At 72.3% G+C, this 56069-nt stretch carries 56 protein-coding genes (2 of these 56 running past the window's edge); 27 read left to right on the top strand and 29 right to left on the bottom strand.

Features of this window, described 5'->3' with window-relative positions:
• From LWP59_RS22565 to LWP59_RS22575, 3 genes are all read right to left on the bottom strand, one after another.
• Positions 1–150, bottom strand: the start of a protein-coding gene (locus LWP59_RS22565) for a fasciclin domain-containing protein (RefSeq protein WP_144642642.1). It extends 522 nt beyond the left edge of the window; the window shows 150 of its 672 coding nt (coding positions 1–150); the start codon lies at positions 148–150; its stop codon lies off the left edge, out of view.
• Between the two features lie 69 nt (positions 151–219).
• On the bottom strand, positions 220–1761 hold the full coding sequence (locus LWP59_RS22570; RefSeq protein WP_186383411.1) for a molybdopterin-dependent oxidoreductase: 1542 nt from the start codon (positions 1759–1761) through the stop codon (positions 220–222).
• Between the two features lie 81 nt (positions 1762–1842).
• The gene (locus LWP59_RS22575) at positions 1843–3801 is read right to left on the bottom strand and encodes an MFS transporter (protein WP_229857204.1); all 1959 of its coding nucleotides are present in this window, start codon (positions 3799–3801) and stop codon (positions 1843–1845) included.
• Positions 3802–3858: 57 nt separating this feature from the next.
• Between LWP59_RS22575 and LWP59_RS22580 the strand changes: the two genes are divergently transcribed.
• The 5 genes from LWP59_RS22580 to LWP59_RS22600 all read left to right on the top strand — a co-directional run bounded on the left by LWP59_RS22580 (position 3859) and on the right by LWP59_RS22600 (position 8269).
• Complete coding sequence (locus LWP59_RS22580) at positions 3859–4371, top strand: MarR family winged helix-turn-helix transcriptional regulator (RefSeq protein ID WP_144642643.1); 513 nt, start codon at positions 3859–3861, stop codon at positions 4369–4371.
• A 21-nt stretch (positions 4372–4392) separates the two neighbouring features.
• On the top strand, positions 4393–4695 hold the full coding sequence (locus LWP59_RS22585) for a hypothetical protein (RefSeq protein WP_229857202.1): 303 nt from the start codon (positions 4393–4395) through the stop codon (positions 4693–4695).
• Positions 4696–4983: 288 nt separating this feature from the next.
• Positions 4984–5577, top strand: a complete 594-nt coding sequence (gene idi / locus LWP59_RS22590; protein WP_144642644.1) for an isopentenyl-diphosphate Delta-isomerase — start codon at positions 4984–4986, stop codon at positions 5575–5577.
• A gap of 185 nt (positions 5578–5762) precedes the next feature.
• Positions 5763–6878 (top strand): tryptophan dimethylallyltransferase family protein, encoded by a 1116-nt coding sequence (locus tag LWP59_RS22595; RefSeq protein WP_325062725.1) that lies wholly within the window; start codon positions 5763–5765, stop codon positions 6876–6878.
• Between the two features lie 17 nt (positions 6879–6895).
• On the top strand, positions 6896–8269 hold the full coding sequence (locus LWP59_RS22600) for a tryptophanase (protein WP_144642673.1): 1374 nt from the start codon (positions 6896–6898) through the stop codon (positions 8267–8269).
• A gap of 43 nt (positions 8270–8312) precedes the next feature.
• Here LWP59_RS22600 and LWP59_RS22605 read toward each other — a convergent pair whose 3' ends face one another.
• The 5 genes from LWP59_RS22605 to LWP59_RS22625 all read right to left on the bottom strand — a co-directional run bounded on the left by LWP59_RS22605 (position 8313) and on the right by LWP59_RS22625 (position 13370).
• Positions 8313–8930, bottom strand: coding sequence for a GTP-binding protein (locus tag LWP59_RS22605; RefSeq protein WP_144642646.1), 618 nt, complete (start codon positions 8928–8930; stop codon positions 8313–8315).
• On the bottom strand, positions 8911–9273 hold the full coding sequence (locus LWP59_RS22610; RefSeq protein ID WP_144642647.1) for a DUF742 domain-containing protein: 363 nt from the start codon (positions 9271–9273) through the stop codon (positions 8911–8913). Before LWP59_RS22610 ends, LWP59_RS22605 begins: the two co-directional genes overlap by 20 nt.
• A complete protein-coding gene (locus tag LWP59_RS22615; RefSeq protein WP_144642648.1) occupies positions 9273–9698 on the bottom strand; it encodes a roadblock/LC7 domain-containing protein in 426 nt (141 codons plus the stop codon). Before LWP59_RS22615 ends, LWP59_RS22610 begins: the two co-directional genes overlap by 1 nt.
• A 25-nt stretch (positions 9699–9723) precedes the next feature.
• Positions 9724–12105 (bottom strand): sensor histidine kinase, encoded by a 2382-nt coding sequence (locus LWP59_RS22620; RefSeq protein WP_267903805.1) that lies wholly within the window; start codon positions 12103–12105, stop codon positions 9724–9726.
• Positions 12106–12890: 785 nt separating this feature from the next.
• Positions 12891–13370 (bottom strand): TetR/AcrR family transcriptional regulator, encoded by a 480-nt coding sequence (locus LWP59_RS22625; protein ID WP_144642649.1) that lies wholly within the window; start codon positions 13368–13370, stop codon positions 12891–12893.
• On the opposite strand from LWP59_RS22625, the gene LWP59_RS22630 reads away from it, so the two are divergent.
• Together LWP59_RS22630 and LWP59_RS22635 are read left to right on the top strand one after the other, a co-directional pair.
• Positions 13369–13848: an aldo/keto reductase gene (locus LWP59_RS22630; protein ID WP_144642650.1), complete on the top strand. Its 480-nt coding sequence runs from the start codon at positions 13369–13371 to the stop codon at positions 13846–13848. The two genes, LWP59_RS22625 and LWP59_RS22630, sit on opposite strands and share 2 nt — an antisense overlap.
• Positions 13849–13951: 103 nt before the next feature.
• A complete protein-coding gene (locus tag LWP59_RS22635; RefSeq protein WP_144642651.1) occupies positions 13952–15109 on the top strand; it encodes a cysteine desulfurase family protein in 1158 nt (385 codons plus the stop codon).
• Here the strand turns inward: LWP59_RS22635 and LWP59_RS22640 are convergent.
• The 4 genes from LWP59_RS22640 to LWP59_RS22655 all read right to left on the bottom strand — a co-directional run bounded on the left by LWP59_RS22640 (position 15096) and on the right by LWP59_RS22655 (position 19410).
• Positions 15096–15635: a DinB family protein gene (locus LWP59_RS22640; RefSeq protein ID WP_144642652.1), complete on the bottom strand. Its 540-nt coding sequence runs from the start codon at positions 15633–15635 to the stop codon at positions 15096–15098. The two genes, LWP59_RS22635 and LWP59_RS22640, sit on opposite strands and share 14 nt — an antisense overlap.
• A gap of 40 nt (positions 15636–15675) precedes the next feature.
• Positions 15676–17274, bottom strand: coding sequence for an ABC transporter substrate-binding protein (locus tag LWP59_RS22645; protein ID WP_144642653.1), 1599 nt, complete (start codon positions 17272–17274; stop codon positions 15676–15678).
• A 235-nt stretch (positions 17275–17509) separates the two neighbouring features.
• Positions 17510–18178: a response regulator gene (locus tag LWP59_RS22650; RefSeq protein ID WP_144642654.1), complete on the bottom strand. Its 669-nt coding sequence runs from the start codon at positions 18176–18178 to the stop codon at positions 17510–17512.
• Between the two features lie 5 nt (positions 18179–18183).
• Positions 18184–19410: a GAF domain-containing sensor histidine kinase gene (locus tag LWP59_RS22655; protein ID WP_229857199.1), complete on the bottom strand. Its 1227-nt coding sequence runs from the start codon at positions 19408–19410 to the stop codon at positions 18184–18186.
• A gap of 371 nt (positions 19411–19781) precedes the next feature.
• Here LWP59_RS22655 and LWP59_RS22660 point away from each other — a divergent pair, with 371 nt between their 5' ends.
• Both LWP59_RS22660 and LWP59_RS22665 read left to right on the top strand, forming a co-directional pair.
• Positions 19782–20678, top strand: coding sequence for an amidohydrolase family protein (locus LWP59_RS22660; protein WP_186383414.1), 897 nt, complete (start codon positions 19782–19784; stop codon positions 20676–20678).
• A gap of 145 nt (positions 20679–20823) precedes the next feature.
• Positions 20824–21402, top strand: coding sequence for a muconolactone Delta-isomerase (locus LWP59_RS22665; RefSeq protein ID WP_229857197.1), 579 nt, complete (start codon positions 20824–20826; stop codon positions 21400–21402).
• 201 nt (positions 21403–21603) lie between these two features.
• Here LWP59_RS22665 and LWP59_RS22670 read toward each other — a convergent pair whose 3' ends face one another.
• Positions 21604–23004 carry a 3-oxoacid CoA-transferase gene (locus LWP59_RS22670; protein WP_144642655.1) on the bottom strand — a complete coding sequence of 467 codons (1401 nt, stop codon included), beginning with the start codon at positions 23002–23004 and terminating at the stop codon, positions 21604–21606.
• A 214-nt stretch (positions 23005–23218) separates the two neighbouring features.
• On the opposite strand from LWP59_RS22670, the gene LWP59_RS22675 reads away from it, so the two are divergent.
• The 4 genes from LWP59_RS22675 to LWP59_RS22690 are packed head-to-tail and all read left to right on the top strand — an operon-like array spanning position 23219 to position 26314.
• On the top strand, positions 23219–23728 hold the full coding sequence (locus tag LWP59_RS22675) for an SDR family NAD(P)-dependent oxidoreductase (protein WP_144642656.1): 510 nt from the start codon (positions 23219–23221) through the stop codon (positions 23726–23728).
• Between the two features lie 3 nt (positions 23729–23731).
• Positions 23732–24187: a Rieske (2Fe-2S) protein gene (locus tag LWP59_RS22680; RefSeq protein WP_144642657.1), complete on the top strand. Its 456-nt coding sequence runs from the start codon at positions 23732–23734 to the stop codon at positions 24185–24187.
• Positions 24188–24191: 4 nt separating this feature from the next.
• On the top strand, positions 24192–25265 hold the full coding sequence (locus LWP59_RS22685) for an amidohydrolase family protein (protein WP_144642658.1): 1074 nt from the start codon (positions 24192–24194) through the stop codon (positions 25263–25265).
• The gene (locus tag LWP59_RS22690; RefSeq protein ID WP_144642659.1) at positions 25262–26314 is read left to right on the top strand and encodes an amidohydrolase family protein; all 1053 of its coding nucleotides are present in this window, start codon (positions 25262–25264) and stop codon (positions 26312–26314) included. Before LWP59_RS22685 ends, LWP59_RS22690 begins: the two co-directional genes overlap by 4 nt.
• 39 nt (positions 26315–26353) lie before the next feature.
• Here LWP59_RS22690 and LWP59_RS22695 read toward each other — a convergent pair whose 3' ends face one another.
• From LWP59_RS22695 to LWP59_RS22725, 7 genes are all read right to left on the bottom strand, one after another.
• Complete coding sequence (locus tag LWP59_RS22695) at positions 26354–27967, bottom strand: AMP-binding protein (protein WP_144642660.1); 1614 nt, start codon at positions 27965–27967, stop codon at positions 26354–26356.
• A gap of 1 nt (position 27968) precedes the next feature.
• Positions 27969–28676 (bottom strand): alpha/beta fold hydrolase, encoded by a 708-nt coding sequence (locus LWP59_RS22700; protein ID WP_144642661.1) that lies wholly within the window; start codon positions 28674–28676, stop codon positions 27969–27971.
• Positions 28673–29521 carry a class III extradiol dioxygenase subunit beta gene (locus LWP59_RS22705; RefSeq protein WP_144642662.1) on the bottom strand — a complete coding sequence of 283 codons (849 nt, stop codon included), beginning with the start codon at positions 29519–29521 and terminating at the stop codon, positions 28673–28675. The genes LWP59_RS22700 and LWP59_RS22705 overlap by 4 nt, the downstream gene beginning before the upstream one ends.
• The gene (locus LWP59_RS22710) at positions 29514–29858 is read right to left on the bottom strand and encodes a protocatechuate 3,4-dioxygenase (RefSeq protein WP_144642663.1); all 345 of its coding nucleotides are present in this window, start codon (positions 29856–29858) and stop codon (positions 29514–29516) included. The genes LWP59_RS22705 and LWP59_RS22710 overlap by 8 nt, the downstream gene beginning before the upstream one ends.
• A gap of 207 nt (positions 29859–30065) precedes the next feature.
• Positions 30066–30926, bottom strand: a complete 861-nt coding sequence (gene purU / locus LWP59_RS22715; RefSeq protein ID WP_144642664.1) for a formyltetrahydrofolate deformylase — start codon at positions 30924–30926, stop codon at positions 30066–30068.
• Positions 30923–31801 (bottom strand): methylenetetrahydrofolate reductase, encoded by an 879-nt coding sequence (locus LWP59_RS22720; protein ID WP_144642665.1) that lies wholly within the window; start codon positions 31799–31801, stop codon positions 30923–30925. The genes purU and LWP59_RS22720 overlap by 4 nt, the downstream gene beginning before the upstream one ends.
• Before the next feature lie 34 nt (positions 31802–31835).
• Positions 31836–33191, bottom strand: coding sequence for an aminomethyltransferase family protein (locus tag LWP59_RS22725; protein ID WP_144642666.1), 1356 nt, complete (start codon positions 33189–33191; stop codon positions 31836–31838).
• Between the two features lie 250 nt (positions 33192–33441).
• Here LWP59_RS22725 and ligM point away from each other — a divergent pair, with 250 nt between their 5' ends.
• The 4 genes from ligM (at position 33442) to LWP59_RS22745 (ending at position 38013) form a co-directional block, all read left to right on the top strand.
• A complete protein-coding gene (ligM, locus tag LWP59_RS22730) occupies positions 33442–34845 on the top strand; it encodes a vanillate/3-O-methylgallate O-demethylase (protein ID WP_144642667.1) in 1404 nt (467 codons plus the stop codon).
• Positions 34846–34937: 92 nt separating this feature from the next.
• Positions 34938–35993, top strand: a complete 1056-nt coding sequence (locus LWP59_RS22735) for a LacI family DNA-binding transcriptional regulator (protein ID WP_144642668.1) — start codon at positions 34938–34940, stop codon at positions 35991–35993.
• A 98-nt stretch (positions 35994–36091) separates the two neighbouring features.
• Positions 36092–37504 (top strand): hypothetical protein, encoded by a 1413-nt coding sequence (locus LWP59_RS22740; protein ID WP_191334769.1) that lies wholly within the window; start codon positions 36092–36094, stop codon positions 37502–37504.
• Positions 37471–38013 (top strand): hypothetical protein, encoded by a 543-nt coding sequence (locus tag LWP59_RS22745; protein ID WP_144641100.1) that lies wholly within the window; start codon positions 37471–37473, stop codon positions 38011–38013. The genes LWP59_RS22740 and LWP59_RS22745 overlap by 34 nt, the downstream gene beginning before the upstream one ends.
• A 45-nt stretch (positions 38014–38058) precedes the next feature.
• Here LWP59_RS22745 and LWP59_RS40410 read toward each other — a convergent pair whose 3' ends face one another.
• The 3 genes from LWP59_RS40410 to LWP59_RS22755 form a co-directional block, all read right to left on the bottom strand.
• Positions 38059–38193 carry a hypothetical protein gene (locus LWP59_RS40410; RefSeq protein ID WP_267903784.1) on the bottom strand — a complete coding sequence of 45 codons (135 nt, stop codon included), beginning with the start codon at positions 38191–38193 and terminating at the stop codon, positions 38059–38061.
• Positions 38194–38261: 68 nt separating this feature from the next.
• Complete coding sequence (locus LWP59_RS22750; RefSeq protein WP_186383331.1) at positions 38262–38846, bottom strand: CGNR zinc finger domain-containing protein; 585 nt, start codon at positions 38844–38846, stop codon at positions 38262–38264.
• A gap of 14 nt (positions 38847–38860) precedes the next feature.
• Positions 38861–39028, bottom strand: a complete 168-nt coding sequence (locus LWP59_RS22755; RefSeq protein WP_186383332.1) for a hypothetical protein — start codon at positions 39026–39028, stop codon at positions 38861–38863.
• Positions 39029–39210: 182 nt separating this feature from the next.
• On the opposite strand from LWP59_RS22755, the gene LWP59_RS22760 reads away from it, so the two are divergent.
• The 4 genes from LWP59_RS22760 (at position 39211) to LWP59_RS22775 (ending at position 46943) form a co-directional block, all read left to right on the top strand.
• Positions 39211–42351, top strand: coding sequence for a discoidin domain-containing protein (locus tag LWP59_RS22760; RefSeq protein ID WP_144641106.1), 3141 nt, complete (start codon positions 39211–39213; stop codon positions 42349–42351).
• Positions 42352–42441: 90 nt separating this feature from the next.
• A complete protein-coding gene (locus tag LWP59_RS22765; RefSeq protein WP_229857196.1) occupies positions 42442–44652 on the top strand; it encodes a hypothetical protein in 2211 nt (736 codons plus the stop codon).
• The gene (locus LWP59_RS22770; RefSeq protein WP_229857195.1) at positions 44582–45976 is read left to right on the top strand and encodes a hypothetical protein; all 1395 of its coding nucleotides are present in this window, start codon (positions 44582–44584) and stop codon (positions 45974–45976) included. The genes LWP59_RS22765 and LWP59_RS22770 overlap by 71 nt, the downstream gene beginning before the upstream one ends.
• Before the next feature lie 79 nt (positions 45977–46055).
• Complete coding sequence (locus LWP59_RS22775) at positions 46056–46943, top strand: MurR/RpiR family transcriptional regulator (protein WP_229857194.1); 888 nt, start codon at positions 46056–46058, stop codon at positions 46941–46943.
• A gap of 24 nt (positions 46944–46967) precedes the next feature.
• On the opposite strand, the gene LWP59_RS22780 is transcribed toward LWP59_RS22775, so the two are convergent.
• Positions 46968–47918, bottom strand: coding sequence for a threonine ammonia-lyase (locus LWP59_RS22780; RefSeq protein WP_144641113.1), 951 nt, complete (start codon positions 47916–47918; stop codon positions 46968–46970).
• A 25-nt stretch (positions 47919–47943) separates the two neighbouring features.
• Complete coding sequence (locus LWP59_RS22785) at positions 47944–48174, bottom strand: hypothetical protein (RefSeq protein WP_222425595.1); 231 nt, start codon at positions 48172–48174, stop codon at positions 47944–47946.
• Here LWP59_RS22785 and LWP59_RS22790 point away from each other — a divergent pair.
• Positions 48157–48834, top strand: a complete 678-nt coding sequence (locus LWP59_RS22790) for a GntR family transcriptional regulator (protein ID WP_222425596.1) — start codon at positions 48157–48159, stop codon at positions 48832–48834. The genes LWP59_RS22785 and LWP59_RS22790 overlap by 18 nt on opposite strands.
• A 1-nt stretch (position 48835) precedes the next feature.
• Here the strand turns inward: LWP59_RS22790 and LWP59_RS22795 are convergent, their stop codons facing one another.
• Together LWP59_RS22795 and LWP59_RS22800 are read right to left on the bottom strand one after the other, a co-directional pair.
• Positions 48836–49780, bottom strand: coding sequence for a MurR/RpiR family transcriptional regulator (locus LWP59_RS22795; RefSeq protein ID WP_144641119.1), 945 nt, complete (start codon positions 49778–49780; stop codon positions 48836–48838).
• Positions 49781–49839: 59 nt separating this feature from the next.
• Positions 49840–50064 carry a hypothetical protein gene (locus LWP59_RS22800; protein ID WP_144641121.1) on the bottom strand — a complete coding sequence of 75 codons (225 nt, stop codon included), beginning with the start codon at positions 50062–50064 and terminating at the stop codon, positions 49840–49842.
• Between LWP59_RS22800 and LWP59_RS22805 the strand changes: the two genes are divergently transcribed.
• Positions 50042–50380 carry a hypothetical protein gene (locus LWP59_RS22805; protein ID WP_144641124.1) on the top strand — a complete coding sequence of 113 codons (339 nt, stop codon included), beginning with the start codon at positions 50042–50044 and terminating at the stop codon, positions 50378–50380. The two genes, LWP59_RS22800 and LWP59_RS22805, sit on opposite strands and share 23 nt — an antisense overlap.
• A 268-nt stretch (positions 50381–50648) precedes the next feature.
• Here LWP59_RS22805 and LWP59_RS22810 read toward each other — a convergent pair whose 3' ends face one another.
• Positions 50649–51251 (bottom strand): TetR/AcrR family transcriptional regulator, encoded by a 603-nt coding sequence (locus tag LWP59_RS22810; RefSeq protein WP_144641127.1) that lies wholly within the window; start codon positions 51249–51251, stop codon positions 50649–50651.
• Positions 51252–51347: 96 nt separating this feature from the next.
• Between LWP59_RS22810 and LWP59_RS22815 the strand changes: the two genes are divergently transcribed.
• From LWP59_RS22815 to LWP59_RS22830, 4 genes are read left to right on the top strand one after another with little or no spacing between them, the layout of a single operon-like run.
• Entirely contained in the window at positions 51348–52856 is a 1509-nt protein-coding gene (locus LWP59_RS22815) for an MFS transporter (RefSeq protein WP_144641130.1), read from the top strand.
• A gap of 54 nt (positions 52857–52910) precedes the next feature.
• Positions 52911–54038, top strand: coding sequence for a hypothetical protein (locus LWP59_RS22820; RefSeq protein ID WP_144641133.1), 1128 nt, complete (start codon positions 52911–52913; stop codon positions 54036–54038).
• Complete coding sequence (locus LWP59_RS22825) at positions 54035–54943, top strand: ABC transporter ATP-binding protein (RefSeq protein WP_144641136.1); 909 nt, start codon at positions 54035–54037, stop codon at positions 54941–54943. Before LWP59_RS22820 ends, LWP59_RS22825 begins: the two co-directional genes overlap by 4 nt.
• Positions 54943–55776, top strand: a complete 834-nt coding sequence (locus tag LWP59_RS22830; RefSeq protein ID WP_144641139.1) for an ABC transporter permease — start codon at positions 54943–54945, stop codon at positions 55774–55776. Before LWP59_RS22825 ends, LWP59_RS22830 begins: the two co-directional genes overlap by 1 nt.
• Here the strand turns inward: LWP59_RS22830 and LWP59_RS22835 are convergent.
• Positions 55766–56069 carry the 3' end of a lipase family alpha/beta hydrolase gene (locus LWP59_RS22835; RefSeq protein ID WP_229857193.1) on the bottom strand. It continues 509 nt past the right edge of the window, so 304 of the gene's 813 nt are visible here — the last part of the coding sequence; its start codon lies off the right edge, out of view — the gene reads right to left on this strand; it ends in the stop codon at positions 55766–55768. The genes LWP59_RS22830 and LWP59_RS22835 overlap by 11 nt on opposite strands.

Raw genomic sequence — 56069 nt, forward strand, 5'->3', positions numbered from 1 at the left:
CGAGGCAGGCGCGGGCATTGAGCTCGGCGGCATCTGCGCGCTGCTGCTGCCTCCGCTCGAGGCGCTGTCACTGCTACCGCCACCACACGCGGCCAGCGACAGGGCGGCCACGGCGGCGAACCCGGCACCGGCGATCCGAACAGTCTTCACGAAAACCACTCCATTCCAGATTTTCCTGCTGTCATCGGGTATTCGGTGCCGACCGCGCGGCGGATTGGCTCATTTCGCGGTGAATGTGACGGTGGGCCGGCCGGTCGCGCCGTCGGGCACCGTCCCGGCCCGGTCCCCGGTCTGCGTGTAGCCGCTGTTGTCCGTGGCACGACACGAGATCTGGTGCGTTCCGGCCGGTACCCCCACCTCGGCCCACCACATCCGCCAGGTGTCGTCGTTGACCTTTGTGGACAACGTCGTCGGTTGCCACGGGCCGTTGTCCACGCGCACCTCGACCTTGGCGATCCCGGTGTGCTGCGCCCAGGCGATCCCCGCGACGCGCACCGTGCCGGCGGTGACCGTGGCGAACCCCTTGGGCGTGTCGATACGCGACTCGGTCTTGATCGGCGCCTGTTCGCCCCAGCCGCGCTTGAGCCAGTACGCCTGCCGCGCACGCCACGTCGTCACCTCCAGGTCGGTGACCCACTTCGTCGCCGACACGTAGCCGTAGAGGCCGGGAACGACCAGGCGGGCGGGAAAACCGTGCTCCACGGGCAGCGGCTCGCCGTTCATGCCGAGCGCGAGCATCGCGCCCCGGGCAGGATCGAGCGCGGTGGCCACGGGGGTGCCGGAGGTCCAACCGTCCACACTGGTCGAGAACAGCTGTTCGGCGCCGGGGCGGACACCGGCCTCCCGCAACAGCTCGGCCAGGTCCACGCCGACGAAGTTCGCCGTGGAGACGTAGGGCCCACCGACCTCATTGGACACACACGTCATCGTGATCGTGCGCTCGACGAGCGGCCGGTTCCGGATTTCCTCGTAGCCGTACCGTTTCTCCCGGTCCACCATGCCGTGCAGGCGCAGGCTCCAGTCCTCGGCGCGCACCTGCGGCACGCTCAAGGCCGTGTCCACCCGGTAGAACTCCGGGTTCGGGGTGAGGAAAGGCGGCGTGCCGAGCTTCGCGAAGTCGGCGTCCGCCGGGATCGCGGGCGCTGTCCGCGCGGGCACGAGACGCCCGACCGCACGCCGCGACGCCGCAGCGTCCCTCGTCGAGCCGAGCAGCTGCCCGCCCGCTCCCGCGATCGCCGACCCCGCCAGCACGCCGATCCCGGTGAGCAGGAACGCGCGCCGCGAGGCGACCGGCGCCCTGCCCCGGCGTGCCGCGCGGTGCAGCAGCCGGAAGACGGCGACCCCGGCGAGGAGACTGACCAGCGGTGCCAGCAGCGCCACCGCCCCGAGGTCCGGCCGCTGGTACACCGCGACCAGCCCGACGAGCCCGAACACCGCGATCACGACCGTGCCGGGCCACGGCGAGCGCCGCGACGCGACCCCGGCCAGCGCGGCGAGCACGACCAGCGCCACCGCCATCCCGGACAGCAGCACCAGCTTGTCGTGCGTGCCGAACGTGCGGACCGCGAAGTCCTTGAGCGACACCGGCGTCAGGTCGATCGCCCCGTTGCCGACGGCCAGGTACGGCGAGGCGTTGACGCTGATGAACCCCGCCACCAGATGGCCCGCGGCCAGTGCGGCGAGCAATGCCAGCACACCGCACGCGGCCGAAGCGAGCACGCCGAGCCGGGCCGGGGAAGGTGCTGGGGAAGTCGTCGTCATACCGGGTGTTCGGAGCCCGCGCCGCCCGGTATTGGTCCCGTTCCCGTTCGATCGGCGGGCGTGCCGGGGAACCGGCGGCCGCTACGGCCGCGCGCGGGCGGTGTGGCCGCGTTCCGGCTGGGCAGCCGGCAGAACCAGCAGCGGGTCGTGCCGGGTGCGCCGGCCCTCGACGCGGACCGGGCTCGCCGTGGGCGCGTATCCGGTCGTGACCACGGTGTACTCGCCGGGACGCAGGCCGTCGATGCGGTAGTGGCCGCGCTCGTCGGTGACCGCCACCTGCGCCACCTCACCGCCCGCGTCCAGCAGCGCGACGCTGGCCCGGGCGACCGGGCCGCCCGCGGCCTCCACGACCCCGGACAGCCGGGCGACCCGCGGGAACGCGAAGTCCGCCGTCACCGCCGCGTCGCCCACCCGCAGCTCCCGCGCCAGGGTGTCCTGGCCGCGCGCGGCCGCGAGCAGCAGGTACGGGCCCGGCTCCGCGGGCAGCTCGAACCGCCCGTCCGCGTCCGTGGTGACCCGCTGCGCCCGGTTCGTCCGCAGCGAGGTCAGCGTCAAGGTCGCGGGCGCGCCGGTCACCGTGCCCCGGACCACTGGGGCGGCCGGGGCGGCCGGGGCCTTGCGACGGCGGCGCCGCGCCGAGAGTGCGATGTCGCCGACGCCGACGACCAGCGCGAGCGTCACGAGGGCGACCGAGCCGATCAGCCCGTGCGCGGCGGAGGAGTGGTAGTCGCCGTGGGACCGGGCCAGCTGCGCGAAGAACAGCGAGCCGCCCAGTGCGGTGCCGATCGCGGCGCCGACCCGCTGCGCGGTCTGCAGCACCCCGGCCGCGGTACCCCCCTCCGCGGGCGGCACCTCCTCCAGCGACAGCGTCTGGTTGGGCGCGATCACCAGCCCGCTGCCGAACCCCGCCACGAACAGCGGGCCGCCGAGCACCAGCGCCGCGTTCGCGCCGGTGTACTCCCCCACCAGCCAGGCCGTCACCCCGAGGCCGACGACGACCAGCAGGATGCCCAGCACCACCATCGGCCTGCCGAAACGGTGCACGATCCGGCCGCCGATGGCCGGGGAGATCGCCGAGCCGATCGCGAACGCCAGCGTCGCCGCGCCTGCCTCCAGCGGCGAATAGCCCAGCCCCTGCTGGAAGAACAACGTCGTGACCAGGAAGATCCCGGTGAACCCGGCGAAGTACACCAGCCCGAGCAGCGCGCCCATGGCGTAGCTGCGCACGGTCAGCAGCCGCAGGTTGACCAGGGGGTGGCGGGCCCGGCGCTCCCACAGCACGAACACCACGAGCAGCACCGCGCCGACCCCCATCAGCCACCACCGCGGTGCCGAGGTCGCCTCCTCGGCTTCGACGAGCGGCAGCATCACCGAGACGACGGCGAGGCCGAGCAGCAGCGTGCCGAGCAGGTCCGGGGCGCGCCGCGGCCCGGTGCGGGTGTCGCGCGGCAGCAGCCGGGCGCCGAAGACGATGGCGAGCAGGCCGATCGGGAGGTTGACGTAGAAGACGTAACGCCAGCCCTCGTCGATGCCCAGTCCCTGGATGAGCAGGCCACCCAGCACCGGGCCGACCGCGGTGGAGAGCCCCACGGTGGCGCCGAACAGGCCGAAGGCGCGACCGCGTTCCCGGCCCGAGAACAGCTGCTGGATCATGCCGATGACCTGCGGGTTGAGCAGGCCGCCCGCGATGCCCTGGCACAGCCGCGCGACCACGAGCCAGGTCGCGTTCTGCGCCGCCCCGCACAGCGCGCTCGTCGCGACGAACAGCAGCAGGCCCAGCAGGAACATCTTCCGGCGCCCGTAGTCGTCGCCGAGGCGCCCGGCCGGGACCAGCGCGAGCCCGAAGGTCAGCGCGTAGCCGGAGACCACCCACGACACGTCCGCCGGGGTGGCGCCGATGCCGTGCTCCATCGACGGCAGCGCCACGTTGACGATGCTCACGTCGAGCAGCGTCATGAAGCCCGCCACGAGGCAGATCCACAACGCGCGCCAGCGGCGCGGGTCCGCTTCTCCCGCGGCGTTTCCGGTTGAGTTCACCACGTCATCCACAGTAGATTCGAGACCAGTAAGAAAACGACTGGTGTAAGGATACCTGCGATGGCGGGTCCCGAACGGCGCGACCGGGTCGACGTGCTGATGGAACAGATCACCACGCGCACCGAGGACGAGTTCACGGCCAAGTCCCTGAGCTTCCGGCTGCGCCGGGTGGCGCACCGCCTGGAGACCGAGCTGCGCCGCGAGCTGTCGGCGTTCGGGATCGAGCTGTGGGAGCTCGAGCTGCTCGGCGCGCTCAAGCGGGCCGGCCCGCCCTACCGGCTCTCGGCCGGGGCCCTGCTCGACACGATGCGGGTGACCTCGGGCGGGGTCACCAAGCGTGTCGCCGGGCTCGAGCGCAAGGGCTGGGTGCGCCGCGACGTCGACCCGCGGGACCGCAGGCAGATCCTGGTGAGCCTGACCGAGACCGGCCTGCGGCGGGCGCGCGAGGTCTTCGACACCAAGACCGACACCGAGACGAAGCTTCTCTCGGGGCTGGCGCCGGCCGCGCAGCGCCGCCTGAACGAGGACCTGCGCCGGCTGCTCGTCCACTTCGAAGGCGGCGCGGACGACTGAGCGAGCGGCAGGGCCGGCGCCGTGGCGGTGAGCGGTGACCTCGGGGTGCGGCTGAAGTTCGCGCTCGCGGTGGTGCTGCCCGCCCTCTTCCTCGCACTGCCCGCCGTCACCGGCGCCGGGCCCGCCGAGCTGGCGACCGCGCCGGCCGCACTCGCCACGGCCGGGATCTGCGTCCGGCTCGAGGCCGCCGCCGCACCGGCCCACGTGCACGCGGTCCGCCTGCGCGAGCGCGCCGAACTCGTCGACTGCGTCCGGTTCCGCGACCAGGGCGCCCCGGGCCGCGCCCGGCCACGAGCTCCGTCCACGGGCGGCCTGGCCGCCTGACCTCTCCGTTCGAGCACGGCAGCCGCTCCCGCCTGCCCGATCCCTGCTCGATCCCACGGAGTCAGCCGGCAGCCCGATCGCGGTGGGCCTGCCGCTGATGCTGCTGGCCGGGCTCGCGACCTTCCGCTGCTGGTGTACTACCTGGTCGGCAACGTCTGGACGCTCGCCCAGCAGCACCTGCTCACCGGTTGGGTGGACCGCGAGCCGGATCACCGCCCGGCGGCGCCCGGCACGGCATAGGATGACTGACCGGGTCGGGTAGCGACGGTGGGAAGTGGACGGAGTCGGATGGAACAGGTCGTCCTGCTGACGGAGTCGGGTGAGGCGAAAGGCGTGCTGGACAAGGCCGAGGTCCATCACACGCGGACCCCGTTGCACCTGGCCTTCTCCTGCTACCTGTTCGGCGCGGACGGCAGACTGCTGCTGACCACCCGGGCGCGGACGAAGAAGACGTTTCCCGGCCTGCTCACCAACAGCTGCTGCGGGCATCCGGCTCCCGGCGAGGACATGGTGTCGGGCGTGGGGCGCCGGATCCGCCAGGAGCTGGGGGTGGACGTGTCCGACGTCACGCTCGTGCTGCCGCGCTTCCGCTACCGCGCGGTGATGCCCGGCGGTCTCGTGGAGAACGAGATGTGCCCGGTGTTCCGCGCCCGCACCAGCGCCGAGCCGGTGCCGGATCCGTCCGAAGTGGACAGTTACGAGTGGGTGGACTGGCCCGGGTTCGCCGACGACGTGCGCACCGGCCGCCGCGCCGTCTCGCCATGGTGCGCCGAGCAGGTCGCGCAGCTGGTCGCGCTCGGGCCCGACCCGCTGCGCTGGGCCGCGGCAGACGAGCAGCTGCTGCCCCCGGCGGCACGGAACGGCGGACTTCCCAAGGGGTAAGGAAATGCGAGTGCGGCCCCCGGGCGTCTCACAGCGTCACCGCACACTCCTGGTGATCACTCTCTCAGCGTAATGCCGTTTGTCCGATCTTGGGTTACGTTGATTGATGGTTTGCCAACGACTTCCCAGAGGGCAACCGTTTCCGCCTTCGTTCGAGTGCCGGAGCCAGTGTGAACGCCGCCGATGTGACGTTGTTCGACCATGCCCGAAAACAGTTGCGGAGCCTCTGTGACGTGGCCGGATTCGAAGCCACCGACCAGAATCCGGTGTTACTGCTCGAGGATCTCCTCGGTCCAGCCGGGCGCTTGCCGCTGCGCGAGCGGCCGCGGTACCCCTCCGATGTGGCCGACGACGGCACGCCCGTGGAGTTCTCCGTCGCCTTCGACGACGACGGCGCCCTCGCGGTGCGCCTGCTCGGCGAGGCAGGCGGGGAAAACCCTGGGCACAGCCCCGATATCGCCGCTGGAAAGCGCTTTCTGCAAGCGGCGGGCAAGCGCTTCCGGTTTCCCGTCGAGCGGTTCGCCGCGGTGGCCGACCTGTTCCTGCCCGAACAGCCGCGGGGAAGGTTCGCGGTCTGGTTCTCCGTCATCCTGCGCCCACGCGAACGGCCACGGCTCAAGGCGTACTTCAACCCCGGGGTACAGGGGAGACACCGCGCGCCCGCGCTCGTCGCCGAGGGCCTGCGCCGCCTGGGCCTGGGCGACGCGTACGAGATCGCGCGCAGGCACGCGCTGACCCGCGGCCCGCGGGACCAGTTGTCGTTCTTCGCCGTCGACCTCGACGACAGCCCGCTCTCCCGGGTGAAGCTGTACATCTCCCACGAGAACGCGGGGCCGGCCGACGCCGAGCGCGCCGCCGCGGCGGTGGAGGGCGCCGATCCCTTGCGGATACGCGAGTTCTGCGAGGTGGTGGGCGGTGGCACGACCCGGTTCACCGGGCGGCCACTGGTGTCGAGCTACTCGTTCGTCGAGGCCGAACCGGCGGGGCCGGGCACCTACAGCCTGTACCTGCCGGTGCGCGACTACGTGCCCGACGACGAGGTGGCTCGCGAGCGGGTCGCGACTTTCCTTGCCGCGCACGGGATCGGCCCCGACCGGCTGGACGGTGCGCTCGCCGCGGTGGCGAGACGGCCGCTGCGCGCCGGGGTCGGCCTGCTGGCGCACGTGTCCCTGCGGCTGGGCCCGTTCGGCGCCGGTACCACGGTCTACCTGTCCTCGGAAGCCTACGGTGTGTGCCCGCCGCGCGAGCGGGCCGATACGGTCCTCGGCACCGGTGCCGTCGACTCGGCGATGACCCCGTGAGCACGAAAGAGGGCAGCATGAAATCCTTTCCGCCGTACCGGATCCAGGTCGTCAAGGAGATCCCGGTCACGACCCGCGCCGAGCGCGAGGAAGCGCTTTCGGCCGCTGCCTACAACATGTTCGACGTGCCGGCAGGCAAGGTCACGATCGACCTGCTGACCGACTCGGGCACCGGCGCAGTGTCGGCGGCGCAGGAGGCCGCCGCGGCGGGCGCCGACCGCTCCTACGCCGGATCCGACTCCTACTACCGGTTCCGGGCCGCGCTCGACGAGCTGACGGCCTATCCGCACATCTTCCCGGTGCACCAGGGCCGGGCGGCGGAACGCGTGCTGTTCTCCTCGGCGCTGGAACCGGGCCGGATCTCGCTGTCCAACACGCACTTCGACACCACCCGCGCCAACGTGGAGCTGCTCGGCTGCGAAGCGAGGGACCTGCCGTGCGCCGAGGCCCGTGACCTCGACAGCCAGGAGCCGTTCAAGGGGAACATCCACCTCGGCGAGCTGGAGCGCACGCTCAGCGGGCCGGACGGCCCGCGGGTGGGCCAGGTCCTCGTCACGATCACCAACAACGGCGGCGGCGGGCAGCCGGTGTCGATGGCCAACCTGCACGCCGTTCGCGAGCTGTGCCACCGCTTTCGCGTGCCGTTCTTCCTCGACGCAGCCCGGTTCGCCGAGAACGCGTGGCTGGTCACCCAACGCGAGCCCGGGTACCGCCACCAGAGCCCGCGAGAGGTCGCGCAGCAGGCCTTCGCCCTCGCGGACGGCTGCGTGGCGAGCCTGAAGAAGGACGCCATCTCCCCGATGGGCGCGTTCATCGGCCTGCGCGACCCGGAGCTGGCGAAACGGTGCGAGGTCAACCTGATCGCCACCGAGGGCTTCCGCACCTACGGCGGGCTCGCGAGCCACGACCTCGAACGCGTCGCCCAGGGGCTGCGGGAGGTGCTCGAACCGGACTACCTGCGCTCGCGTGCGGCGGAGACCGCGCACCTGGCGCGGCTGGTCAACGAGGCCGGCGTCGACATCGTGCAGCCGGCCGGGATCCACGCGCTCTACCTCAACGCGGGACGGCTCCTGCCGCACATCCCGCCGCGCGGGTTCCCCGGGCACGCGCTGGCCTGCCAGCTCTACCTAGCGGGCGGGATCCGGTGCGTGGAGCTGGGTTCGCTCTACCTCGGCACGTTCGACGCCGAGCACAACCTGGTCGAGCCGGCGCCGTTCGAGCTGGTCCGGGTCGCGATCCCGCGCCGCACCTACACCCAGGCGCACCTGGAGTACGTGGCCGACGTCCTCGCCGGGATCGCGAAGAACCCCGAGACGGTGCCGGCGTACCGGGTCGTCGACGCGCCGCCGTTGCTGCGGCACTTCAACCTGAAGATGGCGCAGGTCCGCTGAATGCGCCCGCCACCCCGGCCCGCGGGGTGGCGGCCCACCCGCGTCAGCCGCCCGCGCCGACCAGCTGTGCGGGCTCGGGCGGCAGCTTGTCCATCGCGTACCGGACGAGCCGGATCAGCGCGAGCTTGCTCGACTCGCGCTGGCGCGCGTCGAAGAACATCACCGGCACCCCCGGCGCGAGCGCGAGCGCGCGGCGGATCTCCGGCTCCTCGTAGTCGTCCGCGCCGTCGAAGCGGTTGACCGCGACGATGAACGGGATCTTGCGCCGCTCGAAGAAGTCGATCGCCGCGAAGCTGCTGTTGAGCCGCCGGGTGTCGACGAGCACGACGGTGCCGATCGCGCCGCGCGCCAGCTCGTCCCACATGAACCAGAACCGGTCCTGGCCCGGGGTGCCGAACAGGTACAGCACGGTGTGCGGCGAGATGGTGATGCGCCCGAAGTCCAGCGCGACGGTGGTGGTGGTCTTGCGCTCGACCCCGGTCAGGTCGTCGATCCCGTCGCTCGCCTGCGTCATCACCTCCTCGGTGGACAGTGGCACGATCTCGCTCACCGAGGCGACCATCGTGGTCTTCCCCGCGCCGAACCCGCCGGCGACGACGATCTTGACGGGGGTCGGGATCACGGCACCCGACGTGCGGCCGCTAGAGCTGGTTGAGTCCATGGAGCACCGCCTGAAGTAGTTGACGATCGGGCGCCTTCGTCGGCTGCGACGGCGACCGGACGATGACGTCCCCGCGCTCGACGAGGTCGGTGCACAGCACCCGCACCACCGCGAGGGGCACCTTGACGTACGCGGCGATCTCGGCCACCGACAGCGGCCGCTGGCACAGCTCGAGGATCGCCAGGTGTTCGGGGGCGAGCCCGACCGGGTCCTGGGTGTCGCGGATGGCCATCACCTGGGTGGCCACGTCCATCGCGGCGTCGGTCGGGATGCGGCCGCGGGTGATCGCGTACGGCCGGACGAGCGGTCCTGCCGCCTCGTCGTACCACTCCTCCTCGGCCATCACCTGCGCTCCGGTCCGGACCTCACGGTCTCGCGGGGGGCCGAGGTCATGTAGTCGCCGACCCGCTTGACGAGCCGGTTCATCTCGTACGCGATCATCTCGACGTCGACGCTGCCCTCGGCGAGGATCGCCAGGCAGGTGCCCTGCCCGGCCGCGGAGACGAACAGGTACCCCTCGGCCATCTCGATGAGGGTCTGCAGCACGGGGCCGCGGGAGAAGTGCCTGCTGGCGCCCTTCGCGAGGCTCTGCAGGCTCGACGCGATCGCCGACAGCTGGTCCGAGTCGTCCTTGGACAGTGTGCCGGACTTGCCCATCAGCAACCCGTCCGCGCTCAGCACGACGGCGTGCTGGGCCCCGACGACGCGGTCCACCATGTCGTCGAGCAGCCAGTTCAGGTCGATCTTGGCGCCTTCGTTCTCGTTCATCGCTGAGATCCGACTTCCCTCTCACTCAGTGGTTGCCAGGACGCTGGTCCGGCCCGTCCGCGTCCCGTCCCCGGCGGGTGCCGCGGTGGAACGCCGAGATCGTGCCGAGGGTCCGGGGGGCGAGCTCCTGGTAGTCGGTCGCCTCCCATTCCGGGTCGTCGCGAAGCTGGGCGACGAGGTTCTGCTGCGGCTCGCGCTGCGGCAGCGGCGCCCGTTCCTTCCGCTCCGCGGGCTCCGGGCGGGCCTCGGGCTCCTGCGGCAGCACGGTGCGTGCACGGATCGGCTCTTCGCGCTGCGGCGGTTCGGGCTCGGGCACGACGGGCGCGGGACGCCGCGGCTCCGGCGAGGGCGGCTCCCGCCGTTCCCGCACGGGCGCGGGGTTCCGCGGCTCGGCCTGCTCGTCGAGGGCGGCGAGCTGGGCCGCACCGCGGAACTCGGAGTCGGCGCTGTCGGCCACCTCGTCTCCCGTCGCCAGCAGTTCCGTCGGAATCAGCACGGTAGCGCGGGTACCGCCGTAGCGGGACGTGTCGAACATGACCTTGATATTGAGCCGGGAAGCCAGTCGCGCCACCACGAACAGGCCCAGGCTCGCGTCCGCCTTGAGCGCCATCGCGTCGAACTCGGGCGGCTCGGACATCATCCGGTTCGCCCACTCGCGGACCTCGTCCTTCATGCCCAGCCCCTGGTCGGCCACGTCGACGACGACGCCGCGCGCGACCCGGGTGCTGGTCATGTGCACCTGCGACCCCGGCGGGGAGAACGTGGTCGCGTTGTCGACCAGCTCCGCGACGAGGTGGATCGCGTCGGCGACGGCGGAGCCGATGATCGCGACCTGCGGCACCGTCTCGACCTCTACGCGGGCGAAGTGCTCGGTCTCCGAGACCGCCGCGCGCAGCACGTCCATCAGCCACACCGGCTTGCGCCAGCGCCTGCCCGGCTGCTTGCCGCCGAGGATGATCAGGTTCTCCGTCGTGCGGCGGGCGCGGGTGGCGAGGTGGTCGAGCTGGAACAGTCCCTTGAGCTGGCCGGCGTTCTCCTCCTGGCTCTCCATCCGGTCGAGGATCTGCAGCTGCCGGTGCACCAGGCCCTGGTTGCGGTGCGCGATGCCGAGGAACACGTTGTTCACGCCGCTGCGGGCCTTCGCCTCGCTCGCCGCGGCCGAGACCGCCGTCAGCTGCGCCATGTTGAACGCCTCGGCCACCTGCCCGATCTCGTCCCGGCCGTGGTCGAGCCGCGGCAGCTCGGCGTTGACGTCCACCGACTCGCCGACCTTGAGCCGCCCGACGATGCTCGGCAGCCGCGTCTGGGCCAGTTCGAGCGAGTCGTCCCGCAGCCGTTCCAGCCGGGTGACCAGGGTGCGGTCGACCAGTGTCCGCGACACCCGCACGGCGACGTAGATCGACGCGACCGCGGCCAGCAGCGCGGCCACACTGCCGAGGATCGCGTTGCGCAGGTTGGCGTTGCCGTCGGCGAGAGCCTGGGTGGAGACCCGGTCGGCCTGGTCGATGGTCAGCCCGACCAGGCCGGTGGAGACCTGCCCGGACAGGTCGCGCCAGTCGCTCTCGCGCACCGGCAGGCCGCCGGCGTTCTGCCGGAAGGCGCCGGGGCCGTGGGTGATGATCGCGTCCTCGTCCTGCGCGAGGCGGGTCCAGACGTCGCTCGCGACGAGCTGCTGGTAGCGGGTGGCGACCTCGGGCTCCATGAACGGGGCGAGCTTCGCCAGCGCCGTGCGGTAGGACCCGACGAGCTGCGCGAACTGCAGGTGGTCGGCGGGGGTGAGCACGCCGGTCGCGAAGGCGCTGGAGACCAGCGAGGCCGCGCGCGACATCTGGTCCGAGGCGCGGAAGATCTCGGTCGCGCCGATCGCGCCCTGGGTCGCGGTCACGTCCGGCACCATCCGGGCCTGGGCGTCGAACAGCTCGGCCGAGGTGTCGATGAGGTGGTTGTAGAAGTCGTTGACCTGCGGCTTGGTCGCCGAGCGCAGGTCGATCTGCGCCCGGATGACCTGCAGCTGGTCCAGGCTGGACTCGAGGTTGCGCATCCGCTGGGCGATCTCGTCGGGCACCATCCCGAGCACCGAGTCCATCGCCGAGCGCAGGCTCGTGAGGTTCCGGTCGATCGCCTGCTGCTGGTTCTGCAGCTCGGGCAGGCCGACCGAGGAGCCCTCGAGGTAGACCAGGCTCAGCTGCCGTTCCTGTTGCAGGGCACCGAGTGCGGTGACGGCCGGGATCGACACGTCCTGCACGCTCGAGGCCACGGTGCGGACGTAGATGCCGTCCACGACGAAGTACGCGGAGACCGCGATCCACATCACCAGCAGTGCGATACTGGGAATGAGGACGGTTCCCGTCAGCCGCTTTCGGATCGACTTGTGGCGCTCGTCACCTGACTGCTGTTTGTTCTTCACGACGCTCCACGAGAGACTGGAACCGCTTCCGGCGAACCCACTACGGGGCTGTAGTGAATCACCCTTGTCAAGCTCTTTGTCGACAAGGAAAAAAGTGACTCGAACGATTCCGGCACCGGCCGTGCGGCAGACATCCGCCGTTCCCCGTTCCGGGACGGCACACCGTTTCGCGCCAAGGGTCACCGACCGTTCGACTGTCATCCTGTCAGCGATGATCATTGCGCACCGTGAGCACCCGACCGCTCGCGGCCCCCCTTTTCGCGCTGCGCCGACACTCCACAGTGTTCTGACCTCAGCGAACACGCCACTGGGTAACCGCCGGTCCCGCGATGTGGGCGGTCGGCGGGACGGCCGCCGGCGGGACGGGCAGCGAAACGGTTACCGGGAATTTTCCGGAAAGCGCTTTCGCGGTGATTTACCCGCTCCCCGCGCCGTCCCCCTCGGTGCGTTTCCCCAGCTGGATGAAACCGATTCAGATTCGGTTGGCGTGCGGTTTCAGAAAGCGCTTTCAACCGCGGCCCGTCCGCGGCATGCCCGAGGTGGGCGACACCGCCGGGCCAGGGTGTCAGCTCCTTCACGCCGGGCCGCCGGGTCAGGGCGTCAGCGCGGTGAGGAGCTCCCGGGTACTGCGCTCCAGCTCCTTCAGACCGGGCCCGGGTCAGGCGTCAGCGCCGCCAGGAACTCCCCCGGTGCCGCGCTCCAGCTCCTTCAATCGCGGCCCGCCCGCGGCATCCCCGAGGTGGGCGACACCGCCGGGCCAGGGCCTCAGCTCCTTCAGCCCCCGGTCAGGGCGTCAGCGCCGCCAGGAACTCCCGGGTACTGCGCTCCAGCTCCTTGAGACCGGGCCGCCGGGCCGCACCCGCACCCGCCACCGAGTCGAACAGGATGCCGTCGCACCAGGCGATGAGCATCCGGGCGTGCCGGGGCGGGTCGGCCGACCCGGCGTCCGCGAGCAGGGCCGCGCACGTCTCGCGGAAGCGCAGGCCCGAGCGGTCGTAGATCTCCCGCAGCTCGGGGCGGCGGGTCGCCTCGAGCGCGAACTCGTAGCGCGCGATGAGCTGGGAGCGACCCTTCGTCATCGTCGTGTGCAGGAACCGGGCCAGGTAGCCGGCGAGCCGGCCGCTCTCCCCCGGCGGCGCGGCCTCGGGGTCGTCCAGCTCCGCGATCCGCGCGATCGCCAGCTCCAGCAGGGCCGAGCGGGTGCGCGCGTAGTACGACGTCGAGCCGGGCTGCAGGGCCGCGGCCCGGTCCACGGCGCAGTGCATGTACTCGATCTTCACCCGCAAGCCGGAGGCGGCGGTGTTCCCGGCCGTGCGGCGCCACGGCCTCGGTGCGCTGACGTTCGGCCCGCTCAACGGCGGGTGGCTGTCCGGGCGGGCGGACCCGCACACCGCGCACCGGGCGACGCGGCGCCCGGCCGCCTACGACTCCTCGACGCCCACCGGCCAGGCGAAGGCGAGCGCGGCGGGCAAGCTCGCCGCGCTCGCGGGGGAAGCGGGCATGACGCTGCCGCAGCTCGCGACGGCGTTCGTGCTGGCGCACCCCGCCGTGACCGCCGTGCTGATCGGCCCGCGCACCCAGGACCAGCTCGACGGGCTGCTGGCCGGCGCGGGCACCAGGCTGCCGGACGACCTGCTCGACCGGATCGACGAGATCGTCCCGCCCGGCACGGACCTGGACCCCGCGGACAACTACGCGGCCACCCCGCCGTCGATCGAGCACGCCCGGCTCCGGCGCCGCTGAAACCGCCCGAGCGGGCCGGGTGTGTTGCCGGGCGTCCGGGATGGTCGTACGGTCGGTTTCCCGGAGACCGGAGTGCCTCTGCCCGAGTAGTGAGGAGCTGCCCGTGACCGTCCCGAGTGGACTGGCCGGGGGTCCGGTCTACCTGGACCACAACGCGACCACCCCCGTCGACCCCCGCGTCGCCGAAGCCGCCCTGCCCTACCTCGCCACCCACTTCGGCAACCCCTCCAGCGGGCACGCCTACGGCCACGCCGCCAGTGCCGCCGTCGTGGCCGCGCGGGCGCAGGTGGCCGCGTTCCTCGGCTGCGCGGCGGAGGAGATCGTGTTCACCGGCGGCGGTTCCGACGCCGACACCCTCGCCGTCCGCGGCGCCGCGCTCGCGCACCCCGGCGACCACGTCATCACCCAGGTCACCGAGCACCCGGCCGTCCTCGCGGTGTGCGAGAGCCTCGAACGGCTGCACGGCTTCCGGGTCACCCGGCTGCCGGTCGACGAGACCGGCCTCGTGCGCCCGGCGGACCTGCGGGCCGCGCTGACCCCCGGCACGGTGCTGGTGTCGGTCATGCACGCCAACAACGAGACCGGCACGATCCAGCCGGTCCGCGAGCTCGCGGCGATCGCGCACGAGGCCGGCGCGCTGTTCCACACCGACGCCGCGCAGACCGCCGGGAAGATCCCGGTCTCCGTGCGGGACCTCGGTGTCGACCTGCTGTCGATCACCGGCCACAAGTTCTACGCACCGAAGGGTGTCGGCGCGCTGTACCTCCGCGCCGGGCTCGGCCTCGAACCGTCGACGTACGGCGGCGGGCAGGAACGCGGCCTGCGCGCGGGGACCGAGAACGTCGCGCTCATCGCGGCGCTCGGGCGGGCCGCCGAGCTCTGCGACGTCAGCGCGGCCGAGCGCACCCGGCTCCAGGTGCTGCGCGAGCTGCTGCACAGCACCCTGCGGCAGCGGCTGCCCGGCCGGGTCCGGCTCAACGGGCATCCCGGGCTGCGGCTGCCCAACACGCTCAACGTCAGCGTCGAGGGCGTGCCGGCGGCCGAGTTGCTGGCCGCCGTGCCGGAGGTGGCCACGTCCACCGGCTCGGCCTGTCACGAGGGCGACGTGCGGCCCTCGCCGGTGCTCACCGCGATGGGGCTGCCGGCTTCGCGGGCCACGTCGGCGCTGCGCCTGACGCTCGGGCGCTGGACCGGCGAGGACGACGTCCTGCGCGCCGCGCACCAGCTCGCCGACGCGGTGCCGGTGCCTACTCCCCGGTGAGCCCATCCACCGCCTCGCGGATGAGGTCGGCGTGACCGTTGTGCCGCGCGTACTCCTCGATCAGGTGGCACAGCATCCAGCGCAGGCTGGGCGCCCTGCCGTCGGCCCAGGTGCGCCGGGCGAGCCTGCCGGGCCCGCCGTCGGCCAGCGCGTCGGCGACCTGTGCCCGCGAGCGCGCCACGGTGTCGCGCCAGAGCACGCGCAGCTGCTCCGGGGTGTCCCCGGCAGCCGAGTGCCACTCCCAGTCCGGGTCGGCGTCCCAGTCCACAGTGGACCACGGCGGGCGCGGGCCGTGTCCGTGCAGCCACCGCGAGAACCAGTGGTCCTCGACGTAGGCGAGATGCTTGAGCATGCCGCCGAGCGTCATCGTCGAGACGCCGACGGTCGCCCGGAGGCCGGCCGCGTCCAGCCCCGCGCACTTCCACTCGAAGGTCGCGCGCAGGAAGTCCAGGAATCCCAGCAGCGTCTCGACCTCACCGGCCGCGAGGGGTGGTTCCGGGCGGCCCTGCTCGTCCACGTCGGTCATGAGCGCGAAGTCTAGGCGGGCCCACCGACACTGCCGGGCGTCACTTGCCGCGCCAGACCTGGTCCCACAGCACGCCGGTGTCGACCACCAGCGGCGGGATCTTCGTGGTCAGGCCCGGGCCGGACACGCCCTTGACCGCGAGGTTGGCCGGGGCGAACCCGAGTCCGAAGGGCGCGTAGGCCTTGTCGCTGATGTACTGTCCCGCCTGCAGGTACAGCGCGTCCCGCTGCCCGGGGTCGATCGTGGCCGAGGCCTGGTTGAGCAGGTCGTCGAGGTGCGGGTCGGACACCCCGCTGAACGGCGAGGTCGACGCGAACCGGAACGCCACCCCGACCCCCGACGCCGGGTCCCACGCCCCCGCGGTCTGCAGCATCGCCTGCCAGCTGCCGGAGTTGAACTGCTGGACCAAACTGGACAGCTGGTAGGTCTCGATGGTGACATCGATGCCCGCGGCCTTCCACTGCGTCTGCAACGCGGTCACCACCTGCTGGGCCACGTAGCTGCCCAGCGTGCCCAGCTTGACGGTCAGCCCGCCCAGCTGCTGCACCAGCTGCTTGGCCTTCGCCAGGTCGAAGGTCCGGTAGCCCGGCACGACCGCGTGGTGGAAGAGCCCGCCGCCGGCGGTGAACATCTGGCTGACCGGGTACTTCCCCTTGAACAGCCCCCGCGAGATCGCCTCGAAGTCGGTCGCGTAGTAGATCGCCTGGCGGGCGAGCTCGTTGTCGAACGGCGCGGTCTTCGTGTTCAGCTGCACGACGTAGGGCGAGGTCGGCGGCTGGACGGTGACGGTGAGCCGCGAGTTCGCCTGGGCCTGCTCCAGCAGCGGCACCGTGCTCAGGCCCTCGTACGCCTGCGCCTGGCCGGCCTGCAGCGCCTGGTAGGCGGGCTGGTCCCCGCCGATCGACTTGAACGTCAGCTTGTCCAGGTAGGGCAGCCCGGCCTTGAAGTAGCCCGGGTTGCGCTCGAGGACCAGCTCGGAGCTGAGCCGGTCGGAGACGACCTTGAACGGGCCCGCGCCGACCGGGTTGATCTTGAACTGGTCCGGGCCGAGCCGCTGCAGCGCGGCGGGCGAGACGATCCAGTTGACGTTGGAGATCGGGAAGGCGTTGATCGCCGTCGCGTTGGGCTGGATGAAGTGCAGCACCACTGTGCGCGGACCCTCGACGCTGATCCCGTCCTGGGCCAGCCGCCAGGTCGGCGCGCAGGTGCAGGTCGAGGTGACGTCGCGGCGGAAGTTGAACGCGACCGCCTCGGCGTCCATCGGGGTGCCGTCGGAGAACCTGACGCCGTCCCGGATCGTGATCTTCACCGTGCGGCCGCCGTCGAGCACCTGGTAGCTCTCGGCCTGGTTGGGCTCGGCCTTCGCGCCCGAGCCGTCGTCGTTCGCCGTGACCAGGAACAGACCCCCGTAGACCGCGCTCATCTGGGAGATGTTCGCGCCGCCGGTGGTGTTGGTGGCCGGGTCGAGGCCGGAGGGCCAGCCGCCCGCGAACGCACCGTCCTCCAGCACGGTGAGCTCGCCGCCGCGCTGGGGCGGCCCCACGGACGCGGCGCTGCCGCCGGAGGCACCCGGGCCGCCACAGGCTGCGACGCTCGCGATCGCCACGAGCAGGAGCGCGAACCATCGGGTCCTTCTCATGGGTCCTCCCGCTGTCCACCGCCGACGTGGCTCACCAGGGTGCCGTCGCGGCACGCCGGGGGAGGTCGGATTTCGTAGGGCGGAAGGGAACCGGCCGCGCTACGCCGGCGGGAGCAGCGGGACGCAACATCCGTCGCGGCCGCGGCGCACGGTTCCGGTGCACCAGCCCGTGGGATCGGTGGCGGCGCCCGCACCGCTCGGTCCACTTCGGACAGCGCGGCCGGGCGACCGGCCGTCAGCTCGGGGCGTCGATCAGCCCCTCGCGGATCGCGAACAACGCCGCCTGCGTGCGGGACGGCAGCTGCAGCTTCGTCAGCACGTGGCTCACGTGCGTGCGCGCCGTCCGCTCGCTGATCGACAGCTCCGTCGCGATCTGCCGGTTCGACAGGCCGCGCCCCACGAGCGTGAGGATGGTGCGCTCGCGGGCGGTCAGCGCGGCCAGTCCCATCGGCGGCGACACCAGCTGCCGGGCCAGCCTGCCCGCCACCGCGGGGTCCAGGTGCACCTCGCCCCGCGCGGCCGCCCGGATCGCCGCCGCCACCTCGTCCGGGTCCGCGTCCTTGAGCAGGTAGCCCGCCGCCCCGGCCTGCAGCGCCGCGTGCACCCGCTCGGTCTCGCCGAAGCTGGTCAGCACCACGACCCGCACGCCGGGGTACTTCTCGGCCAGCATGCCCAGCGCCGAGATCCCGTCCAGCCGCGGCATGAGCACGTCCATCAGCACGACCTGCGGCAACTGCCCCTGCGCCGCCATCCGGGCCAGGCCGGCCAGCGCGTCCTGCCCGTCGGCGGCCTCGGCGACCACCTCGATCCCCTCGGCGCTCTCCAGGTAGACGGCCAGCCCGCGCCGCACCACGGCGTGGTCGTCGACCACCATCACGCCGATCTGGTCCCGCCCCGTCGTCATCGCGGTCACCGGCGGCCGTCCGCCGGCATCGTCATCCGGACGCTGACCCGGCAGCCGCCGGTGGTGTTGCCGATCTCCATGGTTCCACTCCATCGTTGTGCTCGCTCCCGCATCGACACCAGCCCCAGCGCCTGCGGCCGCGGTTCGCCGGCCAGGCCCACCCCGTCGTCGCGCACCTCCACCATGAGCCGCCCGCCGCCGGCACGGAGGGTGACGACCGCCGAGGTCGCCTGTGCGTGCTTGACGACGTTGTTCAGCGCCTCCTGCACGACCCGGTACGCGTCGTCCTGCAGCTCGGTGGGCAGGGGCGGCAGCTCACCGCCGGAGATCTCGATCCGCACGCCCGAAGCGGCCTGCACCGACTCGGCCAGCGTGCGCACCGCGGCGACGAGGTCCCGCCCCGCCAGCTCCAGCGGATGCAGTTGCAGGACGAGCCCGCGCAGGTCGGCGAGCGCGTTCTGGGCGAGGCCCAGCAGCTCGTCGGCGACCCCGCGGACCTGCTCCGGCGTCGCCGCGCCGACCTGGGCCCGCAGTGCCTTCGCGTGCATGCGCATCGAGAACACCTGCTGCACCACCGAATCGTGCAGCTCGCGGGCCAGCCTCGCGCGCTCCTCCAGCTGCGCCTCCAGCCGCGACCGCGCCAGCAGGTCGGCGGAATCGACCGCCGTCGCGGCCTGGTCGGCCATCGCGTCGAGGAACTCCAGGGTCTCGTCGCCGGGATCCTCACCGGGCGAGTAGTACGCGTTGAGCACGCCGACCGCACGCCCGCGCACGACGAGCGGGACGGCGACGAAGCTGTCCCACTCCGGCGCGCCCATGATCACGTGCAGCGGCGCCCACCTGGGGTCGGCGAGCACCGCGGCCTTCCGGTGCAGCACGACGATGCGCTCGGTCCGCTCGAAGGCCTCCACGAAAACCAGCCGGGCACCCAGCTGCCGGCACTCCTCGAGCCGTTCGGCGAAGTCGTCGGCGTCGGTGAACCCGGCCTTGCCCGCGACCCGCATGCTGCCCTGCTCGACCCGCAGGATCTGGACGGCCGCGATGTGCGTGGCCTGCATGACCTCCCTGGCGACCACGTCGAGCGTCACGCTCAGTGAGGCCGCGTCCGCCACGCTCGACGCGGCGCGCGCGATCGCCGCGAGCCGCCGCTGGTGGTGGCGGCCGTCCTCGCCCGGCGACCTGCCGCATCCGGGGCACGCCCCGACCGCGTCCGTCGTCATCACTCCCGTCACGCTGGACCCCTTCGTGCAGCGCCTTCCCTGCCCCGAACGGCACGGGCCGGCGCCCCCCAGTCTGTGCAGCCCGCCGCGACGGCCGCAAGTGGTTGCCGGATCTTTCGTGGCCGCCCGTGCCTGCTGTCCCGGGCATCCGCGACAAATGTCGCGGATGCCCGGCCCGCCGAACCGGGCCTCCTCGGCAGTGCCGTAGCGGCCGAGCGGGTCACTCCGGCCGGGGGGCGCCACGTATGCGTCCACTTCGGACCCCGCGCGCACGGAAAGGAGATCCTCTTCGAGGCCGACGAGCGGATTTCTTCGTTGTCAACGATTCCTCTCCCGTGGAATCCTGGCGGAACGCACTTTCCCGGAGAACTCGGAGAACGTAGATGAACGGTCCCGCACGGAATGCGACACTGGACGTAGCCGCGCTCACCGCGATCGATGTGCACACCCACGTCCACCGCTCCGCTCGCGCCACCTCCGCCACCGAATCCGACGAGGCGATGGCCTCGATGGCGAAGTACTTCAAGACCGGCGCGAAGAGCTACACCGTCGACGAGCTGGCCGCCTTCTACCGCACGCAGAACATGGCCGCGGTGACGTTCACCGTCGACGTCAAGGACGCGCCGTCGCGGCCGGACCAGCCGGGCAACGAGGAGATCGCCGAGCGCGCGCACGCGAACTCCGACGTGCTGATTCCGTTCGCCAGCGTGGATCCCGCGCGCGGCAAGGAGGGCGTGCGGCAGGCGCGGCGGCTGATCGAGGAGTACGGGGTGCGCGGGTTCAAGTTCCACCCGACCGCACAGGCGTTCCAGCCCGACGACCGTTCGGCCTACCCGTTGTACGAGGTGATCCAGGAGGCCGGGCTGCCCGCGCTGTTCCACACCGGGCAGACCGGGGCGGGCGCCGGGCAGCGCGGCGGGGGCGGGCTGCGGCTGCGTTATTCCAACCCGATCCACCTCGACGACGTGGCGGCCGATTTCCCGGACCTGACCATCATCATGGCGCACCCGTCGTTCCCGTGGCAGGAGGAGGCCATTTCGGTCGCCCTGCACAAGCCGCTCGTGCACATCGACCTGTCGGGCTGGTCGCCGAAATACTTTCCGCCCGTCCTGGTGCAGTACGCCAACACGCTGCTGAAGGACAAGGTGCTCTTCGGCACCGACTTCCCGATGCTCACCCCCGAACGCTGGCTCGCGGACCTGGCGAAGACCGAGATCCGGGACGAGGTGAAACCGCGGCTGCTCAAGGACAACGCGGTGCGCGTGCTCGGCCTCGGCTGACCGGGGCCGTAGCCGGCGACGATCGCCGGGGTGCCGGGCCACCCGGCGGCCACCAGGCGCGCGGCGGGCATCCCGGATGAGTCCTTTGACGTATTTCCCGCGCCGGGCAGCGGTGAACCGGACGAGCCGCCCCATACTTGCTCCCGTGAAAACAGCGGCTGCGGTTCTGTGGGACCACGGCGAGGACTGGCGGATCGAGGAACTGGAGCTCGACGAGCCGCGCGAAGGCGAGGTGCTCGTCCGGCTCGCGGCTTCCGGGCTGTGCCACCAATCCGACGAGCACGTCCGCGTCGGCGACCTCCCGCTGGGGGCGCTGCCCGGCATCGGCGGGCATGCGGGCGGCTGGCCGACTGGTGACCCGGGAGTACACGCAGGAAGGCGTCAACGACGGGTACGCGGACACGCGCGCCCACCGCGACATCCGCGGGCTGATCCGGTACGAGTGAGGGACGAAATGGAATTCCTGGTGCGCCAGCAGAACAACACGCCACCGGAGGAGCGGGAGGCGTTGCGCCCGAAGGAACGCGCTCGCGCGCAGGAGCTGCGCGAGGCCGGGATCCTGGTGAAGATCTGGCGTGTGCTCGGCTCGACCGACTCGATCGCACTCTACGAGGCGGCCGACGCGGACGCCCTGCACGAAGCCTTGCTGTCGCTGCCGACGGCCCGCTGGATGAAGTTCCAGGTCGAGCCGCTGGTGACCCATCCGCAGGAGAAGAAGACCTGAGCGCGGGAAAGCTCCTTCGCCGGGGCCGCCCGGCGATCATGCCGATCGCCCGGGGAGCGACGCATGACTTACTCCCGGGCAACATTCGTCCATCGCCCGGGATGCGTGCTGTTCCGTAGTTTGACAGATATGCGAACTCGACCGGTCAGCTGCCATTCGGTCGAGCACCTGCGCACCGGCGTGCGGTGCGGGCCACCGGGCTCACCACCGGTCCTGCATGATCCGCACGTCGTCGGCCACCGTCAGCGGCATCGCGGTCAGCACCCGCACCTCCTCGGCGGTGAACCCGCGCGCGACCTCGTCGAGCCGGAAGCCACCGCGAGTGCGGCTCAGCAGTGCCAAATCGGTCACGACGGCGTCCACGCAGGCGGGCGCGGTCAGCTCGAACTCGCACCGCTCGACGAGCTTGGCCTGCCCGGCCGAGCCGGTGTGCTCCAGCAGTGCGATCACCTTCTTCGCGCCCACGGCGAGATCCATCGCGCCGCCGATGCCGCCGCCGGTCATCGTGGGCAGCGTCCAGTTGGCCAGGTCCCCGCGCGCGGAGACCTGGTAGGCGCCGAGCACCACGGCGTCCAGCCGGCCGGATCGGGCGATCTCGAACGACGTCACACTGTCGAAGAAGGACGCTCCCGGCCGCAGCCCGACGAAGTAGCCGCCCGCGTCGTGCACGTCCGGGTCGAACGAGTCGTCCCGGATGATCGGGCCGTAGTTCAGCATGCCGTTCTCGCTGTGCAGGGTGACCGGGCGGTCGCCGACGAAGTCGGAGACCAGGGTCGGCAGCCCGGCACCGAGGTTGACCGTCGCGCCGTCGGGCAGCAGTGCGGCCGTGCGGCGCGCCATCTCCGCCCGGGTCAGACCGGGCTTGCCGCCGTACTCCCGGGCGCTGCCGGCCGACCGGCTGGGCCGCATCGGCAGGTTCTGCACGTCCAGCTGCACGGTGCTGCGCACGACCCGGCTCACGAACACGCCCGGCAGGTCGACCTCCTCCGGCGGGATCCCGCCCACGGGCACGATCTCGTCCACCTCCGCGATCGTGACGGCCGCGGCCTTGGCGAAGCTCACGTTGAAGTTCCGGCTGCCCCCGCGCAGCTGCAGGTTTCCGCGCGCGTCGGCGCGGTGGGCGCGGACGAACGCGAAGTCCGTCGTGATCGCGCGCTCGAGCACGAAGGGCCTGCCGTCGAAGTAACGCACGTCCTTCCCCCCGGCGATGGCGGTGCCCACCCCGGCCGGGGTGTAGAACGCGGGAATTCCCGCGCCACCGGCGCGCATCCGCTCCATCAGGGTGCCCTGCGGGACCAGTTCGAGCTCCAGGGTGCCCGCACGGATCTGGCGCTCCGCCTCGGAGACGATGCCCGGGCGCGCCGAGAAGCAGGTGACGAGGCGGGCGATCTGCTTGTTCTCGGCGAGCAGGTGCGCGGTCGGCGTGCCCGGCTGGCCGAGGCCGTTGCAGTAGACGGTCGGCCCGGACGTGCCCTGCTCGCGCAGCGCGACGATCAGACTGGACGGAAACCGGTGCGCGACCCCGAACCCGGCCACCGCGATGCTCGCTCCGGCACGGATGTCACGCACCGTGTCCGCCGGCGAAGCCTTGACCTTGTCCATGAAGCCTCCCGGGAAGAATTCGGCAAAAGACAGTTGTACGACGGTCGTTCCCCGGTCCACCACGGGCTTTCCGCGTGACGGACAGCGTGCCCGACTCCCCTCTGAAGGTGTGCGCGATGAAGCGTGAGAACCAGCTCGTACCGGCGGTGCCGATGAGTCCGCGGTCCTTTGTGGACAAACGGGTCGGCGGACGTATCCAGCCGGGCAGGGGCCGATGACAGCGTTGCCGGCGGAGATCTTCGACGTGTCCGGCACGGTCGCGCTGGTCACCGGCGCCGGGTCGGGGCTGGGCCGCGCGATCGCGGAGACCGTGGCCGGCTGCGGCGCCATGGTCGTCGCGGCGGACCTGGACCAGACTCGTCTCGAGGAGCTGGCCGGCGTCGACCCGTTCGTGCCCTACTCCTACGCGGTGGCCAAGGCCGGCGTCCTGAACCTCGTCCGCCAGGCGGCGCTGGACCTCGCGCGCCGGCAGGTACGGGTCAACGCGATCGCGCCCGGACCGTTCCGCACCAACATCGGCGACGGGCCGCCGAGCCCGGAAGCCGAGGCCCGGTGGGGCACGAGCGTGGCACTGGGCCGGATGGGTGATCCACGCGAACTGCGTGGCCTGGCCCTCTTCGTCGCCTCCCGGGCATCGAGTTTCGTGACCGGGAGTGTCTACGCTGTGGATGGCGGAGCCCTCCTGCAGTCGATGGCACTGGACCCCGCGTCGGAAGGAACGTGATCAATGCGGATCGTGGTGGCCCCTGTCTCGGAGTTCGCGCCGGGAGACCGGCGGATCGTCCGGGTCGGGAAGCGCTCCATCGGAGTCTTCCGGGTGGGCGAGAAGTTCTACGCGCTCAACAACTACTGCCCTCACCAGGGCGGGCCGCTGTGCCTGGGGCGCACGGCGCCGACGGCGATCTCGTCCGGTCCCGGGGACTTCGCGGTGAACGAGGACGTGTTCGTGGCGTGCCCCTGGCACGGCTGGGAGTACGACGTCACCACCGGCCAGTCCTACCTCGGCCCCGGTGAGGCGCCCGTGCGCAGCTACGGCGTCAGCGTCACCCCCGGCGACGCGCTCGGCGACGGGGTGCGGTTCGGCGACCGGGTGCCCGGGCCGTATGTCGCGGAGACCTACGACGTGCAGGTGGAAGACGACTACGTGGTGGTCGACACGACCGCCCGGCAGACAGGCAGGTGAGCAGATGACCACGACCGAACCCCGGCAGCGGACCGCGCTCTTCGACGCCGACATCCATCCGACCGTGCCGGCGGACAGGCTCGCCGAGAAGCTGCCCGAGCCGTGGCGCACCCGGTTCCAGACCTTCGGCACCCGCATCGCGCCGCCGCCCGCGATGTACCCGCGCGTGCGCAACGGCGGCATGCGCCTGGACTCCTACCCCGCCAACGGCATCCCCGGCAGCGACCTGGGCATGCTGCGCGAGCAGGTGCTCGACGAGTACGGCGTGGGCTACGGCGTGCTGATCCCGTTGCAGGCGCACAGCTATGGCGCCGAGCAGCCCGACTACGCGCACGCCTTGTGCCACGCGCTCAACGAGTGCCTGCGCGAGGACTTCCTCGACCCCGAGCCGCGGCTGGTGACCAGCATCTGCGTCCCGCACGAGGCACCGGAGCAGGCGATCGCCGAGATCGAGCACTACGCCGGCGACCCGCGCTTCGTCCAGGTGCTCTTTCCCGGCGGTGCGGAAACCTTTCTGGGGCACCAGAAGTACCTGCCGATCTACCGGGCGGCGGCGCGGGCCGGGCTGCCGGTCGCGATCCACCTCGGCGGCATCGAGCAGCACCGCGGTGACGGCTGGCCGTCGTTCTACCTCGAGCACCACGCGTGGTTCGGCAACGTGATGGCGATGGTCGCGGCGAACCTCATCTGCGAAGGCGTCTTCGAAGACGTCCCCGACCTGCAGATCGTCCTCGTCGAAGGCGGGATCGCGTGGTCGGCGCCGCTGATGTGGAGCCTCGACGCGGCGTGGCCGAAGCTGCGCGCCGACGTGCCGAAGCTGCGGCGCAAGCCCTCGGAGTACTTTCGCGAGCACTTCTGGTTCAGCACCCAGCCCATCGAGGAGCCGCCCGAGCCGCGGCACCTCGCGACGGCGCTGGCGCACACCGGGATGACCGACCGGATCCTGTTCGCCTCCGACTACCCGCACTGGGACTTCGACTCGCCCGCGACGGCGCTGCGCGACCTGCCGAAGGAGCTGCGGCAGCCGATCATGACGGACAACGCCTACCGGCTCTACCACCGCCTGGAGCGCCCGTGACCGAGCACATCGACACCGACGTCCACTGCGCGCCGGCGTCCCTGGAAGCCCTGTTCCCCTACTTCGACGGGTACTGGCGCTCCTACATCACCGACGCGAACCTGAAGCTGTCGCCGTCGGCGGCCAACGCCTATCCGCCCGGCGCGCCGACGTCGGCCACCCCGCAGGCACGTGCCGCGGGCGCGTTCCCGCCGGACCACGTGGACCTGCTGCGCAAGCAGGTGCTCGACCGGGACGGGCTCCGGTGGGCGTTGCTCAACTGCACGACGTCGTTCGACATCAGCCGCAACCCGTACTACGAGGCCGCGCTGACCCGTGCGGTCAACGACTGGGTGCGCACGGAATGGCTGGACCAGGACGACCGGCTGCGTGCGAGCATGGTCGTCCCGACGCTGGACGTCGACGCGGCGGTCGCGGAGATCGAGCGGCTCGGCGCGGACCGCCGGTTCGTGCAGGTCCTGCTCCCGGTGCGCGGGCAGGACGCGCGCTACGGCAACAAGCGGTTCCACCCCCTGCTGGCCGCGGCGGCGCGGCACGGCCTGGTGGTGGGGCTGCACGCGTGGGGGCGGATCTCCAGCTCGGCCACGCCGACCGGGTTCGCGCACACGTATCTCGAGGACTACGTCAGCAACGCGCAGATCGTGCAGGCACACGTGGTCAGCCTCATCGCCGAGGGCGTGTTCCGGGATCTCCCGGACCTGCGGATCTGCTTGGCGGAGTGCGGATTCTCGTGGCTGCCGGCGCTGTTCTGGCGGTTCGACAAGGAATGGCGCGCGGTGTGGCGCGAGGTGCCGTGGATGAAGGAGGCGCCGGCGGAGTACCTCTACCGCCACTTCCGCGCCACGACGGAGCCGGCGCAGCTGCCCGAGTCCGGCGAGCAGGTGGCACAGCTGCTGGAGATGATGCGGGTGCCGGAGTTCCTCATGCACGCCAGCGACTACCCACACGACCACGGCGACGGCGCCGACCGCCTGCTGGCCGCACTGTCCGATTCGGACCGGGTGTCGGTGCTGCACGCGAACGCCGCCGCGTTCTACCGGCAGCTGTGAGGTCACGGTGGCCGCCCGCGGCGACGCGGGCGGCCACCCTCAGTCCCGCGGCAGGGCCTCGAGTACCTCCCGCGCCCAGGCGAGTTCCAGTTTGCCGGTCGGGGTGCGGCGCAGCTGCGGCAGGAACGCGACGCGGCGGGGCACCTTGTACCCGGCGAGGTCGCGGCGCGCCCAGTCCTGGATCTCCCGTTCCGTCAGCGTTCCCGCCGTCGCGACCACCGCCGCCACGCGCTCGCCCCAGATCTCGTCGCGCATGCCGAGCACGACGCAGTCCGTGACGTCCGGATGCGCCAGCAGCACGTCCTCGACCTCCTGCGGATGCACCTTCTCGCCCCCGGTGTTGATCGCGCCCGACCCCCGCCCGAGGAACCGCAGCGCACCGTCGGGGGCGACCTGTGCCAGGTCACCGGGCACCGTGTAGCGGACACCGTCGAGGACACGGAACGTGGTCGAGGTCCTGGCCGCGTCCTTGTAATAGCCCAGCGGCATCGGCCCGGCGTAGGCCAGCACCCCGGTCCGCCCGCTGCCCGGCACGACCTCCTCGCCCTCGTCCGTGAGCACCTTCGTCACCGGCACCGGGAAGAACCGGGCCGGCAGGTCGCCGGCCGACGAGGTGACCGCGAAGGCGAACGGGCCGCCTTCGGTCGAGGCGATCGCGTCCACGACCGTCACCGCGGCCCGTTCGTGCAGCGCCCGCTTGAGGTCGTCGCTCAACGCCGTGCCCGAGCTGATGACCGACCGCAGCGAGCCGAGGCCGTGCGGCCTGCCCGCCTGCTCGGCGGCGACCAGCTCGTCGACGAGCGGGCGGCACACCGCGTTGCCCGCCACGATCATCGTGCCGACGCGTCGTTCGGCGACGGTCTCCCAGACGTGGCGCGGATCGAGGGCACCCCGCCGGGTGGTGACGACCTGCCCGCCGGTCAGCAGGGCACCCATCGAGTTGAACAGGCCCGTGCCGTGCATGAGCGGGACGACCGGCATCGTCACCGGCGCGAGACCGGTGTTGTGCGCGGAAACGGCGATCTCGACCGCTTCGTCCAGCGTGCCGGGAAGCGCCTCGGCGCCCAGCGGCCGGAAGATCGGCACGAGCAGCGAGTGCAGCAGGTCGGCGTGGCGCCAGATCACGCCCTTCGGCCTTCCGGTGGTGCCGCCGGTGTACATGAACAGCTGGTCCGAACCAGGGCGTGGCCGCGCCGGCCGCGGGGCCACCGAGCGCAGCACCTCTTCGAGCTCGGCGGCAGCGGGCCCTGCCGACGCCGGACCCACCCGGACGAGCAGGCGCAGGGTCGGTACGTGCCGCGCCGCGTCGCTGACGTTCCCGGCCAGCTCACCGCTGAAGACGAGCGCCGCGGCGTCCGCGTCCCGCAGCAGCGACGACAGCTCGTCCCGGGTGTAGCGGTAGTTCGCGTTGACCGGCACCGCCCCGAGCTTGAACGCGGCGAACACCGTTTCCAGGTACGCGGCGCCGTTGTAGAGGTAGCACGCGACGTTGTCCCCCGGCCCCACGCCGGCGGCCGCCAGCGCGGCCGCGAGCCGCGCGGACCGGTCCTCGAACTGCGCGTAGGTGAGCTCCCGTCCGGGCTCGGAGACCGCGACCGCGTCCGGCAGCCGCCGGGCGACGGCCTCCCAGACCGAGCCGAACGAGACGTCCATTTCAGCCTTCCCGCAGATCCAGCAGCACGTCCGCCAGCTCCTTCGGCGCGGTGACCATGGCCTCGTGCCCGGTGGCGACCGTGCGGACCGGCCAGCCGCGGGCCTCGGCGCGCTCGGCGTGCGCCCGGAACACCCGCATCCAGTCGGTGCACTCGACGAACGCGGCCGGGACGGTGTCCGCGGCACCGGTCAGGCGCAGCGGCTCGGTGTAGGTGAGCCACGGGTGCGGGGTCAGCCGCGCACCGAGCCAGTCCACATCGGACTGTTCGGTGACGCCGAGCACCTGCAGCGACCGGACCGGGATGAGCCAGCCGAACCCGGGGCCCGCCACCGACTCCCGGTAGTGCCCGGCCACCGTCTCCGGCTGCAGCTCGATCGCCGCCTCACCGTCGTCGCCGACGAACGCGTCGAGGTAGACCCGCAGCGACAGCCTGTCCGGGATCCGGTCGGCCACCCCGGTGACGACCTGGCCGCCGTAGCTGTGCCCGACCAGTACGACGTCGTCGGCGTCGTAGGCCTCGACGAGCGCCACGACGTCCTCGATGTGCGTGCCCAGCCCGACGGACGGGTTGAGCAGGTGCGCGCGGTCGCTGACGCCGGTGAGCGTCGGGGTGTGCACCTCGTGCCCGGCGGCCCGCAGCAGCGGCGCGACCCGCTGCCACACCCAGCCGCCGTGCCAGGCGCCGTGGACCAGGACGAACGTGCTCATGCGCGCACCTCTTCGAACAACGCCAGCGCGGCGGCCGTGTTGGACGCGGGCACGTGATAGGTGTCGTGCACGCGGGTGATGTGCTCGCTCAGCGCGCCGCGCATGACCAGCCACATGATCAGCTCGATGCCCTCCGTGCCGGCTTCGCGGATGTAGTCCTCCCGGCTCAGGGCCGCGAGCTTCGCCGGCTCGGCCTCGATCGCCCGCAGGAACATCCGGTCGAACTCGCTGTTGATCAGGCCCGCGCGTGCCCCGGCCAGCTGGTGGGACATGCCGCCGGTGCCGAACACCGCGACCCGCACGTCCTGCGGGAACGACCGGATCGCCCGCCCCATCGCCTTGCCGAGCGCGTAGCAGCGCGCCGCGGTCGGCTGCGGGTACTGGATCACGTTGACCAGCACCGGGACCACCGCGCACGGCCACGCGTCACCCGGCTCCGGGCAGTACACCGACAGCGGCACGGTGAGCCCGTGGTCCACGTCGAGCTCGTGGAAGGTCGCGATGTCGAACTCTTCGTCCATCAGCTCGCGCACCAGGTGCTCGCTCAGCTCCGGGGCGCCGACGACCGGGGGCACCGGGCGGCGGCCCCAGCCCTCGTCGGCCACCTCGTAGCGCGCGGCCGTGCCGATCGCGAAGGTCGGCACCAGATCCAGGTCCACGGCGTTCGCGTGGTCGTTGTAGATGATCACCGCCACGTCCGGCCGGTGCGCGGCCATCCACTCCCGGGCCGGGGCGTAGCCGTCGAACAACGGCTTCCAGTACGGGTCCGCGGTCTTGTGGTTGTCCATCGCCGCCCCGATCGAGGGCACGTGGGACGTCGCGAGGCCCCAGACGACCTCAGCCAAGCTTCCGCCCTCCCGAGCGCATGGCCGCCGCGAACTCCTCGACCGACATGCCGGTGAACACCCCGCCGAGGTACTGCATCGACAGCTTGTCGAGCATGGCGAGCTTGTAGGTGTAGAAGATGGACGCCCCGAGGTCGAGCATCGCCGTCCAGTCCCGTTCGAGTACCGCCCGCTTCTGCTCGGGCGAAAGCCCGTACGCGTCGCAGTAGACCGCCTCGTCCGCGCTGAACTCCTCCCGGTTCACCGCGTGCCTGAGCGAGCCGCACATCCGGTTGAGCGCGCGGCCGCGCCGGTTGTTCGCCAGGTCGAGCACGTAGTTGTCCTGGGCCGTGGTCACTCGTTCTCCTAGGTTGTGTTTCCTAAGCGGCGGAGCCGCTTGTGCCTGCGCCATCACCTTGCACCGCTGCGGGTTCTGAGGTGGTTCCTCGCGAGTACAGCGCCGACGTGGTGACCTGGCGGTCATGAGGAGGCGATCCCACAGCGAGGGGCCGCCTCAGGTTCCGCCACCCGCACCGGCCCGCAAGCCACCTCTCTGAAACAGTCCCTAGAACACGACTGTCGTGTTGCCGTCGCGGATGACCCGGTCGTCGCAGTGCCAGGCGACCGCGCGGGAGAGCACGAGCCGTTCCACGTCGGCGCCCTTGCGCTGCAGCTCGGCGGCCGACTCCCGGTGCGACACCCTGATCACGTCCTGCTCGATGATCGGCCCCTCGTCGAGGTCCTCGGTCACGTAGTGCGCGGTCGCGCCGACCAGCTTGACCCCGCGCTCCTTGGCCCGCTGGTAGGGGCCCGCGCCCATGAACGCCGGCAGGAACGAGTGGTGGATGTTGATCACCGGCACGCCGACCTCGTCGAGGAACTCCCCCGACACGATCTGCATGTAGCGGGCGAGCACGACCAGGTCCACGTTGCCCTTGAGCAGGTTGAGGTGCTCCTTCTCCGCGGCCGCCTTGTGGTCCTTCTCGACCGGGACGTGGAAGAACGGGATGCCGAACTGCCGGACGTCGTCGCCGAGGTCGGGGTGGTTGGAGATGACCATCGGGATGCTCATGTGCAGCTCGCCGCGGCGCTGGCGCCACAGCAGGTCGAGCAGGCAGTGGTCGGCCTTGGACACCAGCACCGCGACCCGCTTGTGCCGCTTGGCCTCGACGAGCCGGTAGGTCAGGCCCAGGTCCTCGGTCAGCCGCTGCCCGAGCACCTCGTCCAGCTCCGCGAGGCGCCCGGACAGGCCGGGCAGGTGGAAGACCGTGCGCTGGAAGAACCGCCCGCCGGAGGGGTCGCTGGAGGACTGGTCGAGCGCCACGATGTTCGCCCCGTGCTCGGCCAGCACGGTCGAGACGCTGGAGACGATGCCGGGCCGGTCGGCGCCCTGCACGATCAGCCGCCCGTAGTCCTCGGCGATCACGCGTCATCCTCCTTTTCGGACAGTGCGGCGAGCAGCTTCTGCCGCCACTGCTCGGTGCCGCGCAGCTCGTTGAAGGTGAAGATGTGCAGCCCACGGACGTTGGTGCGGAACTTCGGCAGCGCGGTGCCCAGCCGCCGCGCGAGCTTCGTCGGGTCGTAGCCGCCGGGCAGCAGGAACCGCCAGAGCATGCTCTGCTGTTTCTGCAGGAACCGCGCGGACTGGCCGAGTCCGATCCCGGCGGAGATGCGCATCAGCTTCTGGCGGTTCACCGGCCCCGGCATCCCGACGTAGACGGGCAGCTCGATCCCGGCCGTGGCGATGCCCTCGGCCCAGGACGCCGTTCTGGTGGCGTCGAAGCAGATCTGGGTGATCACGCGGCGGGCCATCGGGGCCTTCTGCTTGAGCGCCAGGTCGATCGCCTCCTGCGGGATCGACCCGTGCCCCTCGGGATAGCCGCCGATACCGACCTCGAAGGAGTGGCCCGCCTCCTCCATCGCCCGCAGCAGCGAGTACGCGTCCGTGAACTCGCCCGCCGGGTCCGGGGCGTCGCCGCCGATGACGAAGACCGACTTCACGCCGGCTTCGGTGAGCCGGGCCACGACGTCGGCCACGTGCTGCTGGTCGACGAACAACCGGGCCGGCAGGTGCGGCGCGACCCGGTAGCCGTGGCCCAGCAGGCGTTCGGTGAGCGCCAGCGTCGTGTCGATCCCCTTCGCCTCGGTCACGGTGACCGTGAGCGGCACGTCGACCGGCACGGCGGCGAGCACGTCCCGTTCGGTGTTCTTGAACGGCATCACCTCGTAGCTGGTGTCGCGCACCAGCTCCGCCAGCCGGGAGCGCCGCCGGCGGGCGCTCTCCTCGCGGGGGTTGGTCATCTCTCCTCGATCCCGGGTCCGAGTGTGGAAGGCTTCAGGGCTTGCGGTAGGAATCGCGCACCTCCCGGACGTACGGCGCGGGTGCGACGGTGGCGCGGACGGCGATCTGCCGGTGCGGTTCGACACCCGGCTTCGCGGAGTTCGGCTGCTCGCCCCACAGCACGCTCACCTCGGTGCCGGGCTCGCTCGCCGCGAGCTCGACCGTGGCGAGGGAGACGAAGTCCTGCTCGTTGGCGAGGTAGCCCACGTCGGTGGACATGCCGACGAGGTCGTCGCCCCGCAGCACCTTGTCGGCCTGGTACAGGGCGTAGCGCGCCTTGGGCAGGTCGATGAACTTGGCCGGGACGCCGGGTTCGCACAGCGACCGGACAGCGGCGGCGACGTCGTCGGGGTGCCAGACGAGGGTCACCTTCGCGCGGCGGGGGTGTGCGGCGATGCGTTCCAGTGCCGCACGGCCGAGGAAGTCGTGGTCGAACTTGACGGTGCGCCCGTAACCCACGTCGTAGGGCGTGACGTAGTAGTCGGCGATGTCCGCGGAGTCCATGCTACCGCCGAGCGAACCGAGCGCGTCCGCGCCGAGCCACTCCCGGTAGGAGCGCAGCTCCGGCCCGAAGACCGCGGGGACCACGGCGGGTATCCAGCCCGACTCCAGGTTCGCCGTCGAGTACGCCTTCGCACCGGCCCGGACGAGCCCGAACTCCTCGCCCGCCGCGAGGATCGCCGAGAGCACCTCCTCCCCTTCCGCCCACGGGCCGAACAGCTCGAACCCGGGCTGTCCCGCCATCCCGTGGCGCAGCGCGCGGACGCGGTGCCCGGCGACGGTGAACTCGGTGGTGGCGAAGAACCTCACCTCGGGCAGCGGCGCGCCGGTCAGCTTCTCCACCAGCGGGCGCGCGGTCGGCCCCTGCAGCTCGTAGCGGTAGACCTTCGGCGGCCCCGAGTGGCGGTCGGAGGAGTTCTCGTCCCGCTCGACCGTCACGTCGTAGTCGCCGGTCTCGGCGTGGTACTGCAGCCAGTTGGCGACAGTCGGGTGGCCGACGAGGTCGAACAGCCCGTCTTCGAGGTGGAAGAGGATGGCGTCGCCGATGAGGTACCCGTCCTCGTTCACCGCGACGTACTGCTTCGCCTTGCCGGGCGTGAAGTTCGCGAAGGAGTTGACCCCGAAGGCGGTGAGCAGCTTCAGCGCGTCCGGGCCGCGCAGGTACAGGTCGGTCATGTGGTGCGACTGGTCGAGCAGGGCGCACGAGGTGCGCCAGGCCCGCTGCTCGGAGCGCCAGTTCGTGAACTCCGGCGCGACGGGGAACGTGTGCGGCCGCACCGGCGAGTCGCGCAGCAGCCCGACCGGGGACCCCGCGCGCCGGAGCGCGGCCTCGAGACTTTCTCCACCCATGGTCCGGCGCTACCTCCTGTGCTCCCGTTCGCCCCTCGTCCAGTAGAGCGGACCCGGCGCCGCGTTACGTCCGGCATCGGAACGGGATCGACCGCGACAAATGACGGCATGAGTCGAATGTCCTACGGCAGAGGGGTCGCGGGAAGGTCGTGCTCGGGTGCCGGGCCTCACTACTGTCCCTCGTGAGGGCGGCCGCACCCGGCGGCGGACCCGGCCTCGTCGCAGACCGGCACCAGCAGAACGGAAACCCATGAGCGCGAAGAGCCTGCAGGATGTGCTCGACCGGACGGGGAACACGGTCGAGCTCCTGCGCAACTCCCAGATCGGGGCCTACATCTACCCGGTGGTCCCGGCCGAGTTCACCAACTTCCGCCGTGAGGTGATCTCCTGGCGCGACGCGGCGGTGCTGTTCGACCAGACCCACCACATGGTGAACCTCTTCGTCTCCGGCCCGGACGCGCTGAAGCTGCTGTCCGACACCGGGATCAACAGCATGGCGAAGTTCCCCGTCGACTCGGCCAAGCAGTTCGTCCCGGTCTCTCCCGAAGGCGGCGTCATCGGTGACGGCATCCTCTTCCGGCTCGCGGAGGACGAGTTCGTGTTCGTCGGCCGCGCGCCGGTGGCCAACTGGCTGACCTTCCGGGCGAGCCAGGGCTACAACGTCGACGTCCGCCTCGACCAGCGCTCGCCCTCGCGGCCGTACGGCAAGCAGGTCACCCGCGAACTGTGGCGGTTCCAGATCCAGGGCCCGCGGGCCTGGGACGTCATCGAGAAGGTGCACGGCGGCACGGTCGAGCAGGTCAAGTTCTTCCGCATGGGGCACCTGAACATCGCCGGGGAGCAGGTGCGCACGCTGCGGCACGGCATGGCGGGCGCGCCGGGACTGGAGATCTGGGGCCCGTACGAGAGCTACGACCGGGTCCGCGACGCGATCCTCGAAGCGGGCAGCGAGTTCGGCCTCGAGCCCTGTGGCTCGCGGGCCTACTCGTGCAACACCCTCGAGTCGGGGTGGATCCCGTCACCGCTGCCCGCGGTCTACACGGCGGAGGAGCTGCGTCCGTACCGAGAGTGGCTCGGCGCGGACAGCTACGAGGTCAACAACGCGCTGGCGGGCAGCTTCGTCTCCGACGACATCCGCGACTACTACCTCAACCCCTGGGAGCTCGGCTACGGCTCGTTCGTGAAGTTCGACCACGACTTCATCGGGCGGGACGCGCTCGCGGCGATCGAACCGGAGACTCAGCGGCGCAAGGTGACGCTGGCCTGGAACGCCGAGGACGTGGGCAAGCTGCTGGCCAACCCACTCGACAAGGACGGCCCGCGCTACCAGTTCTTCGACCTGCCCAACGCCAACTACGGCTCGTCCAACTTCGACTCGGTGGTGGACGCGGACGGCAACGTGGTCGGGCTGTCGCTGTTCACCGGCTACAGCGTGAACGAGCGCACGGCGCTGTCGCTGGCGACGGTTGACCCCAACGTCCCGCTGGGCGCCGAGGTGCGCGTGATCTGGGGCGAGCCGGACGGCGGCAGCCGGAAGACGACGGTGCAGCCGCACGAGCAGTTCCCCGTGCGCGCCGTCGTGAGCCCGGCGCCGTACTCGGTGGTCGCGCGGGAGACCTACCGGCCAGGCTGGCGCACGGCCGCCAAGGTCTGACCCCGGCCGGCCGTGGCGGCGGCCTTGTATCCTGAACCGATGGACGAACGGGAGACCGGACGGCCGGCACCGTCCACAAAGGCCGTCCGGCGGTGACCGCGGGCTCCGGCCGGGTCACCCAGGCCCAGGTGGCGCGGCTCGCGGGCGTCTCGCAGGCCGTCGTGTCCATGGTGCTCAACGGGTCCGAGAGCCTGCGCATCACCGACGAGACCCGGGAACGGGTCCAGGAGGTGCTGCGCTCGACGGGCTACACCGTCGACATCATGGGCCGCCGCCTGCGCGGGAAGTCCAACCACATCCTCGGCGTGTTCAGCTACGAGTCGGTGTTCCCCTCCCGGGTCGCCGACTTCTACCGGCCGTTCCTGCTCGGCATCGAGGAGGAGGCCGAGGCACAGGGCTTCGACCTGCTGTTGTTCACCAGCGGCGGCCGCCGCGACGGGCGCCGCCGGATCTACGACCAGGGCACGAACCGCCTCGGCATCGCCGACGGCTCGGTCCTGCTCGGCAGGCACAACGACCCGCAGGAGCTGGCGCGGCTGGCCGAGGACCGGTTCCCCTTCGTGTTCGTCGGCCGCCGGGAGTCCCCCGCCGGGCCGATCAGCTACGTCGGCGCCGACTACGTGGCGGCGACCCGGCAGGTGCACGAGTGGCTCTGGGGCCTCGGGCACCGCCGGATCGGGTTGCTCAGCGTGACCGAGGACAGCGAGCCGACCCTCGACCGCCGCGCCGGCTACGAGGCCGCGGTCCGCCATCGCCGCCGCAAGCCGCTGGTGTTCCTCGAAGACGATCCCGTCGCCGCGTTGCGCGAGGCCCTGGGCCAGGACGTCACCGCGCTGCTCGTGGAGAGCACCGCGATGGCCGACGCCGTCCTGGCGGCCGCGCACGCGGCCGGGGTCGGCGTGCCGGGCGGGCTGTCGCTGGTGGTGCTGGGCGACGCCGACCCGTCGCAGCAGCCCGCGGCCCACGCCGTGCCGAGCACGGCCACCGACTGGTCGATGTTCCGCATCCCGCGGCACGAGATGGGCGTGCACGCGGTGCGGGCCCTCGTCGGCCTGCTCGAGAGCCCGCGGCCCCGGCAGCTCCTCCTCCCCTGCGCGGTCCACGAAGGCGCCACCGTCGCCCCGCCGCCCGCCGTGCGCCACCGGTAACGCTGCGCACCGTCGTTGACTCCGCCGTGCCCCGGCGATTAACGTCATCGCCGGGCTCGTTGAGTAATACGTATTATCATAACTTCGAGGAGGCGGTTGTGACGGAAAGGTACGCCCGGAGAACGGTTCTCGGTGCCGTCGCGGGTGCGTCGCTGCTCGGGGTGCTCGGCACGCGGACGGCCTCGGCGGAGGTCCCCGCCCCGGCCGGGCCCTACCCGCCGCTCGCCCCGCTCCCGCCCGGCGCGCCCGTCCGGCGGCCGTTCTCCCCGCTGGAGCAACGGTTCGGCCCGTACCTGGCGATCCTGCCGGGCATGGTCAACGACATCGTGACCACCGATCCGGCCACCCTCGGATACATGGGCGGCGGCTGGTGGCGCACGCCGAGCGCCCCGTACAACTCCCGTGTGCAGGAGCACGTGTACACGCTGAGCTGGTTCTACGCGAACCACCGCAGCTGGAACCCGTACGCGGGCGACAGCGCGTTGCTCAACCGGCTCGAAGCCGCGGTGACGCACTACCTGAACCTGCAGCACGCCGACGGCTCCTGGCCGGAGTACGAGATCACCGAGGAGTCCAAGGCCGCCACCGGGTTCGGGCTGGGCTACCTGGCCAAGACGCTCGCGAACCTACGCCAGGCGGGCGCCCTGCCCGCCCGCCGCACCGAGATCGAGGCCGCGCTGCGCCAGGGCATGACCTGGTTCCTGAACCCGGCCAACCCGATCTGGGCGGACACCATCGAATACGCGAACCAGAACGCGGCGGGCCTGTCCTCGTCGCAGCTGGCACTGAAGCTCACCCCGGACGCGGCGCTGCTGGCCAAGCTGAACGACCGGATCGGGTTCCTGGCCGAGCACGGACAGAGTCCGGCCGGGTTCTTCTACGAGCCGACCGGGATGGACATCAACTACAACTTCGAGGTGATGCTGCCCGAGATCGCCGAGATCCACGCGCTGACCGGGAACCGCACCGTGCTCGACATGGCACGCAAGTTCGCCGGCTGGTTCGGCTACAACGTGCTGCGCGAACCCGACGGCTCCGGTTCCCTGACCTACGTCGCGATGTCGAGCCGCACCCACACGTCCTTCTACGACAACGTGATCCCCGATCCGGACCGCACCAACCTCGGCTCGCTGTTCGTGCCGGAGGTCCCCGCGCTCGGCGCGTTCTTCACCTCCCGCGAGGACCGGGCGGCCACCCGCGCGCAGTGGGCGCGGTCGGGCGATCCCGTGCTGGGGCCGGCCAAACAGGACACCTCGCCCGGATCCTCGCCCACGTCTCCTACGGCGAGGCTTTCCCTTCCCACGGCGCGAAACAGGCCTCCATCGCGCAGCTGCCGTACCTGCGGTCCGCGAACTTCGCGGTGCAGCTGCGGGACCCGAAATTGGACCAGACCTATACCTACGTCCGCCGCCCGCACCTCTACCTCACGGGGTTCTGGGGCACCCGGCCCTCGAGCTACGTTCGCGCCGCCCAGGGCATGCTGTGGCATCCGCGGGCGGGCACGGTCGTGAACTCCCAGCAGGACGACACGCAGTGCTGGGCGAGCCTGCTGCCCAACGGGAACCCGGACGCGCGCAGCGACCTGGCCGCGGAGTTCCTCATCGGGGAGCGGGCGTGGGACGGCAGTGCCCAGGTGCCGGGTTCGGCGCCGGTCGTGGTCCGCTACGGCCTGCCCGACGGGCGGATCCGCACCGAGCTGACGATCACCCAGGACACGGTGACCCGGTCGGTGCAGGGCACGAGCGCGCTCACCGAGCAGATCCCGCTGGTGCTGCGGCCGGACGACCGGGTCGCGTTCGCCGACGGAACACCGGTGTCCTACAACGCCAACGCGGCCGCGACCGCCACCGGGCTCACGATCCGCCGCGGCGGCACGACGATCGCGATCAGCTGGGGCAGCCCGCTGGCGGCGACGGTCACGGCCACCACCGTGACGTTCCTGCGGGACGCCGCGCGGCGGCTGCACGTCCTGCGGATCCCGCACGGCGGCACGCTCACCACGTCGATCCGGCTGCGCTGACGCCTCGTGGCCGCCTGTGGCGTCCCCAGTGGACACCGCAGGCGGCTACGACGACTGGTCGTGCTGTCCCTGCTGGAGCCGGCGCCAGGCGAGCCGGAACGGGTCCCGCCCGTGCACGCGACCGGTCTTGACGTCGAACCGCGCCGCGAAGAGAGCCTGCTCGGCCACCCGCGCGTCCACCTGATGATCCTTGCAGCGTTTCAGATAAGTTCGGAGTCCTCGTCCCTCATCCACATCTTGCAGAGTGCCTACGCGAGCCACGGCGGGCTAGCCCAGCCGGAACAGTTCACCATGTCGGGGGACGCGAGGACGCCGCTGGAGTCCCGCCCGAGCACGTCGACCTGAAGCGCAGCGCGCGGTCGCGGTGTGCGTCCAGTCCGGCCACGATCGCGGGTTGGCGCTGCTGGGCGCGGGGGCGAGTGCGACCGCGAGTCCTCAAGGGACGCCGCCTGCGACTTCCGGGCCCGGTAGTGCGCGGCCTTGACCCGGTTGCCGCACTCGTCCATGCCGCACCACCGCCGGTTCCCGGCACGGGAGGCGTCCACGAAGATCCGGGTGCAGCGCTCGCCCTCGCATTCGCGGACACGCACCTGCCCGGTCCGGGACAGCAGGTCCGCGGCCGAGCGCGCCACCTCCCCCGCGATCGCGCGCGCTCCCCCGGTGGGGCTGAGGCCCTTCGGGGTGAGCTCGTAGCGCGGCGGCTGCGCCTGCGCCCAGGCGTTGAGCGCTTCGACGTCCTCGGGCGCCCGGCGAAGCCCGGCGAGGGTAGCGGAGAAGAGCCGGTAGGTCGTCTCGCGGAACTCGCACAGCCACGCGAAGTCGTTCTCCCGCAACGGTGGCGCCTCGGTCAGGAGGTTCGCCTCGACCGCCCGCGGGCCGCGTCCGCGGGGGCGGTCAGCAGCTCCTCGGGCTCGTCCCGCCGCCACTTCAGCGTGCCGGCCAGGTCCAGCGCGAGGTTTCCACTGACGAACACGAAGCTCAACTTCGCGACCAGCAGGGAGAACCTGGAGACCATCCTCGCCCGGCTCGCCGCCGCACTCGAGGACAGGCGCGCGACCGGTGATTGCGCACCGGACAGGATTCGGACAGGTACCCACCGAAGATCTTGACGCCGCCCGGGGCGGCATCGAAAACTGGGAGGCGACTTCGCGCTGACAACGTTGTCGAGGCCTCCCGCGGGCCGGAAAGTGGTGGTGGATGGCCGAGCACGCATTCCGGGTCAACCGCCGGCAGGCGCTGCAGGCGGCGGGTGCGCTGGCGGCGGCCACGGGTCTCGCCGGCATGGCCGCCCCGGCCGTGGCGGCGGCACCCGGGGACCGGCCGGGTGCGGCACCCGACCTGGTCGCCGCGACGTACTACCGCGTGCTACTGCGCCACACCCAGTGGGCCGAACAGCAATTCGACGCCACGCTCGGCTACTACCGCGCCACCGACTTCTCCTTCGCCGTCGTGCTCGGCAACGCCGTCCTGCTCACCCGCGGCGACTACGACGCCGCACTGGCCGGCGTCGACCGGGAAACCCTGCGCGCCCACACCCTCGCGACGATCAGGCACTTCGCCGCCGGCAACGTCGTCGCGGGCGGCTCGGAATGGGGCGAGACCCTGTTCTTCGACACCACCTTCCAGTCCTACTTCGTCCTCGCCGCACGTCTACTGTGGACGGATCTGGACGACGCGACGCGGGCGGCGGTGGACCGGATCGTCCGCGGGCAGGCGGCGTACACCGCCTCGCTGGGCACCGCCGACGACCCGCGCTCGGGTGGCTGGACGCCGAACGGACTGACCGGCGGGTTCGTCGGCGACACCAAGCTGGAGGAGATGGGCGTCTACGCGCAGTCGCTCGCGCCCGCGCTGGCCTGGGCCGCGGACGATCCCGCGGCGCCGCGGTGGCGCGAGCTGTTCGGGCGGTGGAGCCGCAACGAAACCGGGCTCCCGGCGGCGGACCTGGCCACCCCCACGCTCGTCGACGGCGTCGCAGTGTCGGCGAACACCGCGGCGAACCTCTACGACACCTTCATCGTCGAGAACCACGGCTCCTTCGGCCCGCACTACCAGGAGGAGCTCTGGCGGACCTCCGGCCGCAACGCGATCCACTTCCTGCTCGCCGGGCAGCCGCTGCCACGGGTGCTCACCGCGCAGCCGAACGGCGAGCGGCTCTGGCGCACGATCCTGCTCGCGATGAGCGACGCGGGCGAGCCGCTGATGCCGATGGTCAACGACCGCGAGCACCTCTACGGCCGGGACGTGATCCCGCTGGCGTTCCGCTCCCAGGTCCTCGACGACCCCTTCGCCGCGCGGGCCGAGGCGGAGCTCGCGGCCCGGCTGGAGCCGTACCAGGACTACGCCCCGGCGATCCGGATCACGAAGTTCTCCGGCGAACCGAAGTACGAGCCCGAGGCCCGCGCCGAGCTCGCGATCAGCTACCTGCTGCACGAATGGCGTGCCCGCCGGTCGCCCGCGGTGACCCCGGTTTCGCGGGAGCGCCTGTTCCAGACCGCGAGCGGGGTGCGGGACTTCGGCGACGGGCCGGGTCTCGTGGCGCAACAGAGCGCGGCGGCGTGGGCCGGGGCGGTGAGCAAGCCCGGGTTCACGAAGTTCGCCTGGCAGCCGGCGCACGACGACTGGCTGTTCGTGGTCAGCGGCGCCACCCCGATGTTCCTGCCCGCCACGAGCCTCTCCCCCACGCGCCGGGCCACCAGCGTGTACCTGGCCGTCCGCGACGGGTTCGACGGCTCCAGCACGGTGCTCTCGTTCGCCGGCGGCCGGGCGGGCCTGGCCACCCTGCCGACGGGTTCGGTCGTCTACGCCAGTTCCGGGCTCGGCACCGGCGACGGTCAGGTCTCGGTGCAGAACCTGACCATGCCAGGGGTCGCCGGTCTCGACGGGGACCGCACCTACACCTTCGCCGAGGGCAGGGTCTCGGTGCCGTCGGTCGATTCGGGCAAGCGCGGTGGCATCCAGCCCCCGGCCGGGGTGACCAGGGTGGACGAGCTGGTGTTCGCCGCGACCTCCGTGCGCTACGTGCGGGTGCTCGGCGTTACACCGCATCCCGTCTACGGCTACTCGCTGTTCGAGGTCGAGGTCCGCGACGGCGCCACCGGCCCGGACCTCGCGCTGAACCGGCCGGCCTCGGCTTCCTCGGCCGACGCCGGACGCGACGCGGCGTACACTGTGGACGGTTCCTACAGCACGCGGTGGGCCGTGGCCAAGGCGGAGCGTCCCCGCGCGGACAGCTGGCTCGCCGTGGACCTCGGCGCGTCCGTGCGGGTCGACCGGGTGCGGTTGTTCTGGGAGTCCGCCGCCGGCAGCGAGTACCTGATCCAGGGTTCGGCGGACGGTACCGGGTGGCAGGAGCTCGCCGCGTACCCGGACCCGGACGTGCGCAGCGAAGGCGGCTGGCTCTCGGTCGACGACCGCGCGGGGTTCGTGGTGCGCGGGCCGAACCCGCTGACCGTGCACGGGGACCGGATCGTGCTCTCCGACGGTCCGGACGCGCCGGTTCTCGTCGAGGGCTACGTGGGCCGCTCCGCGGACGCACTCGCCGCGATCCGGCGGCAGCAGGCGCCGGTGGTGTCCGCGAGCACCGTGCAGGCGAGCCTCGTGGACGGCTACCTCTGCGTGTTCAACCTCGGCACCGCCGCGGCCACGGTCACCGTGACCGTCCCCGGCACACAGGACGTCCCGTTGTTCCAAGGCATCCAGACGGTCGGCGCCGACGGCAGCGCGCTGCGGGTCAGCCTCGACGCCGGGAGCGGACGGCTGTTCGCGCCCCGGTTCCGGCTGCGCGGCCGGGTTCCCGCGGGCACCACGGTAACCGTCCACAACGGACAGACCGTGGACTTCACCGGACCGCGGTCCCTGCTGCTGCTCGCCCATCCGTCCGGCCGGACGCTGCCGGTGCAGGTGAGCCCGGGCCGTACCAGGACGGTGGTCGTGCCGGGCGTGACGGCGTTCCCGCTGGACGACCTCGCGCTCGGCGCCGACACGTTCCCGGCGCCGCCGGTCCTGCCACCGGGCATGACGGACCCGGCCGCCGCAGTGGACGGGGACGGGAGGACGTCGTGGACGCCGGGGCCGAGCGGGCGGATGGTGGTGGACTTGGGCGCGGTGCGGATGATCGGCGACGTGGTCCTGGACTGGGCCGGTGGCCGGCTGCCGGCCGTCGAACTGGGCCTGAGCCACGACGGCCGCGCCTACACCCCGGTTCCCGCGCGAGGCCGGACAGCGCGGCGAACGGAGATCCCCGTCGACGCCGAAGGCCGCTACGTCTCGGTCGCCACCCCGTCCTGGCGCGCGGGAGACGCGCCACTGACCTCGGTGACGGCGCATCCGGCCTAGCTCACTGAGCCGAACGGCCGTAATTCCTCACTGTTTCGGTTCCGGCCGTTTCGGACGGTGATGTCAGCGCGTCTCCAAGACGTGGACGGGATGGACAGTCTCCGGCACGCGATCGCGACGATACCCATTCCCGGGGCGCCGCCACGGCTTTCGCACTCGGGCGCGGCCATCGGCCTGGCGTTGCTGGACACCTCGTTGCGGCTCAACCACGTGCGCAGGCTGACCGAGCGGCTCACGGTCGTCGAGCACGGCAGCGCGCGGCGCATCACCGAGGTCGACGTCGGCCTCAAACTGCTCGACGAGGGCCAGCGCCAGGCGACCGCGCAGCTGCACGACCTGCTCGGCAAGGAGCACGGGGTGCGCGCCCCCGCCGGCGGCCCGCGGCAGCGGTCGCTGTGGGTGCCGCTGGCCCGGCTGCCCCGCCGCGACGTCTCGCCGGTGGACGTCTACGACAGCGCCGGGCAGAAGCTGCCGCGGTTGACCCAGCACGAGGCGTCCCGCCTGCTCGCCTCGGGGCTTTACCTGCTGCTGCGCGGAATCCTCGCCGGCGACGAGCACGCCCAGTCGGCGAAACACGAGCTGAACACGTTCCTGTACCAGGTGCACGAACCCCGCTGGCTGGTGCAGCAGGCGCTGCTGACCCTGCTCACCGAACGCAACCACCCGGCGGACGAGTTCGTCCTGCCGCCCGCGGCGGGCACCGTCCCCGGCTACGGCAGGCAGTGCCGGGACATGGCGCTGCAGGTGCTCGGCCATCATGCGGACCTGCTGGTCGAGTACGCGCAGCTGCTCGACGTCGCGGTGCGCGACTACCTGCTCGTCGTCGCGCTGGACGACTCGGTCGACGAGCACCGCCTCACCTACGAAACCCCGTTGCACGTCGACGCCCGCGCGCCGTGGTGGACCGAGCAGCGGCGACGCCTCCTGGCCAGCCGCCGCGGCTACTTCGTCGCCTACGAGACCACGATCCCGGCCACGCTGAAGTCCTATCACCTGGTGGCCGGCACCTCCCCCGAGGCGGAGATCAGCCGGATGTACCTGTCCACCGACTCCGACCGCCATCTGGTCGAGGGGCTGGCCGCGGACCTGGAGTCCCTGGCCGAACGGCAGGAGGCCGCGGGCCTGCAGGAGTCGGGCGGCGCCACGCACAAGATCCTGGAGCTGCAGGCGCAGACGGTGCTGCGCAGGCTCGCGGACCTGTTGCGGCGCCGCAAGTGGGAGGCGGGCCAGTCGGGCGTGGAGCTGCCCGAGGAGAACCTGCCGGTCGCGCACCTGCTCGCGGCGGCGGCGATCACCGGGGACGCGGTCCGCACCGAGACCAACGAGCTGGACAACTCGCTGCGGCGGCATCCGGAGTTCACCGTGGCGAACCTGCGGGCCGCGGGGTGGGAGCTGACGGACCGGGAGCTGGGCCAGGACCTGGTGCTGGTCGGCACCGTCAGCGACAACGAGGCCCGCGCCTACTGGCGGAGGTCGGGCCGCGACGACGTGCGCGGCGAGCAGGTGCGTGTGCGGGCGGGGCTGGTGCTCAAGGACTCCACGAAGTCGGGACCGCTCAACGTGCTGGTCTACGCCCTGGCCGTCGCCATGGTCTCCTTCGTGCTCGGCTGGCTGCTCGCCCGCACGCCCTGGCCCTACGGACGGGCGGCCACCGCCGCGCTCGCGCACATCGGGGACGGCCAGTCGGTGATCACCATGCTGCTGCTGGTGCCGGGCTTCCTCTACACCCGGCTGTCCCTGCCGCCCCGGCGGACCGTGGTCGGCTACCTCGGCACGCTGCCGAGGGCGCTGGGACAGCTGAGCATCGCGGCGGCGGCCGCGTTCGCCGCGACGATCGCCACCCAGAGCCCCGGCCGGCTCGTGCAGCTCTCGCTGACCGTCGCGGTGGGGCTGCCGGTGCTCGCCGCGTTGTTCCTGTTCGCCCAGCGCTCCTGGCACGAGTCGGCGGTACCGCTGTCGCGGATCGGCGTGCCACGCTGGGTGGGCACGACCGCCCGGACGCGGCGGCGCCCGCGCCTGCCCAACGTCCGCTTCGACTCTTCTGGGGGTACCGATGGCTCTCCTACCCGGGGATCCGGGCGCGTCGATCCGCAACGTGGCAGACCTGGCCAGGGCGGGGTTCGAGATCGCCCGCCGTCCGGTGACCAAAGTGGACTACGAGGTGCACCACATCCGGGCGCGGCAAGGATATTTACGCGATCTCACCACCGGCGCGACCTTCTTGGAGACATTGTGCTCGGCGACCAACGGCGGCGGCGTCGCGATCGGGACGCGTACCCGCAAGCCGGCGGACGAGGCTGAGACGGTCGAGCTGGAGGACGGCCAGCAGCAGGCGGAACCGCCGCAGCCCGCGGCGGACGGCTGGATCTTCCGGCAGGCGGCGTGGCCCAACCCGACCTTCATCTACGAGTCGGCGCAGACCTTCGAGGGGCTGATCGGGATCGACCCGGTCGCGCGGGAGCTGAGCGAATGGCACGGCCTGGCGATCCGGGATGTGACCAAGGAGATCTCCGAGGCCGCGGCCGGCCTCGCCGGCGCGCCGCTGCTGACCCTGCAGTGCCCCGCGCAGCTGCCCACGATCGTCAAGACCCGCAACCACGACCTGCGCACCCGCAAGGAGATCGCGTCGGCCTGCTCGTCGCTGGCGGTGCGGTTCTCCATCGCGCTGCGGGACACCTCGGCGGCCCGGCGGTTCGAGCTGAGCGACCGCATCCGCGAGCTGTGCGAGAAGCACGGGTTCAGCTTCTGGATCTCCGACACCCGGCCAGGGCACCGGCCGGGCAACTGGTTCGAGGTGTGCCACGCCGAGGGTGAGTTCTCCCCGCTCTACAACGGCGATCTCCGCTCGCGGCAGCGGATCGGCACCTGCCTGCCGGTGACCTTCGCCGGCCCGGCGCGGATCGGGTCCACGCATGCGATCGTGTCGTTCCTGCAGCGGTATCCGCAGGTCGGCGTGACCGGCTGCACGGGGACGTCGCTGGCGGACCTGGCGTTCGTGCACCTGCAGCTGTCGATCCAGGGAGTGGCCGCCGACCGCCTGAACCGCATCCTGGGCAAGCTGCTGGAGGAAGGCTCCGCGCCCGCGCGCCCGCGCAAGCTGCTCCGCGAGCTGTTCAACCGGCTGGGCCTGCGGCCCGATCCGGTCGAGCAGGCCCCGGCGGCGCCCGATCCGGCCATCGACTACCAGACCTTCCTCGGGCCCGCCTTCGCCTACCGGCCGCACCTCATGCCGGACTCGCTGGCCGTGTGGGTCTCCTGGGAGGTCGCGCGGCAGGACCGGGGCCTGGCGGCGCCGCTCGACTGCCTGTACCGGGCGATGGCCACGCTCGTGCCGCGGCTGCCCGGCGAGGCGGGGCAGCGGTCGCTGGCCGACGCGGCGACGGTGGAGTACCTGATCTGCCGGGCGACCGAGCAGTCCGTGGTGCGCGGCAAGGCGAAGCTCGCCGTCCCGAAGCCGGTGCTGCAGCGGTTCTCCGCGAGCAGCGGGCAGTCCCCGCCGTCGAAGCTGTGCGTCTCGCTGGAGGAGGCGTGGAAGGCGCAGGTCGACCAGTCCGATGTGGACGGCGTCGGCGAGCTGACCGTCGCCTGGCGCGAGTCCTGGCTCGGCCACTGGACGTACTCCTGAAGCACTGCGCACGGGCGGCCGGCCTGCCGCTGCCCCGCGACCGGCGCGTCCCGGGCGGGATGTCGGTACGCTGCGGGACGTGACCGGAAGCGAAGGAGACGGCGGTGCGCTGGCCGCGCGGATCGGGCGGCGCACCGGCGAGCTGTCGCCCGCCGAGCAGCGGGTCGCGGAGTACCTGTGGAAGCACCCGGGCATGATCGTGCTCTCCACGGCGGCCGAGCTGGCCGAGCTGGCCGGGACCAGTGACGCGACCGTGGTCCGCACCGTCAAGGCGCTCGGCTACTCGGGGCTGCCCGAGCTCAAACGCGCCGTCGGGCACGAGGTCGTCTCCGACACCCCCGCCGCCCGGCTGCGGCAGAAGGTCGAGCAGGCGGGCGACGACCCGGCGTCCCTGGCGGACGAGCTGCTCGCCGAGTCCATGGAGCGGCTCGCCGAGACCCGACGGCTGCTCGCCGGGCCCGCCTTCACCGCCGCCGTCGACCTGCTCGCCGGGGCCGACGAGGTGATCGGCTACGGCCTCGGCCTGTCCGAGCTGCCCATGCGCTACCTGGCGATGCGGCTGCGGCGGCTGGGCCGGCGCGCCCGCAGCTCGGCGGCGACCGGCTTCCGGCTCGCCGACGACCTGCTCCCGCTCGCGCCCGGTCACCTCGTCGTGCTGAACGCGCCGGAACGCCTGCTGCCCGACATGCGGACGCTCGTGCGCCACGCCCGCGCCGCCGGGGCCGGGGTGCTGCTGCTGACCGAGTCGCTCGGCGCCACTTTGGACAGTCAGGTCGACGTGACCCTGACCGCCGTGCACTCGCCCAGCCGGCTCACCGCCGAAGGGCTCAGCGCCACGTTCCTGCTCGACTGCCTCCTGCTGGCACTCGCCAAGCGGGACCCGGGCGCCGCCGCGGAGCACGCGGAGCTGCTCGCCACCCTGCGCACCAGGCTCGCCCCCGGCGACCAGCGTTCCCGCCGCCCCTGACCAGGAACTGTCCACTGTGGACGCTCAGTCCTCGCGGAGGATCCCGGCCAGCGCGGTCGTGCTGCTGTTGCGCCCGGCCCAAGGGCACCAGGTCGTCGCGCAGCGCGGCCAGAGCGGTCGCGGACGCGCCCTCGGCCACCAGTCCCGCACCGGCCACCAGCTCCCGGATCGACCGCCGGATCGACTCCTCGGCCACGTGTCCGAGCTCGAGCCGCAGTCGCGGACGATCCGCGGGGTGATCGACGACGGTTCGAGGTTGCCGTACAACCCGTCCGCGATCGTCTCGCCCATCGGCACCGGGACCACGTGGCCCGCCGCCACCGCGGTGGACAGCGCCCGGCAGGCGTCGGCCTCCACGCCGACGACCCGCACGTCCTGCTTCGCCCGCCGCGCGCCGAGGGCCACGCCGCTGAGCAGACCGCCGCCGCCGGCGGGGACGACGACCGTGAAGTCCTCGTCCAGCACGTTCGCCACCTCGGTCGCCAGCGTGCTCTGCCCCGCGATCACGTACCGGTCGGTGTAGGCGGAGACGTACCGCATGCCGTTGCGGCCCAGGTCGAGCGCATGCCGTTCCGCGCCGTCGAAGTCGTCGCCCTCCAGCACGAGGTTGATCGGGTACCGGCCCAGCGCGGCGATCTTCACCGGTGCCGCGGTCTTGGGCACCACGACCGTCGAGTCGACCGAGAGCAGCCGCGAGCCGTAGGCCATGCCGAGGGCGTGGTTGCCCACCGAAGCCGTGACCACGGGCTTGCCCGCCGCCCCGTAGGCCGTCAGCGCGGCGAGCGCGCCCCGGACCTTGAACGTGCCCATCGGCTGCGCGCCGTCGTACTTGAGGTACACCGGCACGGGGAACCCGGCCTGGGGGAACGGGATCAGCGGCGTCGGGGGCAGGTGCCGGGACACCACCTCCCACGCCCCGTCGAGCATCTCCTCGTCGATTCCGGTGCCGCTGCCGGGCAACCCGAGCGTGGTCATGTCTCTCCCCCGCTGGTCGTCGAAGTCAGTCCCGCCCCCGGCCCCGGGCGGGCGGCAGCGCCGTGGGACCGGAGTTGACGTTGACGCGGCGCTCCAGGACGACCTCGTCGCCGTCGAAGCGGAGCGTCAGGTGGTCGATGAACGGCGACTCCACGAAGTGCCAGGTCAGCTCCAGCACGTCCGGCGACACCAGCCACCGCGCGGCGGCCACGATCAGCGCCGAGGGATCCTGGTACGAGTGGTGCAGCCGCCACACGCTGACCCCGGTGCGCTGCTGGACGACACCGCGGTGACCGCCCCGGACGAGGAGCTGTACCTGCGGATCGCCGCGGACCGGCTCGACGGCGTGCTGCCCGACCGGGTCACCGAAAGCGCGCTCGGGCGCCGGTACCGGCTCACCGCGGCCCAGCTGGCACGGGTGCTGCGCAGGATCAGCGCCGAGGGCTGGCTCGAGCGACTGCCGGGCTACGGCTGGCGGTTCCGGTCGCTGCCGACCTCACAGATGTCCTGTGTGGACAGTTATCGGTTCCGGCTGCTGATCGAGCCCGCCGCGCTGCTCGAGCCCGGGTTCGTCCTGGACAGGGCGGGTGTCGAGCGGGTGCGGGCCGAACAGACCGGGCCGGCCGCGGGCGGGGCCGCGGCGGTGGGCAACGCGGAGCTGTTCGCCCGCAACCGCGAGTTCCACGAGACGATCGTCGCCTGCTGCGGCAACACGTTCTTCATCGACGCCCTGCGCCGGACCGACGACCTGCGCCGGCTGATCGAGTACCGCCGCTCGCTGCCCCGGGACCGGGCGGCGGTCCGCTGCCGCGAGCACGTCGAGATCGCCGACCTGCTGCTGGCCGGCAGGCGGGCCGCGGCCGCCGAACGGCTCCGCCTGCACCTCGGCAGTGTCGGACAGGAGAAGGGTGGCTGAGCTACCGCTCCGCCGCGCCCGAGCGCTTGGCGGCGCGGCGCCTGGGGACGGTCGCGCGCTCGTCGGGGTGCACCAGCTCCGAGCGCAGCGACGTCAGCAGCTCCGAGGTCCGCGTCGCCCGCCCCTCATCCCGGACGGCCAGCTCCAGCAGCAGCGCGTCGGTCAGCACCTCGCCGGTGAGCATCTCCCCGGTGTAGTTGGTGACCGGCTGGGTGGCGGTCAGCGTGACGTCCACCCGGTCGCCGAACAGCGCGCCCAGGGAGCTGGAGATGAGCAGGACCCGGGCGCCGACCGCGTGCGCGTGGTCGAGCAGGACCTCGATCTCACCCACCAGCCTGCTCGGGATGTAGAACACGATGAGGTCGTCCGCACGCAGCTCCAGCAGGTCGTCGGCGAGCTGGAAGCCCGTGGCCCAGCTCGCGCGCGCCCGCCTGCCCATCCGGGTCAGCCGCATGCTCAGGTACCGGGCGAGCATGCCGGACCCGCCGAGCCCGAAGCTCAGCACCTCACGCGCCTCGTCGAGCAGGTCGACCGCGGCGCTGAACTCGTCCTCGTCGACCAGCCGGAAGGTCGCGGCGAGGCGCTCGGCGGCCTCGGCGAACACCTTCGCCACCACCGACTCCTCCCCCGTGGCCCGGTCCGTGCCCCCGGCGCGCTCGCCGTGGAGGTGGCGGGCGGCACTGGTCTCGACCACCACCTCCGCGGCGAGGGTCCGGCGCAAGTCGAGCAGACCCGCGAAGCCCAGGGACTTCGCGGTGCGGACCACCGTCGCGTCGCTGGTCTTCGTCGCGCTGCCGATCTGCTCGGCGGTGGCGAAGATGGCGTGGCGGCCGTGGTCGCGCAGGTACTCCGCGACGATGCACTCCGCGCGCGACATCCCGGCCAGGTTGCGGTTGATGCGGGCGCTGAGCGAGCCGCGCTGCCCGCCTTCGCCGTTCTCCGTCATTCGTGCTCTCCCCGTGGATCGGCCTGCGTACTACTGTCACGCGGCCCGGCCGCGACCGCTCACGACCGGCCGGCCGGCACCTCGGACATGAACTGCTGGACCGTGGCCTGCAGCTGCAGGCCACGGTGCGCGATCCCGGGCACCAGGTCGAAGCGCACGTCGATGCCGTTGGCCTCGAAGTTGCGCCGCAACGCGGTCAGCCGCGCCACCCGGGTGTCGCCGCCGGCGTCGATGTCCGGCTCGGCGATCTCCCAGGTCTCGGTGTCCTCGGCCCCCACCACCATCTGGACGGGGACCTCGCGCAGCGCGGCGTACGCGGTCACCGCCGCGATCTACATCGTCATCAACTTCGGCCTGTCCCGGATCGCCGACACGCTGGACCGGCCCCACCGCGGCCGCCGTCGCGCCCAGGCGCACGCCCCCGCGAGCCCGGCCGGAATCGCCACCGAACCCGTAGCCTGGCTGTCCGTCACCACCGAAGAGATCGCACGCGCGGAAGCGGCACTGGCGCGCAACTACCACCCGTTGCCGGTCGTCGTGGCCGAGGGCAAGGGCGCCTGGGTCACCGACGTCGAAGGCGCGCCGTCGCGCGGGAAGTAGGAGTCGGCCGCGGGATCCCCGGCGTTGTAGGCGGCGAGGAAGGCCCTGATCGTCGCCTCGACTCCCCCGGGCACGGTACAAACGGTCGCCGATGCCGGTGTGGGCGGCGGGCTCGGTGCGGGAGCCTGGCACGGCCCCGGAGCGCAGCCGGCGAGCAAAGCACCACCCACCACCGGTTCCGCCGCCGCGCCGCAGTCATCCTGCCGGTGTACCACCACGTCCTCGATCTGCTTCCGGATGCCGCCGAACCGGTACACAGAGCGTCCCCTCAACCGTGCGCGGCGAGGAAGTCGTCCACCAGGCGGGCGCAGAAGGCGCGGTCGTTGGGGCGCCGGGTGATCAGGGCGTTGAACAGCAGCGGGCCGATCAGCTGCGCGGCGGCCAGGTCGAGGTCACCCTCCCGCGGCTCGCCCCCGGCCAGGCACTCCGCGAGCACCGGGTTGAACGGCCGGCGGTAGCTGTCGATGATGTGCCGCCGCAACGAGGCAAGCCTCGTGCGCTCGTCGGCGCCCGCCGGGGTCTCGCCGGACAGGCCGCTCGCCGTCATCCACACGACCGCCACCATCGTCGGGGCGTGCGCGAGCTGCTCGGCCTGGCCGAGCACCAGCCGCAGCAACCGGTCCCGGGGCGTCCCGCCGGGTCCGGGAGCCGGCAGCGGCGGCAGCAGCTCCTGGAACGCCGCCGCCAGCAGCTCCGCGCTGTTCGGGAAATGGCGGTACAGCGTGGACCTCGCCACCCCGCTGCGCGCCGTGACGGCCTCGATCGTCGCCCGCTCGATCCCGCCCTCGGACAGCAGCGCGACGGCCGCCGCCAGGATCGCCGCGCGCGAACGGTCCAGGCGCGGGTCGCGGCGGAGCTCGTGCGTCGTCATCGAACGGATTCTCCTCCCACCCCGGGCGACGAGCGATTCAGAACCGACAGTACTGCTACGATACCGTTGGTTTCGTTTCCGGCCGAGCGAGGTGTGATGCGCGTACTGGCACTGCCGCCCGGCCGCCGGGCCTGGGCGGTGGCGGTCATGTGCGCCGCCGTCGGGATGGTCATCGGCATGGTCACGATCGTGAACACCGCACTGCCTGCCATGGCCGCCGAGACCGGGCTGGACCAGTCGCAGCAGACCTGGGTCGTCGACGTCTACACGCTCGTGCTCGCGGCACTGGTGCTGCCGGCCGGGGCGCTGGCCGACCGCTACGGCCGCCGGGGCGTGCTGGTCCTCGGCCTGGTGGTGTTCGCCGTCAGCTGCGCGGCACCCCTGCTCACCGAGTCCGCCGCCGGCCTGATCGCGGCCCGCTCGGTCACCGGCCTGGCCGCGGCGCTGATCATGCCGCCCACACTGTCCATCATCAACGCGAGCTTCCCGCCCGCGGGCCGCGGCCGCGCGATCGGCCTGTGGGCGGCGGTGGCGGGACTGGGCGGGCTGCTCGGCCTGATCGTCGCCGGGCTGCTGCTGCAGCACTTCTCGTGGCACGCGGTGTTCCTGGGCCCGGCGGTGTTCTCCGCGCTGCTGGCCGTCGCCGCCTGCACGGTGCCGACCTCCCGGGAAAGCCGCCGGCACCCGTTCGACCACCTCGGCGCCGCGTTGAGCGCGCTGTCGATCGGCGCGCTGGTGTTCGGCATCCTGCGCGCCGCCGACCTGGGCTGGAGCAGCCCGGTCGTCCTCGGGGCGCTGGTCGCCGGCGTCCTGCTGGCCGGGCTCTTCGGCTGGTTCGAGTCGCGGCGGGCCGAACCGCTGCTCGACGTCCGGCTCTTCGCCAACCGCGCCTTCAGCACCGGTGCCCTGTCGGTCACCCTGCAGTTCACCGCCGCTTTCGGCGCGCTGTTCGCGATGGCGCAGTACCTCCAGCTCGTGAAGGGCTACGAACCGCTGAAGTCCGGCCTGGTGCTCTGGCCGATCGCGGTCTCGCTGCTGCCGCTGGCGATGGCCTCCGCGCCGCTCGCGCGGAAGCTGGGCCTGCGCACCCTGACCTGCCTCGGCCTCGCCACGGTCGTGGCCGGGGTCGTGCTGCTGGGCAGGCTCGGCCCGCACAGCGGCTATCCGGCACTCGCCGTCGCGGTGTGCGTGCTGGGCGGCGGCCTCGGCCTCACCGCACCCGCCGCGACGAGCGCCATCCTCGACAACGTGCCGCCGGACAAGTACGGCGTCGCCTCCGCCGTCAACGACGCCACCCGCGAGATCGGCGCGGCGCTGGGCATCGCGCTCGCCGGCAGCATCCTTTCGGCCACCTACACCGGCACCGTCAAGGCGTCGACGGCGGCGCTGCCGGCGCCCGCGCAGCAGGCGGCCGACGGCTCGGTCGCCGGTGCGCTCGCCGTCGCCCGGCAGTACGGCCCTGCCGGACAGGACCTCGCGGAGGCCGGCCGCGCCGCGTTCAGCCACGGGATGTGGTTCAGCCTGCTCGCACTGGCGGCCATCGTCGCGGCGGGAACCGTGGCGCTCGGCTGTATCCGCCGGCCGCGCAAACCCACGGATCCGTAAGAACTCGGGAGCCGGCCGACGCCGTTTCGGGGCGTACAAAGGGACGCAGAGGTGATGTCCTTGTCGGTCGTGCGGCAGGCGAAACAGCGCCGGTGGACGGTGGTGGCCGCGGTGGCGGCGGTGCTCGTGGCGATACCCTCGATCGTCGCCGCTGTCCGGCCCGCCGGGCCGGCGGCCGACGCCGGGCGGCTGCGCGATCTCGTGCTGCGCTCGGACACCGCGCCGTACCAGGGAGATGCGCACAGCACGGGCGCGCTCGCCCTGCCAGAGCTGCCGAACCTCGCCGACGTCACCGCCCTGTTCTCCGCCACCACGACCGTGCGCGCCTGGTACGCCGGGCCCGACCGCTACCGCGTCGCGGTGCTCACGACGGCGGGCGAGCGCGACACCTACCGGTTGCCCGGCAGCGAATACACCTGGGACTACGGCACGAACACGCTCACCGAGGTCGCCGGGCAGCAAGCCGTCCGGCTGCCGCGGGCGAGCGACCTGCTGCCACCCGAGCTCGCACGCCGGCTCCTGAGCGCGGCGCCGGCCGACCCGGTGACGGCGTTGCCCGGCCGGAACGTCGCCGGGGTCGCGGCCTCGGGGCTGCGTCTCGCCGCCGCCGACCCGGACACCACGATCGGGCAGGCCGACATCTGGGCGGACCCGGCCACCGGCCTGCCCCTTCGCGTCGAGGTGACCGCACGCGGGCAGCACGCGCCCGGGCTCGTGACCGAGTTCGACGACGTCGACCAGAGCCGCCCCGTGGTCACCGCGCCGCAACCCGCACCGGGCAGCGGCTTCAACGTGTCGAACGCGCCGGACATCGCGAACGCGCTGGGCGCGCTCGGCCGCGTGCGGTTGCCCACGGCCCTTTCGGGTCATCCCGTGCGCGACGTGAACTTCGCCGGCGTCCAGGGCGCTGCCCTCTACGGGACCGGCCTGGCGACGTTCACCGTCGTCGCCGTCCCGGCCAACATCGCCGACTCGGCGGCCGACGCGGCCGGAAAGGCAGGCGCGGCAACGGAAACACTCGCCGCGGGCACCGGGGTGTTCCTGTCGATCACGCCGCTGTCGCTCGCGATCGTGCACCGGCCCGGTGCGCGCAGCGGCTACCTGCTCGCCGGCCTGGTCGGTCAGCAGGTGCTGCGCGCGGCCGCCGACGAGCTCTCGCAGCTGCGCCGGGGCGGCCGATGATCGTCACCCACGCACTGACCAAGCGGTTCGGCGCGACCGTGGCCGTCGACGCGGTCGACCTGCACGTCCGCGAGGGCGACCGGTACGGCTTCCTCGGCCCGAACGGCTCGGGCAAGACGACGCTGGTGCGGATGCTGCTCGGGCTGGTGTACGCGACGAGCGGGGAGATCGAGGTGCTGGGCAGGCCGGTGCCGAAACGGGTCGCCGAGGTGCTGCCGCAGGTGGGCGCGCTGGTGGAGGGGCCCGGCGCGTACGGGCACCTGTCCGGGCGCCGCAACCTCGCGTTGTTCGACGCGGCGGGCCGCGGTGGTGGCCGCCGGACGCGGGCCCGGCGCATCGGCGAGGCGCTGGAACGGGTCGGGCTGGCCAACGTCGACCAGCGCCCGGTGAAGGCCTACTCACTGGGCATGCGCCAGCGCCTCGGGCTCGCGGGCGCGTTGCTGCGGCGCCCGCGCCTGCTGATCCTCGACGAGCCGACGAACGGCCTGGACCCACAGGGCATCAAGGAGATCCGGGAGCTGCTCATCGAGCTGAACTGCGACGGCACCACCGTGTTCCTCTCCAGCCACCTGCTCGGCGAGATCGAGCAGCTGTGCACGCGGGTCGGCATCGTCGACCGGGGCCGGCTCGTGCTGGAGGACGACCTCGCCGCCCTGCGCGCCGCGACCGGGCGGATCCTGCTCGGCACGCCCGACCCCGCGGCGGCCGCCGCCGTCCTCGACGGGCAGCTGGAGTCCCGCGACGGCGAGCGGCTGGTGATCCGGCACGACGACCCGGCGGCGCTGAACGCCCGGCTCGTCGGGGCGGGGGTGCGCGTGCGGTCGATCGAAGCCGAACGGCGGACGCTGGAACAGGTCGTCCTCGAGGCCACCGGGCCCGGCTCGGACCGGTTCGGGGAGCCGTGATGATCGCCGTGGAACTGCGGAAGCTGGTGCTGCGGCCGCGGATGTGGGTGAGCGTCGGGCTGCTGTGCCTGCTGCCCGCGATCGTCGCGGTGTTCCTGGCGACGGCGGACTTCGCGCCGCCACCGGGGCAGGGCGGCGCGTTCCTCTCGGCGGTGGTCGGCGACGGCTCGCTCTACCCGGCCGCCGCGCTCGCCCTGGTGCTGCCGCTGTTCCTGCCGATCGCGGTGGCCGTCGTCGCCGGGGACGCCATCGCCGGCGAGGCGGCCGGCGGCACGCTGCGCTACCTGCTCGTCCGGCCGGTCGGGCGGACCCGGCTGCTCGTCGCGAAGCTGGTCGCGGTCGCGGCGTACGTCACCGCCGCGATCGCGATCGTCGTGCTGACCTCGCTGGTGCTCGGCGTGCTGCTGTTCGGCACCGGCGGCGAGGCGGTGCCGGGCGGCCCGCCGGCCGGCGTCGTCACCCTCTCCGGCGGGTCGCTCAGCTCGTCCGGGCTCGCGCTGCGGCTGCTCGGCGCCGTCGCCTACATCGTGCTGTCGATGCTGGGGTTCGCCGCGATCACGATGTTCCTGTCCACGCTGACCGACTCCGCGCTCGGTGCGGCGCTCGGCGGTCTCGCGGTGCTGATCACCAGCTCGGTCCTGGAAACCCTCGACGCGGCGGCGCCGGTGAAGCCGTACCTGCCGACGCACTACTGGCTGTCCTGGATCGACTTCTTCCGCGATCCCGTGCTGTGGCGCAACATCGACCACGGGCTGGTGCTGCAGGCGGCGTACATCGTGGTCTTCATGGGCGCCGCGTGGGCCAACTTCGCGACGCGGGACATCAAGAGCTGAACGCCGCGCAGCGCGCGGGCGCGGCCAGCGGTGCCGTGCCCAGCGCCTGCAGGACGAGCGCGACCGCCTCGGGATCGGTCGGCAGGTCCCCGTGCGCGGCCGCGTCGGCGGGGCACGCCTGCTGCAGCGGCACGTTGAGCGCGCCCGGCAGCCGCGCCGAGTCCGGCGGGGTCACCACCTCGTCGCGCTCGGTCCACACCGACAGCCACGGCAGGCCGGGCGGGAGCGGCTGCTGGTCCAGCTCGCGCAGCAACGCGCTGCCCGGCGTCAGCTGCCGGCACGCCGTCGGGCAG

Source organism: Amycolatopsis acidiphila (assembly GCF_021391495.1).
Classification (GTDB): Bacteria; Actinomycetota; Actinomycetes; order Mycobacteriales; family Pseudonocardiaceae; genus Amycolatopsis_E; species Amycolatopsis_E acidiphila.

Bases quoted from the DNA above. Each gene is read 5' to 3' on its own strand.
- LWP59_RS22570 (WP_186383411.1), bottom strand. From the start codon at position 1,761: ATGACGACGACTTCCCCAGCACCTTCCCCGGCCCGGCTCGGCGTGCTC.
- LWP59_RS22580 (WP_144642643.1), top strand. From the start codon at position 3,859: ATGGCGGGTCCCGAACGGCGCGACCGGGTCGACGTGCTGATGGAACAG.
- idi (WP_144642644.1), top strand. From the start codon at position 4,984: ATGGAACAGGTCGTCCTGCTGACGGAGTCGGGTGAGGCGAAAGGCGTG.
- LWP59_RS22600 (WP_144642673.1), top strand. From the start codon at position 6,896: ATGAAATCCTTTCCGCCGTACCGGATCCAGGTCGTCAAGGAGATCCCG.
- LWP59_RS22605 (WP_144642646.1), bottom strand. From the start codon at position 8,930: ATGGACTCAACCAGCTCTAGCGGCCGCACGTCGGGTGCCGTGATCCCG.
- LWP59_RS22610 (WP_144642647.1), bottom strand. From the start codon at position 9,273: ATGGCCGAGGAGGAGTGGTACGACGAGGCGGCAGGACCGCTCGTCCGG.
- LWP59_RS22615 (WP_144642648.1), bottom strand. From the start codon at position 9,698: ATGAACGAGAACGAAGGCGCCAAGATCGACCTGAACTGGCTGCTCGAC.
- LWP59_RS22630 (WP_144642650.1), top strand. From the start codon at position 13,369: ATGTACTCGATCTTCACCCGCAAGCCGGAGGCGGCGGTGTTCCCGGCC.
- LWP59_RS22625 (WP_144642649.1), bottom strand. From the start codon at position 13,370: ATGCACTGCGCCGTGGACCGGGCCGCGGCCCTGCAGCCCGGCTCGACG.
- LWP59_RS22640 (WP_144642652.1), bottom strand. From the start codon at position 15,635: ATGACCGACGTGGACGAGCAGGGCCGCCCGGAACCACCCCTCGCGGCC.
- LWP59_RS22645 (WP_144642653.1), bottom strand. From the start codon at position 17,274: ATGAGAAGGACCCGATGGTTCGCGCTCCTGCTCGTGGCGATCGCGAGC.
- LWP59_RS22650 (WP_144642654.1), bottom strand. From the start codon at position 18,178: ATGACGACGGGGCGGGACCAGATCGGCGTGATGGTGGTCGACGACCAC.
- LWP59_RS22660 (WP_186383414.1), top strand. From the start codon at position 19,782: ATGAACGGTCCCGCACGGAATGCGACACTGGACGTAGCCGCGCTCACC.
- LWP59_RS22670 (WP_144642655.1), bottom strand. From the start codon at position 23,004: ATGGACAAGGTCAAGGCTTCGCCGGCGGACACGGTGCGTGACATCCGT.
- LWP59_RS22675 (WP_144642656.1), top strand. From the start codon at position 23,219: ATGACAGCGTTGCCGGCGGAGATCTTCGACGTGTCCGGCACGGTCGCG.
- LWP59_RS22680 (WP_144642657.1), top strand. From the start codon at position 23,732: ATGCGGATCGTGGTGGCCCCTGTCTCGGAGTTCGCGCCGGGAGACCGG.
- LWP59_RS22685 (WP_144642658.1), top strand. From the start codon at position 24,192: ATGACCACGACCGAACCCCGGCAGCGGACCGCGCTCTTCGACGCCGAC.
- LWP59_RS22695 (WP_144642660.1), bottom strand. From the start codon at position 27,967: ATGGACGTCTCGTTCGGCTCGGTCTGGGAGGCCGTCGCCCGGCGGCTG.
- LWP59_RS22700 (WP_144642661.1), bottom strand. From the start codon at position 28,676: ATGAGCACGTTCGTCCTGGTCCACGGCGCCTGGCACGGCGGCTGGGTG.
- LWP59_RS22720 (WP_144642665.1), bottom strand. From the start codon at position 31,801: ATGACCAACCCCCGCGAGGAGAGCGCCCGCCGGCGGCGCTCCCGGCTG.
- LWP59_RS22725 (WP_144642666.1), bottom strand. From the start codon at position 33,191: ATGGGTGGAGAAAGTCTCGAGGCCGCGCTCCGGCGCGCGGGGTCCCCG.
- ligM (WP_144642667.1), top strand. From the start codon at position 33,442: ATGAGCGCGAAGAGCCTGCAGGATGTGCTCGACCGGACGGGGAACACG.
- LWP59_RS22745 (WP_144641100.1), top strand. From the start codon at position 37,471: ATGCTGTGGCATCCGCGGGCGGGCACGGTCGTGAACTCCCAGCAGGAC.
- LWP59_RS22755 (WP_186383332.1), bottom strand. From the start codon at position 39,028: ATGGTCTCCAGGTTCTCCCTGCTGGTCGCGAAGTTGAGCTTCGTGTTC.
- LWP59_RS22760 (WP_144641106.1), top strand. From the start codon at position 39,211: ATGGCCGAGCACGCATTCCGGGTCAACCGCCGGCAGGCGCTGCAGGCG.
- LWP59_RS22765 (WP_229857196.1), top strand. From the start codon at position 42,442: ATGGACAGTCTCCGGCACGCGATCGCGACGATACCCATTCCCGGGGCG.
- LWP59_RS22780 (WP_144641113.1), bottom strand. From the start codon at position 47,918: ATGACCACGCTCGGGTTGCCCGGCAGCGGCACCGGAATCGACGAGGAG.
- LWP59_RS22795 (WP_144641119.1), bottom strand. From the start codon at position 49,780: ATGACGGAGAACGGCGAAGGCGGGCAGCGCGGCTCGCTCAGCGCCCGC.
- LWP59_RS22800 (WP_144641121.1), bottom strand. From the start codon at position 50,064: ATGGTGGTGGGGGCCGAGGACACCGAGACCTGGGAGATCGCCGAGCCG.
- LWP59_RS22810 (WP_144641127.1), bottom strand. From the start codon at position 51,251: ATGACGACGCACGAGCTCCGCCGCGACCCGCGCCTGGACCGTTCGCGC.
- LWP59_RS22815 (WP_144641130.1), top strand. From the start codon at position 51,348: ATGCGCGTACTGGCACTGCCGCCCGGCCGCCGGGCCTGGGCGGTGGCG.
- LWP59_RS22820 (WP_144641133.1), top strand. From the start codon at position 52,911: ATGTCCTTGTCGGTCGTGCGGCAGGCGAAACAGCGCCGGTGGACGGTG.
- LWP59_RS22825 (WP_144641136.1), top strand. From the start codon at position 54,035: ATGATCGTCACCCACGCACTGACCAAGCGGTTCGGCGCGACCGTGGCC.
- LWP59_RS22830 (WP_144641139.1), top strand. From the start codon at position 54,943: ATGATCGCCGTGGAACTGCGGAAGCTGGTGCTGCGGCCGCGGATGTGG.